51 protein-coding genes, 5 tRNA genes and 1 riboswitch (1 of these 57 only partly in view) are annotated in these 56,394 nt (G+C 57.9%); of the genes, 16 read left to right on the top strand and 40 right to left on the bottom strand.

Annotated elements, in window-relative coordinates:
• The 20 genes from EWM57_RS01450 to EWM57_RS01545 all read right to left on the bottom strand — a co-directional run.
• On the bottom strand, positions 1-89 hold the 5' portion of the coding sequence (locus EWM57_RS01450; protein WP_129919347.1) for an O-antigen ligase family protein. 1,192 nt of this gene lie to the left of the window's left edge; 89 of the gene's 1,281 nt are visible here — the first part of the coding sequence; the start codon lies at positions 87-89; the stop codon falls past the left edge of the window.
• Between the two features lie 106 nt (positions 90-195).
• Positions 196-501, bottom strand: coding sequence for a 30S ribosomal protein S10 (gene rpsJ, locus EWM57_RS01455; protein WP_073107090.1), 306 nt, complete (start codon positions 499-501; stop codon positions 196-198).
• 21 nt (positions 502-522) lie between these two features.
• Positions 523-2,667 carry an elongation factor G gene (fusA, locus tag EWM57_RS01460; RefSeq protein ID WP_129919348.1) on the bottom strand — a complete coding sequence of 715 codons (2,145 nt, stop codon included), beginning with the start codon at positions 2,665-2,667 and terminating at the stop codon, positions 523-525.
• A gap of 102 nt (positions 2,668-2,769) precedes the next feature.
• Positions 2,770-3,237: a 30S ribosomal protein S7 gene (gene rpsG / locus EWM57_RS01465; protein ID WP_073107096.1), complete on the bottom strand. Its 468-nt coding sequence runs from the start codon at positions 3,235-3,237 to the stop codon at positions 2,770-2,772.
• Positions 3,238-3,322: 85 nt separating this feature from the next.
• Complete coding sequence (gene rpsL, locus EWM57_RS01470; RefSeq protein WP_129919349.1) at positions 3,323-3,751, bottom strand: 30S ribosomal protein S12; 429 nt, start codon at positions 3,749-3,751, stop codon at positions 3,323-3,325.
• A 224-nt stretch (positions 3,752-3,975) separates the two neighbouring features.
• Positions 3,976-4,299 (bottom strand): DUF3467 domain-containing protein, encoded by a 324-nt coding sequence (locus EWM57_RS01475; RefSeq protein ID WP_129919350.1) that lies wholly within the window; start codon positions 4,297-4,299, stop codon positions 3,976-3,978.
• A gap of 487 nt (positions 4,300-4,786) precedes the next feature.
• Entirely contained in the window at positions 4,787-9,139 is a 4,353-nt protein-coding gene (rpoC, locus tag EWM57_RS01480) for a DNA-directed RNA polymerase subunit beta' (protein WP_129919351.1), read from the bottom strand.
• A gap of 340 nt (positions 9,140-9,479) precedes the next feature.
• Positions 9,480-13,346: a DNA-directed RNA polymerase subunit beta gene (rpoB, locus tag EWM57_RS01485; protein ID WP_129919352.1), complete on the bottom strand. Its 3,867-nt coding sequence runs from the start codon at positions 13,344-13,346 to the stop codon at positions 9,480-9,482.
• A 230-nt stretch (positions 13,347-13,576) separates the two neighbouring features.
• A complete protein-coding gene (gene rplL, locus EWM57_RS01490; protein ID WP_129919353.1) occupies positions 13,577-13,954 on the bottom strand; it encodes a 50S ribosomal protein L7/L12 in 378 nt (125 codons plus the stop codon).
• A 67-nt stretch (positions 13,955-14,021) separates the two neighbouring features.
• Positions 14,022-14,576 carry a 50S ribosomal protein L10 gene (rplJ, locus tag EWM57_RS01495; protein ID WP_129919354.1) on the bottom strand — a complete coding sequence of 185 codons (555 nt, stop codon included), beginning with the start codon at positions 14,574-14,576 and terminating at the stop codon, positions 14,022-14,024.
• Positions 14,577-14,593: 17 nt separating this feature from the next.
• Positions 14,594-15,289 (bottom strand): 50S ribosomal protein L1, encoded by a 696-nt coding sequence (gene rplA / locus EWM57_RS01500; RefSeq protein WP_129919355.1) that lies wholly within the window; start codon positions 15,287-15,289, stop codon positions 14,594-14,596.
• 18 nt (positions 15,290-15,307) lie between these two features.
• Entirely contained in the window at positions 15,308-15,751 is a 444-nt protein-coding gene (gene rplK, locus EWM57_RS01505; protein WP_129919356.1) for a 50S ribosomal protein L11, read from the bottom strand.
• Positions 15,752-15,878: 127 nt separating this feature from the next.
• Positions 15,879-16,439 (bottom strand): transcription termination/antitermination protein NusG, encoded by a 561-nt coding sequence (gene nusG / locus EWM57_RS01510; protein WP_129919357.1) that lies wholly within the window; start codon positions 16,437-16,439, stop codon positions 15,879-15,881.
• Positions 16,440-16,451: 12 nt separating this feature from the next.
• On the bottom strand, positions 16,452-16,646 hold the full coding sequence (gene secE, locus EWM57_RS01515; RefSeq protein WP_129919358.1) for a preprotein translocase subunit SecE: 195 nt from the start codon (positions 16,644-16,646) through the stop codon (positions 16,452-16,454).
• Between the two features lie 52 nt (positions 16,647-16,698).
• Positions 16,699-16,769 (bottom strand) — tRNA-Trp (locus EWM57_RS01520).
• A gap of 128 nt (positions 16,770-16,897) precedes the next feature.
• Positions 16,898-18,088 (bottom strand): elongation factor Tu, encoded by a 1,191-nt coding sequence (tuf, locus tag EWM57_RS01525; protein WP_129919359.1) that lies wholly within the window; start codon positions 18,086-18,088, stop codon positions 16,898-16,900.
• Between the two features lie 168 nt (positions 18,089-18,256).
• A tRNA-Thr gene (locus tag EWM57_RS01530) sits at positions 18,257-18,331 on the bottom strand.
• 101 nt (positions 18,332-18,432) lie between these two features.
• A tRNA-Gly gene (locus EWM57_RS01535) sits at positions 18,433-18,505 on the bottom strand.
• Positions 18,506-18,561: 56 nt separating this feature from the next.
• Positions 18,562-18,641: transfer RNA gene (locus EWM57_RS01540), tRNA-Tyr, on the bottom strand.
• A gap of 254 nt (positions 18,642-18,895) precedes the next feature.
• A complete protein-coding gene (locus EWM57_RS01545) occupies positions 18,896-21,496 on the bottom strand; it encodes a M1 family aminopeptidase (protein ID WP_129919360.1) in 2,601 nt (866 codons plus the stop codon).
• A gap of 98 nt (positions 21,497-21,594) precedes the next feature.
• On the opposite strand from EWM57_RS01545, the gene EWM57_RS01550 reads away from it, so the two are divergent.
• The 3 genes from EWM57_RS01550 (at position 21,595) to frr (ending at position 23,662) form a co-directional block, all read left to right on the top strand.
• Positions 21,595-22,098 (top strand): biotin/lipoyl-containing protein, encoded by a 504-nt coding sequence (locus tag EWM57_RS01550; protein ID WP_129919361.1) that lies wholly within the window; start codon positions 21,595-21,597, stop codon positions 22,096-22,098.
• Between the two features lie 106 nt (positions 22,099-22,204).
• Positions 22,205-23,008, top strand: a complete 804-nt coding sequence (pyrH, locus tag EWM57_RS01555) for a UMP kinase (RefSeq protein WP_129919362.1) — start codon at positions 22,205-22,207, stop codon at positions 23,006-23,008.
• 90 nt (positions 23,009-23,098) lie between these two features.
• Positions 23,099-23,662: a ribosome recycling factor gene (frr, locus tag EWM57_RS01560; protein ID WP_129919363.1), complete on the top strand. Its 564-nt coding sequence runs from the start codon at positions 23,099-23,101 to the stop codon at positions 23,660-23,662.
• An 82-nt stretch (positions 23,663-23,744) separates the two neighbouring features.
• On the opposite strand, the gene nadD is transcribed toward frr, so the two are convergent.
• From nadD to EWM57_RS01595, 7 genes are all read right to left on the bottom strand, one after another.
• Positions 23,745-24,341: a nicotinate (nicotinamide) nucleotide adenylyltransferase gene (gene nadD / locus EWM57_RS01565; protein ID WP_242509946.1), complete on the bottom strand. Its 597-nt coding sequence runs from the start codon at positions 24,339-24,341 to the stop codon at positions 23,745-23,747.
• Positions 24,338-24,922 carry a guanylate kinase gene (gmk, locus tag EWM57_RS01570; RefSeq protein ID WP_129919364.1) on the bottom strand — a complete coding sequence of 195 codons (585 nt, stop codon included), beginning with the start codon at positions 24,920-24,922 and terminating at the stop codon, positions 24,338-24,340. Before gmk ends, nadD begins: the two co-directional genes overlap by 4 nt.
• A gap of 9 nt (positions 24,923-24,931) precedes the next feature.
• The gene (locus EWM57_RS01575; protein WP_129919365.1) at positions 24,932-25,219 is read right to left on the bottom strand and encodes a hypothetical protein; all 288 of its coding nucleotides are present in this window, start codon (positions 25,217-25,219) and stop codon (positions 24,932-24,934) included.
• Between the two features lie 20 nt (positions 25,220-25,239).
• Entirely contained in the window at positions 25,240-25,878 is a 639-nt protein-coding gene (locus tag EWM57_RS01580) for a sigma-70 family RNA polymerase sigma factor (RefSeq protein WP_129919366.1), read from the bottom strand.
• Positions 25,879-25,955: 77 nt separating this feature from the next.
• On the bottom strand, positions 25,956-27,254 hold the full coding sequence (locus EWM57_RS01585) for an O-antigen ligase family protein (protein WP_129919367.1): 1,299 nt from the start codon (positions 27,252-27,254) through the stop codon (positions 25,956-25,958).
• Positions 27,255-27,267: 13 nt separating this feature from the next.
• Positions 27,268-28,308 carry a glycosyltransferase family 9 protein gene (locus EWM57_RS01590; RefSeq protein ID WP_129919368.1) on the bottom strand — a complete coding sequence of 347 codons (1,041 nt, stop codon included), beginning with the start codon at positions 28,306-28,308 and terminating at the stop codon, positions 27,268-27,270.
• Entirely contained in the window at positions 28,305-29,081 is a 777-nt protein-coding gene (locus tag EWM57_RS01595) for a glycosyltransferase family 2 protein (protein ID WP_129919369.1), read from the bottom strand. Before EWM57_RS01595 ends, EWM57_RS01590 begins: the two co-directional genes overlap by 4 nt.
• A gap of 102 nt (positions 29,082-29,183) precedes the next feature.
• Here EWM57_RS01595 and EWM57_RS01600 point away from each other — a divergent pair, with 102 nt between their 5' ends.
• Complete coding sequence (locus EWM57_RS01600) at positions 29,184-29,690, top strand: hypothetical protein (protein WP_129919370.1); 507 nt, start codon at positions 29,184-29,186, stop codon at positions 29,688-29,690.
• 75 nt (positions 29,691-29,765) lie between these two features.
• Here EWM57_RS01600 and ahcY read toward each other — a convergent pair whose 3' ends face one another.
• Both ahcY and EWM57_RS01610 read right to left on the bottom strand, forming a co-directional pair.
• The gene (gene ahcY / locus EWM57_RS01605; RefSeq protein ID WP_129919371.1) at positions 29,766-31,085 is read right to left on the bottom strand and encodes an adenosylhomocysteinase; all 1,320 of its coding nucleotides are present in this window, start codon (positions 31,083-31,085) and stop codon (positions 29,766-29,768) included.
• 123 nt (positions 31,086-31,208) lie between these two features.
• A complete protein-coding gene (locus EWM57_RS01610) occupies positions 31,209-31,985 on the bottom strand; it encodes a DUF4397 domain-containing protein (protein WP_129919372.1) in 777 nt (258 codons plus the stop codon).
• Between the two features lie 192 nt (positions 31,986-32,177).
• Between EWM57_RS01610 and EWM57_RS01615 the strand changes: the two genes are divergently transcribed.
• Entirely contained in the window at positions 32,178-32,765 is a 588-nt protein-coding gene (locus tag EWM57_RS01615) for a hypothetical protein (RefSeq protein ID WP_129919373.1), read from the top strand.
• Between the two features lie 33 nt (positions 32,766-32,798).
• Positions 32,799-33,992 (top strand): class I SAM-dependent methyltransferase, encoded by a 1,194-nt coding sequence (locus tag EWM57_RS01620; protein WP_129919374.1) that lies wholly within the window; start codon positions 32,799-32,801, stop codon positions 33,990-33,992.
• A 100-nt stretch (positions 33,993-34,092) separates the two neighbouring features.
• On the opposite strand, the gene EWM57_RS01625 is transcribed toward EWM57_RS01620, so the two are convergent.
• The gene (locus EWM57_RS01625; RefSeq protein ID WP_129919375.1) at positions 34,093-34,692 is read right to left on the bottom strand and encodes a DNA-3-methyladenine glycosylase; all 600 of its coding nucleotides are present in this window, start codon (positions 34,690-34,692) and stop codon (positions 34,093-34,095) included.
• A gap of 103 nt (positions 34,693-34,795) precedes the next feature.
• Positions 34,796-35,027, top strand: a riboswitch (cobalamin riboswitch).
• Positions 35,028-35,185: 158 nt separating this feature from the next.
• Here EWM57_RS01625 and EWM57_RS01630 point away from each other — a divergent pair.
• A complete protein-coding gene (locus EWM57_RS01630; protein ID WP_129919376.1) occupies positions 35,186-37,156 on the top strand; it encodes a TonB-dependent receptor in 1,971 nt (656 codons plus the stop codon).
• Between the two features lie 49 nt (positions 37,157-37,205).
• Complete coding sequence (locus tag EWM57_RS01635) at positions 37,206-38,312, top strand: YncE family protein (RefSeq protein WP_129919377.1); 1,107 nt, start codon at positions 37,206-37,208, stop codon at positions 38,310-38,312.
• 80 nt (positions 38,313-38,392) lie between these two features.
• On the opposite strand, the gene EWM57_RS01640 is transcribed toward EWM57_RS01635, so the two are convergent.
• Positions 38,393-38,656 carry a hypothetical protein gene (locus EWM57_RS01640; protein ID WP_129919378.1) on the bottom strand — a complete coding sequence of 88 codons (264 nt, stop codon included), beginning with the start codon at positions 38,654-38,656 and terminating at the stop codon, positions 38,393-38,395.
• A gap of 567 nt (positions 38,657-39,223) precedes the next feature.
• Between EWM57_RS01640 and EWM57_RS01645 the strand changes: the two genes are divergently transcribed.
• Complete coding sequence (locus tag EWM57_RS01645) at positions 39,224-39,796, top strand: AraC family transcriptional regulator (RefSeq protein WP_165370375.1); 573 nt, start codon at positions 39,224-39,226, stop codon at positions 39,794-39,796.
• 117 nt (positions 39,797-39,913) lie between these two features.
• Positions 39,914-41,428, top strand: coding sequence for a hypothetical protein (locus tag EWM57_RS01650; RefSeq protein ID WP_129919380.1), 1,515 nt, complete (start codon positions 39,914-39,916; stop codon positions 41,426-41,428).
• Between the two features lie 16 nt (positions 41,429-41,444).
• Here the strand turns inward: EWM57_RS01650 and EWM57_RS01655 are convergent, their stop codons facing one another.
• Both EWM57_RS01655 and EWM57_RS01660 read right to left on the bottom strand, forming a co-directional pair.
• A complete protein-coding gene (locus EWM57_RS01655; RefSeq protein ID WP_129919381.1) occupies positions 41,445-41,717 on the bottom strand; it encodes a hypothetical protein in 273 nt (90 codons plus the stop codon).
• Positions 41,718-42,011 (bottom strand): hypothetical protein, encoded by a 294-nt coding sequence (locus tag EWM57_RS01660; protein WP_129919382.1) that lies wholly within the window; start codon positions 42,009-42,011, stop codon positions 41,718-41,720.
• Between the two features lie 98 nt (positions 42,012-42,109).
• On the opposite strand from EWM57_RS01660, the gene EWM57_RS01665 reads away from it, so the two are divergent.
• Positions 42,110-44,308 carry a B12-binding domain-containing radical SAM protein gene (locus EWM57_RS01665; protein ID WP_129919383.1) on the top strand — a complete coding sequence of 733 codons (2,199 nt, stop codon included), beginning with the start codon at positions 42,110-42,112 and terminating at the stop codon, positions 44,306-44,308.
• A gap of 10 nt (positions 44,309-44,318) precedes the next feature.
• Here the strand turns inward: EWM57_RS01665 and EWM57_RS01670 are convergent, their stop codons facing one another.
• The 5 genes from EWM57_RS01670 to EWM57_RS01690 form a co-directional block, all read right to left on the bottom strand.
• Complete coding sequence (locus tag EWM57_RS01670) at positions 44,319-45,701, bottom strand: alpha/beta hydrolase (protein WP_129919384.1); 1,383 nt, start codon at positions 45,699-45,701, stop codon at positions 44,319-44,321.
• A gap of 122 nt (positions 45,702-45,823) precedes the next feature.
• The gene (locus tag EWM57_RS01675) at positions 45,824-46,360 is read right to left on the bottom strand and encodes a GNAT family N-acetyltransferase (protein WP_129919385.1); all 537 of its coding nucleotides are present in this window, start codon (positions 46,358-46,360) and stop codon (positions 45,824-45,826) included.
• A 62-nt stretch (positions 46,361-46,422) separates the two neighbouring features.
• Positions 46,423-46,659, bottom strand: coding sequence for a hypothetical protein (locus EWM57_RS01680; RefSeq protein ID WP_129919386.1), 237 nt, complete (start codon positions 46,657-46,659; stop codon positions 46,423-46,425).
• A 23-nt stretch (positions 46,660-46,682) separates the two neighbouring features.
• Positions 46,683-46,913: a hypothetical protein gene (locus tag EWM57_RS01685; RefSeq protein WP_129919387.1), complete on the bottom strand. Its 231-nt coding sequence runs from the start codon at positions 46,911-46,913 to the stop codon at positions 46,683-46,685.
• A 23-nt stretch (positions 46,914-46,936) separates the two neighbouring features.
• Positions 46,937-47,569, bottom strand: coding sequence for an NAD(P)-dependent oxidoreductase (locus EWM57_RS01690; protein WP_129919388.1), 633 nt, complete (start codon positions 47,567-47,569; stop codon positions 46,937-46,939).
• A gap of 85 nt (positions 47,570-47,654) precedes the next feature.
• Between EWM57_RS01690 and EWM57_RS01695 the strand changes: the two genes are divergently transcribed.
• Positions 47,655-47,727, top strand: a tRNA-Gly gene (locus EWM57_RS01695).
• A gap of 145 nt (positions 47,728-47,872) precedes the next feature.
• Here EWM57_RS01695 and EWM57_RS01700 read toward each other — a convergent pair.
• Both EWM57_RS01700 and EWM57_RS01705 read right to left on the bottom strand, forming a co-directional pair.
• Positions 47,873-48,487, bottom strand: coding sequence for a hypothetical protein (locus EWM57_RS01700; RefSeq protein WP_129919389.1), 615 nt, complete (start codon positions 48,485-48,487; stop codon positions 47,873-47,875).
• The gene (locus tag EWM57_RS01705) at positions 48,484-49,617 is read right to left on the bottom strand and encodes an AAA family ATPase (RefSeq protein WP_129919390.1); all 1,134 of its coding nucleotides are present in this window, start codon (positions 49,615-49,617) and stop codon (positions 48,484-48,486) included. The genes EWM57_RS01700 and EWM57_RS01705 overlap by 4 nt, the downstream gene beginning before the upstream one ends.
• A gap of 223 nt (positions 49,618-49,840) precedes the next feature.
• Here EWM57_RS01705 and EWM57_RS01710 point away from each other — a divergent pair, with 223 nt between their 5' ends.
• From EWM57_RS01710 to EWM57_RS01725, 4 genes are all read left to right on the top strand, one after another.
• On the top strand, positions 49,841-52,381 hold the full coding sequence (locus EWM57_RS01710) for a DEAD/DEAH box helicase family protein (RefSeq protein ID WP_129919391.1): 2,541 nt from the start codon (positions 49,841-49,843) through the stop codon (positions 52,379-52,381).
• 40 nt (positions 52,382-52,421) lie between these two features.
• The gene (locus tag EWM57_RS01715) at positions 52,422-54,386 is read left to right on the top strand and encodes an N-6 DNA methylase (protein ID WP_129919392.1); all 1,965 of its coding nucleotides are present in this window, start codon (positions 52,422-52,424) and stop codon (positions 54,384-54,386) included.
• A gap of 11 nt (positions 54,387-54,397) precedes the next feature.
• On the top strand, positions 54,398-55,117 hold the full coding sequence (locus tag EWM57_RS01720) for a hypothetical protein (RefSeq protein ID WP_129919393.1): 720 nt from the start codon (positions 54,398-54,400) through the stop codon (positions 55,115-55,117).
• 198 nt (positions 55,118-55,315) lie between these two features.
• Positions 55,316-56,206: a PDDEXK family nuclease gene (locus tag EWM57_RS01725; protein WP_129919394.1), complete on the top strand. Its 891-nt coding sequence runs from the start codon at positions 55,316-55,318 to the stop codon at positions 56,204-56,206.
• The last annotated feature ends 188 nt before the right edge of the window (positions 56,207-56,394 follow it).

The following is a 56,394-nucleotide window of genomic DNA, read 5'->3' on the forward strand; positions in this document are numbered from 1 at the left end:
AACAGGCCCGCAATAATCAGGGCACAGAATGCCGTGGCCGCATAATGCAGCCGAGCAAGAGTGAAGGTAGAAGCCAGAGTGGACGCCATTCAGAGGGAAATGAAAGCGCTAAGTTGGGAAGGATAGTTAAAAAAACACCCCACCGGCTTTGAAACCAGTGGGGTGTTTATCCTAATTAACGGGTGAAATCGGTCCTCAGACTTTGATTTCTACGTCAACGCCGCTGGGCAGTTCCAGCTTCATCAGGGCATCTACCGTCTTTGACGAAGTCGAGTAGATGTCTACGAGGCGCTTGTAGGTGCAGAGCTGGAATTGCTCCCGGGCTTTCTTGTTCACGTGGGGCGAACGGAGCACGGTGAATTTTTCCTTGACGGTCGGCAAGGGAATTGGGCCGCTTACGATAGCGCCCGTAGCCTTCACCGCCTTCACAATCTTCTCCGACGATTTGTCCACCAGGTTGTGGTCGTAGGATTTGAGTTTGATGCGAATTTTCTGATTCATGTGATTTTGAGTGAAAGCGGATTAGCGGATGGCGTTGCCCTTTTGCTTAGCGATGATTGCTTCAGCCAAGTTCTGCGGCACCTGATCGTAGTGCGAGAACGTGAGCGACGCCGAAGCGCGACCCGACGAAATCGTACGCAGCGTGGTTACGTAGCCAAACAGCTCCGACAGCGGAACGTCAGCCTTGATAACGTTGGCACCACCTTTCGTGTCCATACCCTTCATGATACCGCGGCGACGGTTCAGGTCACCGGTTACCGAACCCGTGTACTCGTCGGGCGAAACCACTTCAACGGCCATGATAGGCTCGAGCAGCTTCGGACCGGCTTTCTTGCCAGCTTCGCGGAAGCCACCACGAGCTGCGAGTTCGAACGACAGGGCGTCCGAGTCAACGTCGTGGTAGGAACCGAAGAACAGACGCACGCGCATGCCTTCGATGGGGAAGCCTGCCAGCGGGCCGTTCTTCATTGCTTCTTCGAAGCCTTTCTGAACGGGAGCAATGAATTCGCGAGGAATTACACCGCCGGTGATGGCATTCACGAACTCCAGACCTGGTTTCTCCGGATCGGTTTCTTTCGGGCCCAGTTCGAACTGGATATCACCGAATTTACCCCGACCACCGGTTTGCTTCTTGTAGGTCTCGCGGTGTTCAACCGTTTTGGTCAGGACCTCTTTATAAGCTACCTGAGGAGCACCCTGGTTGATTTCTACCTTGAACTCCCGACGCATCCGGTCGATGATGATTTCAAGGTGGAGCTCACCCATGCCTTTGAGTACGGTCTGGCCCGTTTCGGGGTCCGTCTGTACCACCAGCGTGGGGTCTTCTTCCACGAGCTTGGCAATGGCCATACCCATTTTATCAACGTCGGCCTGAGTTTTAGGCTCAATGGCGTAGCCGATTACGGGCTCAGGGAAGCTCATCGACTCCAGTACCACGCGCGACTTCTCGTCGGTCAGCGTGTCACCGGTTTTGATGTCCTTGAAGCCAACGCCGGCAGCAATGTCACCGGCCTGGATCTTGTCGATTGGGTTCTGCTTGTTGGAGTGCATCTGCATCAGACGCGAGATACGCTCCTTCTTGTTCGTGCGGTTGTTGTGCACGTACGAACCAGCGTCCAGTACACCGCTGTAGCAGCGGAAGAAGCACAGACGACCTACGAAGGGGTCGGTAGCAATCTTGAAGGCCAGGGCGGTGAAGGGCTCCGAGTTGTCGGGGTGACGCTCAATTTCCTCGCCCGTGTCGGGGTTGGTACCGATGATGGGCGGCATGTCGAGCGGCGACGGCAGGTACGCCATTACACCGTCCAGCATGGACTGCACACCTTTGTTTTTGAACGCCGAACCGCACATTACGGGCGAGAACTTCATGTCGATAACCGCTTTGCGGATAACGACCATCATTTCGTCGCGGGTGATGGAGTCGGGGTTGTCGAAGAATTTCTCCAGCAGGGCGTCGTCATACTCGGCAACGCTTTCTACCAGCTTCTGGCGCCACTCGGCCACCGTGTCCACCAGATCCTCGGGAACCGGGATTTCGTGGTACGATTTGCCTTGGGTAGCGTCGTCCCATACGATGGCCTTACCCGTCAGCAGATCGACTACACCCTTAAAGGTGTCTTCGGCGCCGATTGGAATCTGCAGCGGTACGGGGTTAGCCCCCAACTTATCTTTAATCTCAGCTACTGCCTTGAAGAAGTCAGCACCGGCACGGTCCATCTTGTTGACGAAGCAGATGCGGGGCACCTTGTACTTGTCAGCCTGACGCCATACGGTTTCCGACTGGGGCTCCACGCCCGAAACGGCGCAGAACAGAGCAACGGCACCATCGAGTACGCGCAGCGAACGTTCTACTTCTACCGTGAAGTCAACGTGGCCGGGGGTATCAATGAGGTTGATCTTGTACTGCTTGGTCTCTGGGGTTGGGTCGCCCTGTGCGTCGGTAGGGTAGTTCCAGAAAGTGGTCGTAGCAGCCGAAGTGATGGTGATACCACGCTCCTGCTCCTGCTCCATCCAGTCCATCGTGGCGGCACCTTCGTGCACGTCCCCGATTTTGTGGGTTTTACCGGTATAGTAGAGAATGCGCTCCGACGTGGTAGTTTTACCAGCATCGATGTGCGCCATAATCCCGATATTCCGGAGGTATTGCAGTTCTTTATTAACAGCCATGTCTATTTGAATGAGTGAATGTGTGATTAGCGTTTGAGCAACTGTCGAGCTAGGGCCTTAACCAAAACCCGGGGCTACTCATTCACTGAAGCACTCATTTAGTTAGAAGCGGAAGTGCGAGAAGGCCTTGTTGGCCTCAGCCATGCGGTGGGTGTCGTCCTTCTTCTTAACCGAAGCACCTTCACCTTTAGCGGCAGCAATGATTTCGCCAGCCAGCTTGTCCTTCATGGTTTTCTCCCCACGACGACGAGCGTACTGAATCATCCACTTGGCACCAACCGAAATACGACGGTCGGGACGAACTTCGATCGGCACCTGGAAGGTAGCACCACCTACGCGGCGGCTCTTCACTTCTACGGTTGGCATCACGTTGTTCAGAGCCTTGCGCCACATTTCCAGGCCGTTTTCTTTCGTGCGCTGCTCTACGATTTCGCAGGCGTCGTAGAAAATGCCGTAGGCAAGGTTTTTCTTTCCGTCATACATCATGTAGTTGACGAAACGGGTTACCAGCGTCTCCTTGAACTTGGGGTCGGGCAGGAGGATGCGCTTCTTTGGTTTTGACTTTCTCATGAGTTCAGATGTGAGCAGGATGCCGGGAGCCGCGGGATAAGAACCATGTGCTATCCAACGCGGGGCCCGACTCCACTCGTATCAATTACTTTTTCTTGCCGGGAGCTGGTTTGCCGCCTTTGCCCGTAGCAGCCACTTGGCCTGGCTTCGGACGCTTGGCACCATACTTCGAACGACGCTGGGTACGGCCGTTTACACCGGCGGTGTCCAGAGCGCCACGGATGATGTGGTAACGAACACCGGGCAAATCTTTTACCCGGCCACCACGGATCAGCACGATGCTGTGCTCCTGCAGGTTGTGACCTTCACCCGGGATGTAGGCGTTAACCTCTTTGCCGTTGGTGAGACGCACACGAGCCACTTTGCGCATGGCCGAGTTCGGCTTCTTAGGCGTGGTGGTGTACACACGGGTGCATACGCCACGGCGCTGCGGGCACGAGTCAAGGGCCGGCGACTTCGACTTCGTCGTCAGCTTCTCGCGGCCTTTTCGTACTAACTGGTTAATGGTAGGCATTTACGGAATGGTTTGTCAAGGAGGGTTCTCTCCCAAAAAATTAGGCTTGCAAAGGTATAGAAGTCCCGCCGAAATAGCAAACGAGTTGAAATAGTTTGTTTTAGCCAACCCCGGGGGCGCCCGAATGCCGCCGGCTACACCGACCACTACCCGCTCCCGATAACGCAAAAGGCCCCCGACGCGAAGTCGGAGGCCTTTTCTTAAGCGGGGCTGCTGCGGGGCGCTTACGCCTCCCCCATCGTGCCGCCGAAGTTCATCGGGTAGCTCGGCGAGTCGGGCTGCTGCTTGATGGTGCCAAAGCTCTGCTCAAACCGCTCGATATTGTCGGACAGCGCCGAGAGCAGGCGCTTGGCGTGCTCGGGCGTGACGACAATGCGGGCCTTGACCTTGGCCTTGGGCAGGCCCGGCATCAGGCGGATAAAGTCGATGACGAACTCGCTGCTGCTGTGCGCAATCATGGCCAGGTTGGCGTACTCGCCCTCGGCAATTTCTTCCGACAGCTCAATGTTGATGGCGTTCGGGTCAGTTTTTGGGTCGTTGGGTTCCATTCAGTGAAAGTTGGGTTAACAACTGCTTTTTATTTGCGGTCCATGTAAAACAGTAGTGTCTTCATTGCTTTATAGCTTACTATCAGAGCTAGCGGCACCAAAAGTGGTAGCAGTATTATTCCTAATCCGCCCAGAAAAATTCCTGGCAATAGAATCGCATAGCCAAACGCACTGGGCTCATCCGTTACGATTGATAAGGCTCCGAATATGCAACAAATTGCCCATACCCCTGGCAGTAATAAGAAGAGCAGTATTACAACCTGCAGTGTTTTGTGAGCTGTACGAGCTATTGCAGTTTGCCCCCACCTATCGATGCGCTCGATAAAGTTGAACAGTAGACTCAACCCTTTCAGGAAATACAGAAAGGCATTCCACCATCGGTTTTCAGGTCCTTTCATAGCATTTACGCAAACACTCTCTATCGACTGCAAAGAAAAAGCCGACCGGGTTCCCCCAGTCGGCTTTTTCATTACAAGCTCACGGCTGATTACTCGGCCGAGACTTCGCGCTTGCTGGCTCGCGGGGCCCGCTTCGGACCCGTTTCCGGGGCCTCGGCTTTGGCGGCCTGCTGCGCTTCGAGTTCCTCTTTCGAGCCGACCACCTGCCGCGTGTATTCGCGCAGACCGGTACCGGCCGGGATGAGGTGCCCGACGATTACGTTTTCCTTCAGGCCCAGCAGTTCGTCGGCCTTGCCACGGATGGCAGCTTCCGACAGAACCTTGGTCGTCTCCTGGAACGAAGCGGCCGAGATAAACGACTGGGTGCCGAGCGAGGCCTGGGTGATACCCTGCAGGGTCGGACGCGAGACCGAAGGCTGAGCGTCGCGCACCTGCACGAGGCGCAGGTCACGGCGTTTCAGGCTGCTGTTCTCGTCGCGGAGCTTGCGGGCACTCACGATCTGGCCGGGCTTGAGCACGGTCGAGTCGCCGGCGTCCGTTACCACCTTCATGTCGATGATGGTATCGTTTTCCTCCATGAAGATAATCTTGTCGATTACCTGATGCTCCAGGAACGTCGTGTCGCCGGCATCGAGGATAACCACTTTCTGCATCATCTGGCGAACTACCACCTCGATGTGCTTGTCGTTGATTTTTACCCCTTGCAAGCGGTATACTTCCTGAATCTCATTCACGAGGTACTCCTGCACGGCGCCCGGACCCTGAATGCTCAGGATGTCGGAAGGCGTGATGGCACCGTCGGACAGCGGCATACCGGCCCGGATGAAGTCGTTGTCCTGCACCAGAATGTGCTTCGACAGCGGCACCATGTACTTCTTCTTCACGCCGTCTTTCGACTCGACGAAGATTTCACGGTTACCACGCTTCACGGTACCATAGGTTACCACACCGTCGATTTCCGACACAACGGCCGGATTCGAGGGGTTCCGGGCTTCGAAAAGCTCCGTAACGCGGGGCAGACCGCCGGTGATGTCGCGGGTTTTGCCCACGGCCCGAGGAATCTTGGCCAGAATCTGACCAGCCTTGATTTTCTCGTTGTTCTCGACGCTGATGTGCGAGCCCACGGGAATGCTATAGGCGCGCTGACCTTCCTCGATGTCCTTTTTGCCGGCCTTCACAATGATGGACGGGTTCTGGGCTTTGTCGCGCGATTCGATAATCACCTTCTCGCGGTGACCCGTCTGCTCATCCGACTCCTCACGGTAGGTCACGCCTTCCGTAATGGCATCGTAGACAACGGTACCATCAAACTCGGCCAAAATAACGGCGTTGTAGGGGTCCCAGTTGTTGAGCTCTTGGCCTTTCTCCACTTCCTGACCTTCGTCAACGAGCAGAAACGATCCGTACGGTACGTGGTTCGAGATAAACACCTTGCCGGTGCCTTTCTCCACGATACGAATTTCGCCCGAGCGACCCATTACCACTTTCACCTTCTCACCTTCGGCGTTCACGGAGTCCACGGTCCGAATGTCTTCGAACTCGACTACCCCGTTGAACTTGGCCTTGATGTTGGCTTCAACGGCAATGTTAGAGGCCGTACCACCTACGTGGAAGGTACGCAGCGTGAGCTGGGTACCGGGCTCCCCGATCGACTGAGCGGCAATAACACCAACGGCTTCGCCTTTCTGGACCATGCGGCCCGACGACAGGTTCCGGCCGTAGCACTTGGCGCAAATACCGCGCTTCGACTCGCAGGTCAGTACCGAGCGGATTTCCACCGACTCAATGCTGGTAGCATCCACGCGGCGGGTGATGTCCTCGGTGATTTCGTCGCCGGCAGTAAGGATAACCTCGTCCGTGAGCGGATCGATGATATCGTGTACGGCCACGCGGCCCAGGATACGCTCGGCCAGGGGCTCCACGATGTCCTCGTTGTCTTTCAGGGCGAAGGTTTCGATACCACGCAGCGTACCGCAGTCGGTTTCGTTTACAATCACGTCCTGCGACACGTCCACCAGACGACGGGTCAGGTAGCCGGCGTCAGCCGTCTTCAGAGCCGTATCGGCCAGGCCTTTCCGGGCACCGTGGGTCGAAATGAAGTACTCGATTACGTCCAGGCCTTCTTTGAAGTTGGACAGAATCGGGTTTTCGATAATCTCGCCTACCGAACCCTGGAGCGACTTCTGCGGCTTGGCCATCAGACCCCGCATACCGCCGAGCTGACGGATCTGCTCGCGCGAACCGCGGGCACCGGAGTGCATCATCATGTAAATCGAGTTGAAGCCCTGGTTCTCCTTTTCGAGGCGACCCATGAGGGTTTCAGTGATTTGGTTGTTGATGCGGGTCCAGATGTCGATAACCTGGTTGTAACGCTCGTTGTCGGTAATCAGACCCATCTGGTAGTTCTGAGTAACGGCCTTCACGTCGTTCTGCGCCTGCAGTACCAGCGCATCCTTCTCCTTCGGAATCTGGATGTCGCCCAGACCCATCGACAGACCACCTTTGTAGGCCGACTGGAAGCCCAGCGTCTTGATGTCGTCGAGGACCTGCGCAGTGCGGGCCATGCCGGTGCGCTTGAACACCATCGAAATGATCTGCTGGAGCTTCTTCTTAGTCAGCAGCTCATCTACGAAACCGACTTCGGTCGGCACGAGCTGGTTGAAGAGCACGCGGCCGGCTACGGTTTCGATGATTTTCGGCACCAGATTATCCTGCTCATCGCGGACCATCGTGCGCACCTTGATGTAGGCGTGCTTCGACAGAACTCCTTCGTTGATGGCAATAACGACTTCCTCGTCGGAATAGAACGTCATGTCCTCACCGTCGATTTTCTCGTTTTCGGTGCTGCGCTTGCCTTTAGTGACATAGTACAGACCCAGAACCATGTCCTGCGACGGTACAGCAATGGGTGCGCCGTTGGCCGGGTTCAGGATGTTGTGCGAGGCCAGCATGAGCATGGATGCTTCCAGGATAGCGGCCGGCCCGAGGGGCACGTGCACAGCCATCTGGTCACCGTCAAAGTCAGCGTTGAAGGCCGTACAAACCAGCGGGTGCAGCTGGATAGCCTTGCCCTCGATCAGACGGGGCTGGAACGCCTGGATACCCAAGCGGTGCAGGGTTGGAGCCCGGTTGAGCAGCACGGGGTGGCCTTTCAGCACGTTTTCCAGGATGTCCCATACCACGGCGTCCTTGCGGTCCACGATTTTCTTGGCCGACTTCACCGTCTTCACGATGCCGCGCTCGATGAGCTTGCGGATGATGAACGGCTTGAACAGCTCGGCCGCCATGTTCTTGGGCAGACCGCACTCGTGCAGCTTCAGCTCCGGGCCTACCACGATAACCGAACGACCGGAGTAGTCGACGCGCTTACCGAGCAGGTTCTGACGGAAGCGGCCCTGTTTGCCTTTCAGCATATCGGACAGCGACTTCAGGGCGCGGTTGCCTTCGGCGCGCACGGCGTTTACTTTCCGCGAGTTGTCGAACAGCGAATCCACGGCTTCCTGCAGCATGCGCTTCTCGTTGCGCAGAATCACCTCGGGCGCCTTGATTTCAATCAGGCGCTTGAGGCGGTTGTTGCGGATGATGACGCGGCGGTACAGGTCGTTCAAGTCCGAGGTAGCGAAACGGCCACCGTCGAGCGGAACGAGGGGGCGCAGTTCCGGCGGAATCACGGGCACCATGCGGATTACCATCCACTCGGGCTTGTTTTCCACGCGGGTGGCGGCGTCACGGAAAGCTTCCACCACGCGCAGGCGCTTCAACGCCTCAGCCTTACGCTGCTGCGAGGTTTCGTGGGCGGCCGAGTCGCGCAGGCTGTACGAAAGCTCATCGAGGTTGATGCGCTCCAGCAGCATGTACAAGGCATCGGCACCCATGCGGGCGATGAACTTGTTGGGGTCCTCGTTGGGCAGCATCTGGTTCTCCCGGGGGAGCTTGTCGATGATGTCGAGGTATTCGTCTTCGGTCAGGAAGTCGAGCTGCTGCACGCCTTCTTCGGCGAGGGCGCCCGGCTGCACAACGACGTACCGCTCGTAATAGATAATCTGGTCGAGCTTCTTAGTGGGCAGGCCCAGCAGGTAGCCGATTTTATTGGGCAGGGACTTAAAGTACCAGATGTGCGCTACGGGCACCACCAGTTCGATGTGGCCCATCCGCTCGCGGCGTACTTTCTTCTCGGTCACCTCCACGCCGCACCGGTCGCAGATGATGCCTTTGTAGCGAATCCGCTTGTATTTGCCGCAGTGGCATTCCCAGTCCTTCACGGGACCGAAAATCCGCTCGCAGAACAAGCCGCCCATCTCGGGCTTGTACGTCCGGTAGTTGATCGTCTCGGGCTTCACTACTTCGCCGTTCGACCGCTCCAGGATGGATTCGGGCGAGGCCAGCGAGATGGTGACTTTCGAGAAGTCCTGCACCAGTTTTTTGTTTTTTGCAAACGCCATGTAGAAAGCTGTTAGCTGTTGGCTTTTTATGCTGTCCGTTAGATACGCCGGCCTTAAGGCTAGTCGGAAAGAACGTAACAGTTCGACTCTGCGAAAAGTGCTCTGCGGTTCGGATAGGTACGCCGCGCAGTAGATTTTGCTAGGTCTGGATGAATACGCTCGAACTTTGGCAAGTCCGGGCGGCTGCGGTCAACTTAAGCCGGGGGTTGTCTCGTTCTGACCTTATCTCGGAACGACGCCGGCGGCAGTAAGCATCGGTTGCCCGATCCGCATGTATTGTAAAAGGCACTGAAACAGGAGTTGCCAACATCTGCATGTCAGCAACTCCTTGTTTCAAACCTTAGTCAAGCGTGATTTCCAGGGCCAGACCGCGCAACTCGTGGATGAGTACGTTGAATGACTCGGGGATATTCGGCTTGGGCAGTACGTCGCCTTTGACAATGGCTTCGTAGGCCTTGGCCCGACCCACCACGTCATCCGACTTCACGGTCAGGATTTCCTGCAGCACGTTCGACGCGCCGAAAGCTTCCAGAGCCCATACTTCCATTTCACCAAAGCGCTGACCACCGAACTGGGCCTTACCACCCAGCGGCTGCTGCGTGATGAGGGAGTACGGTCCGATCGAACGGGCGTGCATCTTGTCGTCCACCAGGTGACCCAGCTTCAGCATGTAGATAACGCCAACCGTCACGGGCTGGTCGAACTGCTGACCGGTCAGACCGTCGTGCAGGTACGAGCGGCCGAACGTGGGTAGCCCGGCTTCCGTGAGTTCCTTCGACACTTCCTCTTCGGTGGCACCGTCGAAAATCGGGGTAGCGTAGGTGCGGCCCAGCTTGAGGCCGGCCCAGCCCAGTACGGTTTCGTAGATCTGCCCGATGTTCATCCGGCTTGGTACACCCAGCGGGTTCAGCACAATGTCCATCGGCGTGCCATCAGCCAGGAACGGCATGTCCTCATCGCGCACGATGCGGGCTACCACCCCTTTGTTACCGTGACGACCAGCCATTTTATCCCCCACCTTCAGCTTACGCTTTTTGGCGATGTAGACTTTGGCCAGCTGCACAATGCCGGCGGGCAGCTCGTCGCCAACCTCCAGCGTGAACCGGTCGCGCTTGAAGCGGGCAGTGATGGTGTTGCGCTTTTTTGCGTAGTTTTTCACCAGCTGCAGCACCATACCGTTGATTTTCTCGTCGGCGGTCCAGCCTTCCAGGATCAGATCCTTGAAGATGTTGACTTCCTCCGGTACGGCGTAGTTGCTCTCATCCTTATAGAGGTTCTTCTCGGGGAAGAGGCCCTCGGACAGGTTCTTCTTGCCAAACTTCACCCCTTTCGAGATGAGCTCGTCACCGAACTTGTGCTTCACGCCCTGGGAGGTTTTGCCTTCCAGCAGTTGCACGAGCTTCTCGACCATCACGGTGCGCACGCCGCGCAGCTCCTTGGCGTAGGTATCCTTGAGCTCTTCTACTTCCTTCTTCGACTTGGCCCGCAGGTTTTTATCTTTCTTCGGACGCGAGAAAAGCTTGGTACCGATAACCACCCCTTGCAGGGACGGTGGCGCCTTGAGGGAAGCGTCTTTCACATCGCCGGCTTTGTCACCAAAGATGGCGCGGAGCAGTTTCTCTTCCGGAGTCGGGTCAGTTTCGCCCTTGGGCGTAATCTTACCGATCAGGATGTCGCCTTCCTTCACCTCAGCGCCCAGACGGATGATACCGTTGTCGTCGAGGTTGCGGACGGCTTCTTCGCTCACGTTCGGAATTTCCGAGGTCAGCTCTTCCTCGCCGCGCTTGGTTTCGCGCACTTCGAGTTCGAACTCCTCGATGTGAATCGAGGTGAAGATGTCGTCGCGCACTACACGCTCCGAGATGACAATAGCATCCTCGAAGTTGTAGCCCTGCCACGGCATGAAGGCCACCTGCATGTTGCGGCCCAGGGCCAGCTCGCCTTTGTTCGTGCCGTAGCCTTCGCAAAGCGGCTCACCCTTGGTTACGCGCTGGCCTTTCTTGACCAGCGGCGTCAGGTTGATGCAGGTATCCTGGTTGGTGCGGCGGAACTTGATCAGGTCGTACGAAACCCGCTCGGCGTCGAAGCTTACCAGGATATCGTCGGCCGTCAGGTCGTACTTCACCACGATGCGGTTGGCATCCACGTAGTCAATAACCCCGTCGCCTTCCGCTACCACCAGGGCGCGAGAGTCAATGGCGGTACGGCCTTCCAGACCCGTGCCCACAATCGGAGCCTGGGGACGGAGCAGCGGCACGGCCTGACGTTGCATGTTCGAACCCATCAGGGCCCGGTTGGCATCGTCGTGCTCCAGGAACGGAATCAGCGAGGCAGCAACCGATACAATCTGGTTCGGGGCCACGTCCATGTAGGTGTACTCCTGGGGAGCTACTACGGGGAAGTCGCCTTCGAAACGGCCTTTTACGAGGTCGTTGATGAAGTTACCCTTCTCATCGATGCGGGCGTTAGCCTGGGCAATGTGGTGGGTATCTTCTTCCTCGGCGGTGAGGTATTTCACCTCGTGGCTCACGTCAACCTTGCCTTCTTTTACAGCGCGGTAAGGCGTTTCGATGAAGCCCATGCCGTTGACCCGGGCGTGCACGCACAGCGACGAAATCAGGCCGATGTTCGGTCCTTCCGGCGTTTCGATGGTGCACAGGCGGCCGTAGTGGGTGTAGTGAACGTCCCGTACTTCGAAACCAGCCCGCTCGCGCGACAGACCTCCCGGCCCCAGTGCCGATACGCGACGCTTGTGCGTCACCTCGGCCAGCGGGTTGGTCTGGTCCATGAACTGCGACAACTGGTTAGTGCCGAAGAAAGAGTTGATAACCGACGAGAGCGTGCGGGCGTTGATCAAGTCAACGGGCTTGAAGTCCTCGTTGTCGCGCACGTTCATGCGCTCCTTGATGGTGCGGGCCATACGGGCCAGACCCACGCCGAACTGGGCGTAGAGCTGCTCACCCACGGTGCGCACCCGACGGTTGCTCAAGTGGTCAATATCATCGACTACGGCTTTCGAGTTGATCAGGCCGATCAGGTACTTCACGATCAGGACGATGTCCTCATTGGTCAGTACGCGGGCTTCCCAGTTCTTGTCGAGGCCGAGTTTCTTGTTGATCCGGTAGCGACCTACGTCGCCGAGGTCGTAACGCTTGTCCGAGAAGAACAGCTTCTGGATGATGTCACGGGCAGTTTCTTCGTCGGGCGCTTCGGTGTTCCGCAGCTGACGGTAGATCTGCTCGACAGCCTCCTTCTCCGAGTTGGAGTTGTCCTTCTGCAGCGTGTTATAGATGATGGCGAAGTCCGCAATGTTCACATTCTCCTTGTGCAGGATGATGGACTTGGGGGCGGCTTCGAGGATGGTGTCGATGTCCTCTTCCTGAATGGTCGAGTCACGCTCCAGCAGCACTTCGTTGCGGTCGATGGAAACTACCTCACCGGTGTCCTCGTCCACGAAGTCCTCCGTCCAGGTGCGCAGCACCCGGGCGGCCAGCTTGCGGCCGACGGCTTTCTTCAAAGCCTTCTTGTCGGCCTTCACTTCCTCCGACAACCCGAACAGGTCCAGGATGTCTTTGTCGGTGCCGTAGCCGATGGCGCGGAGCAGGGTGGTAACCGGGAACTTCTTCTTCCGGTCGATGTAGGCGTACATCACGTTGTTCACGTCCGTGGCAAACTCGATCCACGAGCCCTTAAACGGAATGATACGGGCCGAATACAGCTTGGTGCCGTTGGTGTGCTTGCTCTGGGCGAAGAACACGCCCGGGGAGCGGTGCAGCTGGGAGACAATAACCCGCTCGGCGCCGTTGATAACGAACGAGCCTTTTTCGGTCATGTACGGGATGTTACCCAAGAACACTTCCTGCTCAATCGTTTCGAAATCCTCGTTGTCCTTGTCGTTGCAGACCAGGCGCAGCTTGGCTTTCAGCGGCACCGAATAGGTCAGGCCGCGGTCAATGCACTCGTCGACCGAATATTTCGGCGGATCGACGTGGTAATCCAGGAAGGTCAGGACGAAGTTTTCGCGCGAGTCCGAAATCGGGAAGTTCTCGGCAAATACCTTAAACAAACCCTCATCGGTACGGCTTTCGGCGGCCGTTTCCAACTGAAAGAAATCCTGGAACGACTGCAACTGCACGTCCAGGAAATCCGGATACTCGATAACTTTCTTAATCTTGGCGAAGTTGATTCGCTCGACGGCTTTCTGCATCAAAGCCTTTGCTTTCGGTGTAGCCAATGCGTTTGGGTGTTAAGAAATGGACACTGAAGCGTACTGTAATCAATAAACCTACCTAACCAGTTCTGCGTACCCGTAGGCACAAAAAGCCGCAATGCGGCGCGGAAAGGCAATCCAGGAAGGTTTGTGGCCTACAAACAGGAAAAGACCTGGCTTAGTTGCCAGGCCTATCCTTATTTGTATGAGAAAAAGCGCGGGGCAGCTTACTTAACCTCTACTTCAGCGCCGGCTTCTTCCAGTTGCTTCTTCAGGCCTTCAGCCTCGTCCTTAGCAACACCTTCTTTCAGGGGCTTAGGAGCGCCGTCAACCAGTTCTTTGGCTTCTTTCAGGCCCAGACCGGTCAGGTCTTTCACCAGTTTCACAACAGCCAGTTTGCTAGCGCCAGCCGACTTCAGGATTACGTCGAACGACGTCTTCTCCTCGGGAGCGTCAGCAGCAGCGCCAGCGCCACCACCAGCCATCATTACGGGAGCAGCAGCAGGCTCAATGCCATACTCGTCCTTCAGGATACCAGCCAGCTCGTTTACTTCTTTCACCGTCAGGTTAACCAGCTGCTCAGCGAATGCTTTCAAATCTGCCATTTCTGTAGATTGTTAAAAAAAAGGGGGTTGTTGAATTTAATTGAGGGGGAAAAAGCTAGGCTCGCAATTAAGCAGCAACCTCTTCTTTTTCGGAAAGCGTCTTGAGGATACCGGCCAGTTTGTTGCCACCGCTCGACAGAGCGCTGATAACGTTTTTGGCAGGCGACTGGAGCAGACCGATAACTTCACCGATCAGCTCGTTTTTGCCTTTCAGCGTGCTCAGCGTCTCGAGCTGGTTAGCACCCAGGTAGATGCTAGAGTCGATGTAAGCACCCTTCAGAGCAGGCTTCGGAACGGCATTCTTGCTGTAGTTCTGAGCCTTGTAGAAGTCCTTCAGCAGTTTGCCGGGAGCGTTGCCAGCCTCTTTCGAGAACAGTACACCCGACTGGCTTTTCAGCGCTGCGTCCAGCTCCGACGTGTCACCGCCCAGCGTGTCGAGGGCTTTGCGGATCAGCGTGTTCTTGTACACTTTGAACTCCAGGCCGCGGTTGAAGCACAGCCGACGGAATTCGTTGATTTTCGCCACCGACATTCCCGAAGCATCGGTAATGTAGAACGCGTTGTGCGATTGAAACTTTTCGCTCAACTCGTCGACGAGGACTTGTTTTTCTTCCCTTGTCATATCTCGTTGATTGTGAATTAAGCGGAAGTAACCGTAGTCTCAACCGGAACGGCTGGGCTCATCGTGCTGCTGAGCGTGATGCTCTTGATGTAGGTACCCTTAGCGGACGAAGGCTTCAGACGGATGAGCGTCTGGATTACTTCGATGGCGTTTTCAGCCAGCTTCTGGTCATCAAAAGATACTTTGCCCACCGAGCAGTGAATGATGCCGGTTTTGTCAACTTTGAAGTCGATTTTACCAGCTTTCACTTCCTGAACGGCCTTGGCCACGTCGGTCGTTACCGTACCCGACTTCGGGTTTGGCATCAGACCACGGGGACCGAGCACGCGGCCCAGGCGACCTACTTTAGCCATTACCGATGGCATCGTGATAATTACGTCGATGTCGGTCCAGCCTTTTTCGATCTTGGCGATGTAGTCGTCCAGACCAACGAAATCGGCGCCGGCGGCAGTAGCTTCAGCCTCCTTGTCGGGAGTCACGAGAGCCAGTACACGAACGGTTTTGCCGGTGCCGTGGGGCAGCGTGGCCACGCCACGAACCATCTGGTCAGCTTTGCGGGGGTCTACGCCCAGACGTACGTCGATGTCAACAGAGGCGTCAAACTTGGTATAGGTGATGTCCTTTACCACTTTGGCAGCTTCTACCAAGTTACGAGCCGTCGTCAGGTCGTGCTTGGCAAGGGCGTCCTTGCGCTTTTTGGTCAGTTTGCTCATGAGTTCTTCTCCGTTTGATTATGCAGCGAAAGGAGAAGTTCCCGAGACGGTGATACCCATGCTGCGGGCCGTACCGGCAACGAGTTTCATGGCCGACTCAATCTTGAACGAGTTCAAGTCGGGCATCTTCGTTTCGGCAATGGTGCGAACCTGGTCCCACGACACCGAACCAACCTTGTTCCGGTTAGGCTCTTTCGAACCGCTCTGGATTTTGGCAGCTTCCATGAGGAGAACTGGCACCGGAGGGGTTTTCACGACGAAGTCAAACGACTTGTCGGTGTACATGGTAATCAGTACGGGACATACTTGGCCGGCCTTATCCTGGGTGCGAGCGTTGAACTGCTTGCAGAACTCCATGATGTTAAGGCCTTTGCTACCAAGTGCAGGTCCAACCGGCGGCGAAGGGTTCGCAGCGCCTCCCTTTATCTGAAGCTTCAGATAACCTCTAATTTCTTTGGCCATTGGGATTGAAAGGCTTCGGAGAATATGGTCGTAACACCAGCTCTCCTCAGTTTAACTAGTGCTCCTAAAAAGTGGAAGCCGCCGTTGGTCGGAGCAGAAGAACCAACAACGTACTATCTATGTGTGCTTAAGATTCTTTCTCGACCTGAGTGTAGCTGAGCTCCATGGGAGTGCTGCGGCCGAAAATCTTCACAATCACGTTCAGCTTCTTGCGCTCATCGAAAATCTCGGACACGTTGCCGGAGAAGCCGCTGAAGGCGCCATCCACTACTTTCACCAACTCACCCACCACGAAGGGGGTATCGAGGCTGGCGGTTTCTTCCTCAGCTTCGTCAACGATGCCTAGAATACGGTTCACCTCCGACATGCGCAGCGGCACGGGCTTGGTGTTGGCCGTCTTGCCTTCTTTGTCGCTCAGGAAACCAATTACGCCCGGGGTGCTGGTAATAATGTGGTCAACTTCGCCGTGCGACAAATCGGCGTGAATGAGAATGTAGCCGGGGAAGAAGTTACGCTCGCGCACCCGCTTCTTGCCGTTCCGCATCTCGTATACTTTCTCGGCCGGAATCAGTACCTGGGGCACCAACTCAGAAAGGCCATGACGGCCAATCTCGGTTTCCAAGTACTGCTTGGCTTTTTTCTCTTGGCCGCTCACGGAGCGTACCACATACCACTTCAACTCTCCCATTAGATCAACCGATTAACGGAATGAATTGTAGAATGCCTCCAGGCCGGTTTTGAACACGATGTCCATGAGGCCAACAACGGCGGCAAAGATCAGCGAACCGATCAGTACGAGCCCAGCGCTCTTCTGCAGTTCATCGAAAGAAGGCCACGTTACTTTGTAGCGCATCTCCTCGGTGGTGTCGCGGAAATAATTCGTCAGCTTGCTCATGTTCGCGCCTGGTTTGGCTGTAACTGTTGCGGCCGCTTTATGGCCTATCCTGCACGGGCGGAGAGATTCGAACTCCCATCAAAGGTTTTGGAGACCTCTATTCTACCCTTGAACTACGCCCGTGTATGCGTTCCAAATGACTGTAAAGCCGGATTGGGACTGCAAATGTACTGAACTCTTTAAACAAAACAAATCCGCCCCTGAAAATATCAGAGGCGGATTGTATTGTTTTACTGGTTTCTAGACAGAAACTAGTCGAGGATTTCGGTTACCTGACCGGCACCTACCGTACGGCCACCTTCGCGGATAGCGAAACGCAGACCTTTCTCCATTGCCACCTTGCTGATCAGCTCAACTTGGATGGTGATGTTGTCACCGGGCATTACCATTTCAACACCTTCTGGGAGGGTGATGATACCGGTAACGTCGGTGGTACGCAGGTAGAACTGCGGACGGTAGTTGTTGAAGAATGGCGTGTGACGGCCACCTTCTTCTTTCGACAGCACGTACACCTCAGCTTTGAACTTCTGGTGAGGCTTAACTGAACCTGGCTTGCAGATAACCATACCACGACGGATGGCTTCTTTTTCAATGCCACGGAGCAGCAGACCTACGTTGTCACCAGCTTCGCCACGGTCGAGGATCTTGCGGAACATCTCAACACCGGTTACGGTCGACTTCAGGCCTTCAGCAGCACCCATACCCAGGATGTCAACTTGCTCACCCGAGTTGATGATACCACGCTCAATACGGCCGGTAGCTACCGTACCACGACCCGTGATAGAGAATACGTCCTCTACTGGCATCAGGAAGGGCAGGTCGGTCAGACGAGCTGGGATTGGAATGTAGCTGTCAACGGCAGCCATCAGTTCTTCGATCTTAGGAACCCAGTTGGCATCGCCATTCAGGCCACCCAGAGCCGAACCCTGGATAACGGGAATGTTGTCACCGTCGAAGTCGTAGAACGAAAGCAGTTCGCGGATTTCCATTTCCACGAGCTCGAGCAGCTCGGGGTCGTCCACCATGTCCACTTTGTTCATGAACACAACGAGCTGAGGAACACCTACCTGGCGAGCCAGCAGGATGTGCTCACGCGTCTGGGGCATTGGACCGTCGGTAGCAGCTACTACGAGGATAGCGCCGTCCATCTGGGCAGCACCCGTTACCATGTTCTTCACATAGTCAGCGTGACCAGGGCAGTCAACGTGAGCGTAGTGACGGTTTTCGGTAGCGTACTCAACGTGAGCGGTGTTGATCGTGATACCACGCTCTTTTTCTTCAGGAGCGTTGTCGATCGACGAGAAGTCACGCTTAGCGGCCAAACCTTTGTTCGCCAGTACCGTGGTGATAGCAGCAGTCAGGGTGGTTTTGCCGTGGTCGACGTGCCCGATCGTACCGATGTTCACGTGCGGCTTGGAACGATCAAAATTTTCTTTGGCCATTGTAAAGAGATTAAGAGGAATTTTAAAGGAGGGGAAAACGCGACTAGACTATACCGCAAGAAAGCGAAACACAGCTCCGCTAATAAGCGGGGAACACTGCACGTCGCTTTACCTGGCTGACAGATTCAGACAAGGCAGTCGCGCTGCTTCGTCGGTAATCGTACTAACTGGAGCCATTTATGGGATTTGAACCCATGACCTCTTCCTTACCAAGGAAGTGCTCTACCACTGAGCTAAAACGGCTTATTTTGGAGCTGTCATCAGAAGCGAAAAGCTGCTAACGCCGGCAAAGATACTGGTTAATTTTAACAGCAAGAAACCAAAGGTCAAAAGCTGAGCAAATGAGCGGGAGACGAGGTTCGAACCCGCGACCTGCAGCTTGGAAGGCTGCCGCTCTACCAACTGAGCTACTCCCGCGTAGAGGCGAGACAATGAGCTGGTGAAAATTTCACCAGCTCACCGTTTCACTGCTGTGGGGGTAACAGGACTCGAACCTATGAACCCGAAGGAGGTGAGTTACAGTCACCCGCAATTGCCGCTATGCGATACCCCCAGCTTGGTTTTTCCCACCATTTGCGGGAAAGATTTTCCTTTTCACAAGTCCCGCTAAAGTGGGTGGGTTGCTAAAGGAGTTGCAAAATTAGAGGCTTTCTCTTGCAAGTCAAGCGCCCGGCCCAAAAGGTTGCAATTATTTTTCCGGCGGCCGGACTAAAAACTGCTTCTGCGAGCAGCTAACCGCTTGATTCAGGACAAACAACGTCTGATTTCCGGCTACCGAAAAAAGTTGGCTGCCGGGCGAAAATATTTCTACTGGATCAGGCTGTAGGCGGCTTTGAGCTGGTCATTCTTCTCTTTTGAGCGAATGTCCTGCAACGTAGCCTTCATCGTGGCGGTGCTTGGTACCAGGGAATTCAGGCCCCGGTAAGCGCCCAAGCGCACGGTGATGTTGGGATGAGTGCGGGCCAAGGCTTCGAGGCGTTGGATACCCTTGTCGCGCTCCACGGGGGGCAGGCGCACCATCAGCAGGCCGAAGTTCTGGAGGTAGGTGTACAGCTCATCCTCGGGAATGTCGTTCATCCGGCGCAGAAACCACTGGTACTGGTCGGCGGTGCCGTTGAGGGAGTAATAATTCGACAGGGAGTGCAGCAGGGCTGGACTGTTGGTTTCCTGCAGAGCATTCACGGCTTCCCGGGTGCTGACGGTCGGCGCCTTGGCCAGGGCATCGATGGCGGCACCTACTACTAAGTAGGAGCTGTCCTTAAGAGCAGTGCTGTACACGTCGCCGAAATCCTCGTTCAAGAAGCTCGAAAGGGTGGTGACGGCCATGGCCCGCACCTGGCTTTTCTTGTCGGTGGCGGCCACGCGCTTGAGTTCCTTGCGCACGGCGTTGCCCTCAGGGCCCTTGTAGCGCCGGAAGCCTTCGGTGGCCGCCTGGCGCACGGCCCAGAACGGGTCGTTCATGGCGTTGCGCAGCATGCCGCTCACGGCGAGGTCCCCGACTTTGCTGTGCAGCTGCTCGATGGCCTCGTACTTCTGCAGGTAGTTGCGGGCGTGGTAGTACTGAAACAGCAGCTCGTCCTGGCTCCGCTCCTCCTCTATTTTGGCCAGCAGCTGCCCCTCAGCGTCGAACTTCACCAAGCTCGGGCGCTGGGACACGGGCAGGGTGAACATCTGATTGGCCTTGGTGACGACGATTTTGAAATCGGTGGGCTGGCTCTGGCTGCCCGACCACACCGAAACCGTAACCGGCAGCCGGTAAATCGGGGTGAAGGTGGAATCCTGGAGCTGCTCGACGCGCAGATTTACCTGGCCATTGACGTAGGTGTGCGAAATGTGCAGCTCAGGGTGGCCGCGCTGCATAAACCACTGGTCAAAAAACCACATCAGGTCTTCGCCGGTCGTTTCCTCGAAGGCAATGCGCAGCTTGGCAATTTCGGAGGCCGAGAACTTGTTCTGGGTCAGGTAGCGGTTCAGGGAGGCAAAGAAGGCGTCGTCGCCGACGTACTTGCGCAGCATGTGCAGGACCCGCCCGCCCTTGTCGTAGGAGTGCCGGTCGAACATATCCTCCCGGGCGGCATAGTGGTAGCGGATCAAGGGTTCCCGCTTACTTTCGGCTTCGGTGAGGTAATTACTCAGCTTCTGCTGCTGCACCAAGGCCGCGGCATCGGCACCGTACTTGTGCTCGGCCCAGAGCAATTCCGAATAATCGGCGAAGGATTCGTTCAGCGGCAGGTTCGACCACGACTCACTCGTGACGTAGTCGCCGAACCAGTGGTGAAACAGCTCGTGGGCAATGGTGCCCTCAGCCAGGTAGCTCTGGTCAATCAGGTCGCGGGGGGTAAGCTGCACCCACTCCTGCCGCAACGTAGTGGCCGTTGTGTTTTCCATGGCCCCCGACACAAAGTCCCGGACGGCGACCTGGGAGTACTTTTCCCAGGGAAACTCCACGCCCAGCTTTTTGGAGAAGAAATCCAGCATCTGGGGCGTGTTGCCAAACACCGCCTTGGCTGTGCCCTGGAACTTGGGCTCCACGTAGTAGTCGACGGCCTTGCCGCGCCAGGTATCGTTGACGACGGCAAACTCGCCCACGGCCATCATGGTCAGGTAGGGCGCGGCGGGCAGGCTCTGCTTCCACACGTCGGTGCGGGTGCCATCAGAGTTTTTCTTCGAGGAAATCAGCAGGCCGTTGCTCAGCGTTTTGTACTGGGCGTCCACGGTCATGGCAATTTCCTGAGTCATCCGCTGGTTGGGCTTGTCAATGGTCGGAAACCAGCAGGAACTGGCCTCGGTTTCGCCCTGGGTCCAGAGCTGCTTGGGCTTGGTTTTGTCGGTGCCCAGCGGATTGATGAAGTACAACCCTTTGCTGCTGGTAATGGCCGCACTGCCCCCGGCTTCGAGCTCATTGGGCTTGGCCACGTAGCTGATGCGGACCTGGTACTGCTCGGCCCGCGTGTAGGGGCGGTCCAGGGTGATGGTCAGCTTACGCTTGTCGTAGGTGTAATTGAGGTTTTTCTCTTTACCGCCGGCCACAAACCGCACACTTTTAATGTCGAACCCCTTCGCGTCGAGCACCAGCTGATTTTGGGGGTAGAAGTGGGGGCGCACCGTAAGCAGCGCGTTGCCGAAGAGCCACTGCTTGGCCCAGTCGAACTTCACTTCCAGCTTGGTATCGAGCAGATCAGTGACGGTGGTGGCCGTGGGTTGCACAGGGTTGGTGGGCGGCAGCCACGACGGCACGATGATGGTGGCAGCGGAAGATGGAGTCGTTACGGACTCGGCAACAGGCGTACTTTTCTTATGGATAGCCGCTTTAGGCGACGTCGACTTGGCAGATTTAACCGCCTGAGCAGGAGCCGATAGATGGCACGTAAGGACCAGGCCAAAAATGCCGAGGACCGAATATTTCATGCAAGGAAGCAATAGGGAATGGAAGGCTCAAGTTCCGAAATTATTTGAGATTTAGCCTATCTTTAAGCCCTTTTCCGCCCACCCTGCCCCTATTCAGCATGCTACAGGTACGTACCTCCCCCGACCAAAGCTGGGATATCGACTATCAGCCCAAGGGCGCCATTGCAGTCAACGGTGAGCCCTTCACCTGGGATATTGTCGCGCTGGGCCAGGGCCGCTACCACGTGCTGCTCGAAGGCCGCTCCTACTCGGCCGAAGTGGTCGGCGCCGACTACGCAACCAAGACGTTTCAGCTCAAAATCGACGGCCGCCTGCTCGATGTGCAGGCCAAGGACCGCTTTGATCTGCTGCTCGACAAGCTGGGCATGAGCAACGCCACGGCCAGCAAGGTTAATGAGCTCAAGGCTCCCATGCCCGGCCTGATCGTGGACATCCGCGTGGAGCCCGGCCAGACGGTGCAGAAAGGCGACCCGCTGCTGGTGCTGGAGGCTATGAAGATGGAAAACATCCTCAAGGCTCCGACCGACGGCACGGTAGGCTCCATTAAGGTAACTCTGCGCGACAACGTCACCAAAGGTCAGGTTCTCGTACAGTTTAGCTAGTTCATCCGCTGCCGCCGGCCCGGCCGGCTGCTCAGGGGCATTTCGCCCTTGTGAGCAGCTGCCCCAGGCCGGTGAAGGCTTCCTCTTCACGCTTAACCCCTGTCCCTTGAAATACAAACGAATTCTGCTGAAGCTGAGCGGTGAGGCCCTGATGGGCCAGCAGCAATACGGAATCGACGCCGAGCGTCTGATGCAGTACGCTTCCGAAATCAAGACGGCCGCCGCCACCGGCGTACAGGTCGCCGTCGTTATCGGGGGCGGCAACATCTACCGCGGCGTGCAGGCCGAAGCCTTCGGCCTCGACCGGGTGCAGGGCGACTACATGGGCATGCTGGCCACGGTCATCAACTCGATGGCCTTGCAAAGCGCCCTGGAAAAGCTCGACGTGAGCACCCGCCTGCTCTCGGGCCTGACCATCCAGCGGGTGTGTGAGCCCTACATCCGGCGGCGGGCCGTGCGGCACCTGGAAAAGGGCCGGGTCGTGATTTTTGGCGCCGGCATCGGTTCTCCCTACTTCACCACCGACTCAGCCGCCTCGCTGCGCGCCATCGAAATTGAGGCCGACGTGGTGCTGAAAGGTACCCGCGTGGATGGCATCTACACCGCCGACCCCGAGAAAAACCCGACGGCCGAGAAGTTCTACAACATCACCTTCGACGAGGTAATCGAGAAAAACCTCAATGTGATGGACATGACGGCCTTCACGCTCTGCAAGGAAAACAACCTGCCCATCATCGTATTCGACATGAACACGGCCGGCAACCTGGAACGCCTGCTCAACGGCGAAAGTCTGGGCACCCTAGTCAGCATGGGTGGCGAAAACGACAGCCCCCGCCACAGCCGCAAGCTGCTCGACCCCAAGCACAGCGCCCTGCAGCCCTTGATCAACAACCAGCCGGAACAGGCCTAACAACTCTTTAGCTGTTGTGGCTCCGACGCAGAGTTTCGCGTTTGCGCCCACCAGTTTAGCTTTCAACATTCACCCTATAACCTTTCAAAAGTGGACGAGGAAATCCAGTTTTACCTGAGCGAAGCCGAAGAATCGATGGGCAAGTCCCTGCAACACACCGGTTCGGAGCTGAGCCGCATTCGGGCGGGCAAGGCTTCGCCGGCCATGCTGGACAGCCTGCGGGTCGACTACTACGGCACGCCCACTCCGATTGCACAGGTTGCCAACGTCACGACGCCGGACGCCCGCACGCTGTTTATTAAGCCCTGGGAAAAGAACATCATTGCCGAAGTGGTGAAAGCCATCAAAAACAGTGACCTGGGCCTGAACCCGCAGTCGGATGCGGAAGGCGTGCGCCTGAATATTCCGCCCATGACCACGGAACGGCGCAAGGAGCTGGTAAAGCAGGTTAAAAATGAAACCGAGCTGGGCAAAGTCAAAGTCCGCGGCATCCGCAAGGACGTAAACGAGTCGCTGCGCAAGCTCCAGAAGGAAGGCGCGGCCGAAGATGCCGTCAAGGACGCCGAAGCCAAAGTGCAGAAGATTACCGACAGCTACATCAGCAAGCTCGACGACCTGATGAGCAAGAAGGAAGCGGAAATCATGACCATCTGAGTTTTTCCGGCTACGGCCAACCCAGCAAAAAGCCCCGACGGATCACTCCGCCGGGGCTTTTCATTGAATGTCTGCTGCAAAGCTACTCGCGCCAGTACGCTTCCCGCACGATTCGTTCTTCCACCGGCTCTGGCACGAGGTAGCGAATTGACTTGCCGGCCCGCACACAGTCGCGGATGAAGGTAGCGGAAATGTCCAGCAAGGGCGCATCCACCACGCGCACGCCGGGGTGGGCATTCACGTCGGTGGCATCCACGCCAGGGCGTGGGTATACGTACACTTCGTGCTCGGCCAGAATCCGGTCGGCCTGCTTCCAGCGTGGGAGCCCCGGCAGGTTGTCTTCGCCCATGAGCAGCACAAAGCGGTGGTCGGGGTGGCGGCGGGTCAACTCATCGAGCGTATCGATGGTGTAGCTGGGCTTGGGCATGGCAAACTCAATGTCCAGGGCCCGGAGCCGGTCGTTGTGGGCAATGGCCAACTGCACGAGCTCATAGCGTTTCTGCTCGGCCAGCATTTCCTGCCCCACCTTAAACGGACTCTGGGGCGACACAACCAACCACACCGCGTCGAGGTCGGTATGGGTGGCCATGAAATGAGCCAGAATCAGGTGGCCGGTATGGATGGGATTGAAGGAGCCGAAGAGCAGGCCCACCTTCTTGGCGCGCACTTCCTGACTCACAGGATGGTTGTCTCGGCCGTAATAAAGTCGCGCACCAGCTTTTCAGCCTGCTCGGTGGCGTGGTCGAGGTCGTCGTTGATGACGGTCACGTCGAACCGGTCCTCGAAGGTCAACTCGAAGTTGGCCTTATAGAGCCGGGCCGAGATGCTGGCAGCCGAATCGGTAGCGCGGGTGCGCAACCGCTCCTCGAGTACCTCGAGGGATGGCGGCTTGACGAACACGGCCAGGGCGCGGTCTTTATAAAACTCCTTGATGCTAAGGCCACCCTTTACGTCCACATCCAGCACGGCGTGCTTGCCGCTTTCCCAGATGCGCTCAATTTCCTCCTTCAGCGTGCCGTAGAAAGCGCCTTCGTACACTTCTTCCCATTCCACGAAGGCATCGTGGCGGATTTTCTCCTGAAATTCCTGGACGGAAATGAAGTAGTAGTCCTTGCCGTTGGCCTCCGTGCGGCCACGCTTGTCGCGCGTACAGGCTGAAATGGAGAAGCTTAGCTCCGGAATCCGGTCTAGCAGCCGATGGACGATAGTAGTCTTACCGGCGCCGGAAGGAGCCGAAAAAGCGATGATTTTACCCTGCATGGGGTAAAATTAGGCCATTTCTGCTTGAACGCGCGCTAAAATCGTTTGCGACAGCGCCGAAGGAACGCCTTTACGGCCTACTTTCTGGCTAAGAAAGTCAACGAAAATGCGCTGCTTGTCGATGCTGTCGAAGCAAGGAGAGCAGTCCTGCGCGTGGTCGATGAAGTAGGTTTCATCGTCAGCGCTGGGCTCGTGGCCCACGATAATCTGGTCGAGAATTGTGTTCACGCGTTCACAGTCAGCGCCTTCGGGGGAAGAGGCTTGCTGGTTGGTTGATGTAGTAGCGGTGTTTTCCATAGCCAGGCCGGGGTGTTTGGTTAGTCGTTGTCGTCCTCAACATCAGAGCCATCGGTATCGTTACCGTAGCCCATCGATTTTGCGTATTTTTCTAGTTTGTCCTTCAGAAAGTTGCGGGCCCGGTGCAGGCGGGAGCGAACGGTTCCGATGGGAATGTCCAGTACTTTGGCCATCTCCTCGTAGGTGAACCCTTCCAGGTCGCAGAGGATAATGACGGTGCGAAAGTCCACCGGCAGCGAGTTCAGGGCGCTGGCCACTTCGTCGCCGATGAGGTCGCGCACCGCCTGCTGGCGCATATCCGAGGAAGTGCTGCCGGCGTCGCCGTCGGCTTCCACATCTTCGGTGTTGTAGTAGCCCTCAATTTCGCTGTAGTCGACTTTGGCGGGCTGCTTGCTCTTTTTCCGAAAATCGTTGATAAACGAATTTTTCAGGATGCGAAACAGCCAAGCTTTGGCGTTGGTTCCCTGCTCGAAGTACTCAAAGAAGCGGTAGGCCTTCAGATAAGTCTCCTGGACGAGGTCATTGGCATCGTCTTCATCAAGGGTAAGGCGGAAGGCGAAGTTGTACAAAGAGTCGAGCACGGGCATCAGTTCAGCCTGAAACCGGCGGTCTTTTTCCTCTTTGCTCAGCTTGGGAACCCGTTCGGGGGAGTCGCTCATGGACGCTGGAAATTGCGGCTGGGGTTGGATGAGAGGCAGCAGCCGTGTAAACAAATGTACAGATTATACTAATCCGCTCAAGCAGGGTTTTGGGGCGCTCCGGCGGGGCCGCGCTCCGTGGCTACGACCAAAAAGCCGTAGAGAAAGACAAACAGGTTGAACCCGATCTGGATTTCCAGCAGCGAATCGACCAGCATTGCCGTGCCCAGTATAAGCAGGAAATGCCATACGTACGGATTGCGCCGCTGCCTAGGTTGCGCCAAGGGCCCCAGCAGCACCAGCAGCCACAGAAATAAACCTGTGATTCCGCTGCTAACCAGGTAATGCAGATACTGGTTATGAATCATTACCCGATTTTTGGGCAGCACGCCAAAATCCCGGTAGGCATACTGTTCCATCATGGCGGCGTAGGCGTCGGCGGCGCCCACGCCCAGCCACGGATGGTTGGCGGCAATGGTGCGGGCCGTTTCCCAAGCGGCCAGACGCTTGGCTAGCGAGTAGTCGTTGATGTCGTGGCCGTAGTAGAACTGCTCGATGTCGTAGCGGGTGGCCTTGTAACGCTGCCGCACCGACTCCAGCGACTTGTACGCCAGCACCGGGGCCGCCACCAGGGCCAGCAGCAAAGCTAGCCCCAGCAGAAACTGCCGCTTGGCTACTACCAGATATACGACGTCGGCCAGCAGCATTACGTAGAACACCAGCAGGCCGGTTCGGTAGGCCAACACGTGCAAGACCAGCACGGCCGTAACCGCCGCGGCCCGCAGCAGCCCGCGCAGCACCGGTCGGGCGTAGGGGCTGCGGCTCAGCAGCAGGCCAAAGTAAAAGGCCAGGGCCAGCATGATGCTGAAGTGAATATGGAAGATGCGCGTAACCGAGGCCACGTTCTGCCCTACGCCAATTAGCTCGTTGGCCGCGGCCGGATTCAGCAGGTACTTACCCAGCGTGGCGGCCCCAATCAGGGCTACTCCGCCCACGAACAGGGCACCCACGCCGAAGCGCTGCCGCCCGGACAAGGGCACGGCCAGGGTGAAAGCCAATGGAACGCCCAGCAAGGGCAGCTGCCGGAATATTTCGTGCTTCCAGATTGCCGTGGCCGTCGTGTAGAAGCCCCCCAGCAGCAGCAGCGCATACAGCAGGGTCAGCACAATGGTCGAAGTGTTGCGCCCCCAGTAGGGTAACGCGGCCCGCAGCCGGGGATTGGCCAGCACGGCTGCTACGCCTACCAACGGACTTAGCGCCACCAAAGCCCGCGAAGCCAGCAGCCCGACCACCCCCGCCACGCAAGCCAGCAGCAGCAGGTACTGAGACAGGTGCCCACTACGGTAGGCTTGCCGGAAAGAGCGGACCGGCGGATGGGAGAGCGAAGAGGCAGACAACGGCGCGAAAAACTCAAAGAGAAGCAATGGGCAGCGGCTGCCACTGCTCGATACGGTGGAATACGGCAACGGGCTCAATGGCCTTGATGCAGGTGCAGCTGGCAGGCTGGCGGCGGCAGTCGGAGCAGTCGGGCCGGTCGAAGACCAAGTACTCGGCGTGCAAACCCAGCGGCGCCCAGCGGCCCGGGTGAGTTGGGCGCATGGGCGGGTAAAGTCCCAGCGCATGCCGGCCCAGGGCCGCGGCTAGGTGCAGGGGTCCGGTGCTGTTGGCCACCAAGCCGTCGGCGGCGGCAATGCAGGCCAGCAGTTGGGGCAGGGAAAGCTGGCCGGTCAGCTCGGCAGTCAACACGGCCTGGTGCTCCCGCAGCCAGGGGCCCAGTTCCTCCCCTTCCGCGGCGGTGCCAGTGACAAAAACCCGGTGACCAGCTTGGTGCAGCAGACGGGCCAGGGTGCCGAAATGGTCGAGGCCCCACTCCCGGGCGCTGCCGCGGCTTCGGGGGTGCAGAATCACGTTAAGCTGGCCGGACTGACGCTGCTGCAGCAGCTTGAGCAGCGCCGCAGGCACGGCAACTCTTGGCTCCAGCCGCACGAGCGGGGCTATTTCGGCCAGCGTCAGCTGGGAAGGCAGCCCCAGCGGCTGGAGCAGGTGCAGGTTTAGCTGGGCCTCGTGAAGCGGCGATTCCCGCCGGCTCAATGCTACGAGGCGGTTGCAGGTCAGCCAGTGAATCCAGCGGTTGCGGGTGCCGACACGCACCGGGATTCCGGCTTTTTGCGCCAGCCGGGCCACCAGCTTATTGGGAAAGACGTGAATAACAGCGGCGGCCCCTACCTGCCGCACGGTTGCCACCTGCTCGGCTTCCGGCAGCTGGATGAGGTCGTCGAAGTTAAGGAACTCATCTACCCAAGGGCAGCTTTCGGCCACGGCCTGGGTGTAGGTGCGGCCGAGCAGCACCACCCGGCAGCCGGGAACCTGCCGCTTGAGCTGCCCGCAGACCGGCAGGGTAAGCACCACGTCGCCGATGGCATCGGTGCGGCTGACCAGAAAGGTTCTCATGCGGCAGCAGTTGGGTGAGGAGCCGGCAGGGTGCGCAGCTTAGCAAACTTCAGAAACACGCCCCAGGCGGAAATCCCGGCAATGCACAGCCCGGCAAACCCATCGAGCAGCCCCAGGCGGAAAAAGTAGCCGTGCACGAATTTCCAGAGCGGCTTGAGCAGCAGGTGAAATACGGTCACGCGGCGCTTGCCGCGCAGGGCCAGCTCGGCGGCAGCAATGCTGGTAAAGCGGTTGAGCTGGCTCACATGCTGCTCCACCGAGTGGTAGGAATAGTGCAGCAGGTCGCCGGCCAGTGCCCCGACGGTCTGCCCGGGGGCCAACTCATACCGCTCGTGCAGCAGCAGCCCTTCCCAGCGGCCGAGGCGCCGGTCGTAGAGGCGCAGCTTCCGGTCGGGGTACCAGCCGCCGTGCCGCACCCAGGTACCGCAGTAGTTGGTGAGCCGGGCCAGGGTGTAACCGGCGTGCTGCCAGTGGTTTTTTGCCTGCTCAATACTGCGCCGCAGCTCGTCGGTCAAAACTTCGTCGGCGTCGAGCTGGAGCACGTGGTCGTGGCGGGCGGCGGCGGTGGCGAAGTTCTTCTGCTCCACGTAGCCTTCGAAAGCGTGGTGAATGACCCGGGCCCCGTGCTGCCGACAGATTTCCACGGTTTGGTCGGTGGAGAAGGAGTCGACGACCAGCACCTCGTCGGCCACGCCGGCCAACGCCGTCAGGCAGCGGCCAATGTTGGCTTCCTCATTGAAAGTGATGATGACGGCGGAGAGGGCAAGGGGCATAGCGAGTTCAAATATCCGGATTTGCCGGCAGCTTGTTGCTGCTGCCGCCCAACAAAGACCTACCTTGGCAGCGCTATTCTCCCTTATCTTGCTCTTAGCGCTATGCTGAATCTGCTATGGTCGGCCCTCAACCTGGGGCTGCTGCTCGGCTTCCTTTACCTGTCTTTCCGGGCCGTTCACTTGCTCAAGCAGCACGTTGGCCTGGGCGCAGCGGCAGTTTTTGGTATCTTCCTCCTGACGATGGGCAGTAAGGCCCGCTCGACAGCCACCAGTGCCCCGCCTCAAAACCTGATGGCCGGCGCCCGGCCCGGTGCCCCCTTGGGCGACGGCAGCGCTCTGTACTCAGTCCCGCTGGGTTTTACTACGCTGCAGCTGGTGGCCGAATACTACAAGACGGCCGGGGCCGTCCGGCCGCGGGGCCTGTATGCCACGGTAGATGGCATCGGTCTAGGGCACCGGTGGCAGCCGCTGGCCGGCTCCCTGCAGCCCCAAGGCCGGCAGCTGCGCTACAGCCTCGCGCTCAACCACACCTGGTGCCTGCTGGGCACCCCGGTGTTTAGCAGCGTGAGCGAACTGGAAGGACTGATACCCACAGCCAAGCCTTTGTAAAAGGCCGCTTTTACCGCATAAAAAAACCGCCCAGCTCAATGCCGGGCGGTTTTTTTAGCGGCAGCTCGCAAGAGCCTAGTAGCGGTACATATCCGACTTGAACGGACCAGCTACGTCGACGCCGATGTAATTGGCCTGCTTGGGCTTCAGCTCGTCGAGCTCCACGCCAATTTTAGCCAGGTGCAGGTAGGCAACCTTCTCGTCGAGGTGCTTGGGCAGGGTGTACACCTTGTTTTCGTAGTTTGCCGAGTTCTGCCACAGCTCCAGCTGCGCGAGCGTCTGGTTGGTGAACGAGTTCGACATTACGAACGACGGGTGGCCCGTAGCGCAGCCCAGGTTCACCAGACGACCTTCGGCCAGAATGATTACTTCCTTGCCGTCGATGTTATAGAGGTCCACCTGGGGCTTCACCGTGTCCTTGGTGTGGCCGTAGTTGCCGTTCAGCCAGGCCATGTCGATTTCATCGTCGAAGTGACCGATGTTGCAGACAATGGCTTTGTCCTTCAGAGCGCGGAAATGCTCCTCGGTGATGATGTCGCAGTTGCCGGTGGCCGTTACCACGATATCGGCTTCCTTGATGGCCGTCGCCATTTTCTTCACCGCGTAGCCGTCCATGGCGGCCTGCAGGGCGCAGATCGGGTCAATTTCGGTCACGATAACGCGGGCCCCGGCTCCACGCAGGGAGGCGGCGGTGCCTTTTCCGACGTCACCGTAGCCGGCCACGACGGCAATCTTGCCGGCCATCATCACGTCGGTAGCCCGGCGGATGGCGTCCACAGCCGACTCTTTGCAGCCGTACTTGTTGTCAAACTTCGACTTGGTAACCGAGTCGTTGATGTTGAAGGCAGGCATCAGCAGGGAGCCGTTTTTCACGCGGTCCAGCAGGCGCAGCACGCCGGTGGTGGTTTCCTCGGAAATGCCTTTGATGCCAGCGGCCAGCTCGGGGAACTGGTCCAGCACCATGTTGGTCAGGTCACCACCGTCGTCCAGGATCATGTTCAGGGGCTGCCGGGCCTCGCCGAAATACAGCGTCTGCTCGATGCACCAGTTGAACTCTTCTTCCGTCATGCCCTTCCAGGCGTACACTGGAATGCCAGCGGCGGCAATGGCGGCGGCGGCATGGTCCTGGGTCGAGAAGATGTTGCACGACGACCACGTCACGTCAGCGCCCAGGGCGATGAGCGTCTCGATCAGTACAGCCGTTTGGATGGTCATGTGCAGACAGCCGGCAATGCGGGCACCCTTCAGCGGCTGCGAAGCCCCGAATTCGTCGCGCAGAGCCATCAGACCCGGCATTTCAGCCTCGGCCAGACGGATTTCCTTGCGGCCCCATTCGGCCAGCGACATGTCTTTAACTTTGTACGGAACGTACGTATTCGTCGTGGTTTCCACCATGATGGAGTTTATTTTGTGTTGCTAATCAACCACAAAGATACAGGTTTTGTTCACCCCCGCGCAGCCACAAAAAAGCCCGGCCTGTAGCAGGCCGGGCTTGGGAAGCGAAGCAGTTGCAAACCGCTAGTTATTCTGGATAATGAAGGCCTTCGCGTCGCGGGCCGGATCTTGGTTGCCCACCGAGCCGCGCACCACAATCGTGTAGATTTTGCCGGACTCGTAGTTTTTGGTGCCCGTGCCGCTGCCCGTGCCGTCGCCGACCGTTGCCACAGTGATACCCGTCGGGCTCGTGCCGGTGGTGACAAGCAGGTTAGCCGGGCCGGAGTTGATTTCCACGAAGCCGGAAGCACCGGGGACCGTGACGGCCGAGGTCAGCGGCAGAAAGCCCACCGGCTGCGACTGGCTCAGGCTGATGGCGCCCGGCGTGACCGGAAAGCCCAACGCCACGTGCACGAGCCGGATTTTGGCCTTGCCCGAGGCGGGCGCCGTCAAATCGTCGGTGGTGAGCAAGCCAGCCGGAGTGGGCGTGGAATTCGGCGAGTACACGAACAAGCTGTACTTCTTGTCCTTTTCGACGGTGGTCGTCTGGGTGAAGAAGGTGGTGCCTGCCGAAGCGGCGTTGTCAATTTTGATGGTGCGGCTGCCCGCATTCACGGGCTGGTAGGCCGGGGTGCTGCCCCCGCCATTGACGCCGTAGGTCAGGGTTGTTTTCTCCTCGTTGTCGACGAAGGCCTTGATGCCGACAAACGTGTTGGCGGCGGCATTCACAAACAGAATAGAACCTTGTTCTACTACCGGAACCGGATCTGGGTCGTCCTTACCGCAACCCGCGAAGGCCAAAACGGCGGGCAGGGCAGCTAGAAGCAGGGCGCGATGCAGGGCAGTTGCGTGATTTTTCATGAGCGGGGAATGTAGGAAAGGACAAAGTGAACTGCGCACAGAACGTAAGCCCGTCGGGTTTTGTTGAGTGAGGAGTGCAAAGTTTTTTCCGATGAATTGCACTTTTCCCTCGTTCAATGCGCTGGGATACTTCTATATACTGCATTATCTTTGTCTTTTCCCCGCACCTACGTTTCCTGCTCTTTCGCCCCTATGCGTCGTCTTTTTGCCTTCTCCGTACCCCTGCTGCTTGCCACCGGTACTGCCTACGCGCAGCAGGCGGCCACAGCTCCGCTTATCCAGCTCAGCCCCGAAGATAAGGACCGGTCGGGCAGCGGGGCGCAACGCAATTTCTACTTCACGACCCAGGATTCGCCGAAGCCGGAGTACACGAATGCGGGCTTTTTCGGGCAGCGGCTGCGGCCTTACCTGACCGGCAACGAGGAGGCCCTGGACAATCTGAACCGCTACCGTCGCCAGAAATGGCTGTTTCTGACCGAGCGCCTCGTGTTTGTGAGTGCCGTGGGCGTGTATGGCCAACAGGTCCTGGCCGGCCCCGGCGACCAGCAGTACACCAGCAATCCGCAGAAAATTGCCATCGGCGTGGCCGCGTTCAGTCTGCTGTCTAATGTGCTCATCTCTCAGCACACCAACGACCATTTCCAACGCGCCGTGGGCGCCTACAACGCTGGCTTGTCGTCGGCCCGGGTGGGCCTGATGCAGCGCCTCACGCCGTCGGCCGTCGGGCTGGCCGCCGTGGGCAAGCAGCCCCAGCTGGCTTTGACCTGGAGCTTGCGCTAGACCGCGGCCCGCGTTTTTTCGTACGCTACCTTCATGGAATATCCGCTGCCGGCAGCGGCCCGGCAATACGTTGCCGAGCATCTGCACGACGACCCCGCTCAGCTGGCGCTGCAGGCCCGCCGCTATCCCGGCCTGCCCGTGCCCGACCTAGTACGGCAGATTCAGGCCCGGCAGAAGGCCCGGACCAAGCTCCCAACCTGGGCCGACAACCCCGACCTGATTTTTCCCCCGGCCCTGTCGGTGGAACAGGCTTCGTCGGCCCGCACCGCCGAGTTTAAAGCTAACTTGGTCAGTGGGCAGCGCCTGGTCGACCTGACTGGGGGGTTTGGTGTCGATGCGTCCCACTTTGCCAGCCGCATTCCGGAGGTGCACTACGTGGAGCGCGACCCGGCCCTGGCGGCCGTGGTGCGCTACAATCTGGCTCAATTGGGCGTGGAAAACGTGCAGTGTCACAGCGGCGACGCGCTCCAGTTTCTGAAAAGTACCCCCGACACCTTCGACTGGATCTACCTCGACCCGGCCCGGCGCGACACGGCCGACCGTAAAATCTACCGGCTCCAGGACTGCGAGCCCGATGTGCTGCGCCTGCTGCCGCTGCTGCTGCACAAGGGCAACCGGGTACTGCTCAAAACCTCGCCCATGCTCGACATTGAGCAGGCCCTGCTGGAGCTTAAGCAGGTGCGCCGTCTGTGGGTGGTGGCCGTCGATAACGAGTGCAAGGAAGTGCTGTACGAACTGGGTCCCGAGCCGGCCGTCGACCCGGAGCGCTACACCGTGAACCTGCTCCGCAATGGGCAGCAGCAGGAGTTTCGGCTCAACAAGGCCCGCGAAACCCGCGCCATTGCCCGCTACGCCGAGCCCCTGCCCCAGGGCTACCTCTACGAGCCCAACGTGGCCGTGCTCAAGGCGGGCGGTTTTCGCAGCGTGGGCACGGCCTTCGAGCTGCTCAAGCTCCAGCAGCACAGTCACCTCTACATGTCGGATACGCTGCGGGCTGATTTCCCGGGGCGTATTTTCCGCATTCTGGCCGCGGAGAAATACGACCGTAAAACCTTGCGGGCCCACCTGGGCCCCGAGGCCCGCGCCCACGTCACCACCCGCAACTTCCCCGACTCCGTGGCCGAATTTCGCCAGCACACCGGCATTCGGGAAGGCGGCCACGTGTACCTCTTCGCCACCACCGACCTGCGCGGCCGCCTCGTGGTGCTCGTTTGTGAGAAGGTGTAGGTGATTTAGTGATTGAGCGACTTAGTGAGTTTTCGTTCTTACGGCGCGGATCCACACAGTTGATGCAGGAACTCACTAATCCACTTGGTCACTTACTCCCTCACTTCGCCGGACTCACCCAGGGGCTGCCCTTCACACGGAAGCGCCACGGCAAGGCGGCATCTGCGCCGGCGTAGTCGATGCCGACGCGGGGGCTGGCCACGACGAGCTCCGCGGGCACGGGCTCCTGCCGGTCTTCGAGCCAGATCAGGTTCCCGCTTAAATCGGTGCCGTAGTGCTTAGTGGTGATGCCCAGGGCTTGGGTGAGCAGGCCGGGGCCGGCCGTCAGGTTGCGGGCCGGCGCGCTCAGGCCCCGGCGCAGCAGCATCTCCGCAATGCCCTCAACGGGCTCCAGCCCCCGGATCAGCACCGCGTCGGCCTTGCCGGCTTCGTTGGTGATGATGTTAAAGAGCGTGTAGCGCCCGTAAATCAGGTAGCAGTAGGCCACGCCCCCAGCCTCGTACATAATTTTAGTCCGGCTGGTAAAGCGGCCCAGGTGGGAGTGGCAGGCCTGGTCGTTGATATGGGCATAGGCCTCCGTCTCGACGATGCGGCCGCCGGTGAGTACGCCGTCGATGGTCGTAAAGAGGTATATTCCCAGCAACTCGCGGGCAATCTGCACCACGTCGGGGCGCTGGTAAAAGGCGGAGGTGAGCTTCATGAGGGCAGTTTGGTAAGCTTCGGGCGTGGCTGCTTGTACCGGTTTGGGCCCCGCCGGGTTCGTTTTTGCCGGCCCTCCCGCAGCGCCGCAACAAATCAACGCCTATCTTTGCCCCGCTATAGGTGGCCAGACCCCGATTGGGGGGCGCGGCTGAAAAGGGAATCCGGTTCAATTCCGGAGCTGTCCCCGCAACTGTACGCTTCTACTACCCCGGTGGGCCCATCCCCCAGCCACTGTTTCCGCGAAGGTTGCTTGCTTAAAACAAGCCGCCGGAGAAATGGGAAGGCGGCCCATCCGAAGCAAGCCAGGAGACCTGCCTAAGCTGTTTTGTGTTCAGCGCTTTCGGAGGAAAGGCGGAGAATGATTGCAGTGGCGGCTTCCGGGCCGCCAGTTTCCCCTGTTTTCGGCCTCGGCTTCGCGGTAGTTTTTTCAGCAGTAAAAAGCCAGCGTGAGGTTCTGAACTGAATTTTCCTAAACCGAAAATTTAGTTCGGATGATGCGTACCCTTCAGGTGGCCCCGCCCCAGCGGTCCACTCTGCTTGTTGTCGGTTTGCTGCTGAGTTGGCTCAGCGGGCCCGCCCGGGCGTGGGCGCAGGGCGGCGCTTTCCCCGACTCCACGCACCTGACCGCCCCGCAGCTGCCCGCCGTGCGGGTGCAGGGGCTGCGGCCCAGCCGCTTTGCCGTGGGCAGCCGGGTGCTGACGCTGGACTCGGCCGTGCTGGGCCAGTACCGGGCCGGCACGCTGGCCGACGTGCTGCTGGCCCAGACGCCGGTATATGTCAAGAACTACGGACCCGGCCAGCTGTCCTCGATTTCCATCCGGGGCACTTCGGCCCGGCACACGGCCGTGCTCTGGAACGGCTTCAACATCATGCTCCCCTCTTTGGGAGAGTCAGACTTTGCGCTGCTGCCCACCAACGGCGCCACCCGGGTTGACGTGCAGTACGGGCCGGCCGGGGCCGCCTATGGCAACGGCGCGGTGGGCGGGGCGGTGCTGCTCTCGTCGCCGGTGGAGTGGGGCGCGGGGGCCCGGGGCTCGGTGCAGGCCGACGCCGGCAGCTTCGGGCTGCGGGCCGGCAGCGCGGAAGGCCGCTTCAGCAACCAGAAAATAGCGGTGCGCGGCGCGGCCTCCTACCGCTCGGCCCTCAACAATTTTTACTACGACTCCCTCTCGGCCGACGGCCCGCTGCGGCGGCGCCAGCCCAACGCCGACTTCTGGCAGTGGAGCCTCACCCAGGATGCCACCCTGCGCGTGGGCGACCGGGGTGAGGTGCTGGCCGCCGTCTGGCTCACCGACGCCGACCGCCACATTCAGCCCTCCATCGGCTCGGCCAACAACCACGCCCGGGAGCGGGACCAGAGCCGCCGCCTGCAAACCGGCTACCGCCACGTCAGCCAACGGGCGGAGTGGGCCGTGCGCGGGGCTTGGTTTGAGGACGTGCTCAACTACTACAACGGCAACCTGACCAGCAGCTCCCGGGTGCGCACCACCCAGGCCCAGGCTGAATACACGGCTACTTTTCGGCCCAACCTGAGCTTGCGCGCCGGCGCCGAAGCCCAGCACTTCGCGGCCCAGGTCGACGGCTACGGCCGCGCCATCACCGAAAACCGCTTTTCCGGCTTCGCCCTGCTTCGCTACGACCCGCGGCCGAGCCTGCACTTGTCGATGAACCTGCGGCAGGCCGTGGTGCCGGGCCGCCGGCCGCCGCTGGCTCCCACGCTGGGCGCCGAGTGGCAGCTGTGGGCCAATGAGCAGCAACAATTCAGCCTGAAGGGCAGCGCCTCGCGCAGTTACCGGGCGCCCACCCTGAACGAGCGGTACTGGCGGCCCGGCGGCAACGTCAATCTGAAGCCCGAAACCAGCCTGGGCTACGAAGCCGGCCTGCAGCACCACTGGCAGCCGGGCCGTAGTACGCTGCACTCCGAGCTCACGGCCTACCAGCAGCGCGTGGACGACTGGGTGGAGTGGACCACCCACCCCACACTCAGCTACGACACGCCCCAGAACCTGCGCCAGGTGCGCACCCGCGGCCTGGAGGCCAGCACCCGCCTGAACTGGCAGCGCCAACGCTACCTGTTCACGGCCCAGGCCGCCTACAGCTTCACCGAGGCCGAGAAAACCCGGGGCTACGCCAACGACCCCAGCCCTACCGGCCGGCAATTGCGCTACGTGCCCCGGCACACGGCCGCTTTCAGCACCGACCAAAGCTGGCGCCACTGGCAGCTGACCACGGCCCTGACCCTGACCGGCTACCGCTACACCGATAATTCCGCCACCGACTTTCTACCGTCCTACCTGCTGCTGCACGCCACGCTGGCCCACACGTTTGCTCTGCCCGCCGGCTGCCGGCTGATTGTGCTGGCCCAGGGCTACAACCTGACCAACGCCGTGTACCAGAACTACGCCTACCGCGCCATGCCGCCCCGCTCGGCGGTGCTGAGCGTGCGGGTGGCGTGGCGGTAGTCGGACCTCCCCTCGTTTTTCTTTCACCTTATCCTATTTCCATTTCCCCATGCGCTTTTTCGCTTTTTCCTCCCGGGCCTTTACCCGCGTCGCCCTGCTCGGCGGCTCGGCCCTGGCTTTGTTTAGCTGCGACCCTGACAACACCACCTCGGAGCCAGAACCGCTTCAGCCCAGCAACGGCGTGTTTATCGTTAATGAAGGCAATTTCGGCACGCCCAACGGGGCCGTCAGCACCTTCAACATCGGTGCCCGGAAGGTCGTCGACCTCGACATCTTCAAGACTGCCAACGGCCGGACCCTAGGCGACAATGTGCAGTCCCTGACGGTGGTAGACACGGTGGGCTACGTGGTAGTGACCGAGAGCAACAAGATCGAAGTGGTGCGCCTGCCCGAGTTCAAAAACGTGAAGCGGACCGTCAAAACCGTGACCGGCCTGCTCAAACCCCGCTACTTCGCCGCCCTGTCGGCCACGAAAGGCTATGTCACTGAGTGGGTTGATTACGGGGTGAAAGGCCGGCTCTCAGTTATCGACCTGACCACGAACAAAGTGCTCAAAACCATTCCGCTCAGCGGGGAGCAGCCCGAGCAACTGCTCGTGGCCGGCGGCAAGGTGTACGTGGCCAACAGCGGCAGCAGCATCGTGTCTGTTATCAATACCACCACCGACACGGAGGAAGCTACCATTCCCGTCGGCGACTCGCCCAACAGCCTGGTACTGGACCAGAACGGCCGCGTATGGGTGCTCTGCGCCGGTTTTGCCGGCTACGACAGCAACTTCAACATTGACCCCAACACGTCTACCAAGGGCGCGCTGGTGAGCTTCCTGCCCGCCGCACCCACGGCCCTGCAACGCCTGAACTTCGCTTCCACCACCGGCTTTCCTGGCCATCTGCAGCTCGACGGCTCCAAAACCCAGCTCCACTACATCTATAGCAAAGGCGTGTACCGCATGAACATCGTGGACCGGACCCTGCCCACGACCCCGCTGATTCGCCGCGGCTTCTACGGCTTGGGTATTGACCCCAAGGATAACACGATTTACGGGGCCGTGGCGCCCTATAGCACCGCCGGCAAGTTCGTGCGCTTCCAGACCTCCGGCACGGCCATCGACTCGTTTACGGTGAACCTGCTGCCCAACGGCTTCGTGTTCTACTAACCGCTGCCGGATCCTAAGGGTCAAAGGAAAGCCCCTCTGCTGCACTGCGGAGGGGCTTTTCTTCGTTTTACAGAGGCGGCTTACTTGTCCTCGATACCGTCGTTGTTGCGGTCCTTGGCCTCGCCGGCGTGGTCGTAGAGCTCCTTGCCCATCTTGACCTTGGTCGTGTCGCCGACGCCGTTGGTGTTGGACGTAGCACGCTGGCCGGGGTCGGGGTCTTTGGTTTTATTGTCGCCGAGCTCCACGTTGGTGTCGCCGGGCTTGGTGCCGGTATTGCAGGCGGAAAGGGAGGCCGTGGCCAGCAGCAGAGCCAGGGCTAGCGGACGGAGCAGAACAGTTTTCATGGGATTGGGGCTGAAACGGGAAAGGCAAAGCAGGTATTTGAGTCTCCTACGGCTGCGCGGCGCGGTGGTTTTTGGCGGCTCCGCCCGTTTGGCTAACAACTGGCCCAGGCGGGGCAACGACGACGCCAGTTCCGCGTACTAGCCAAGCGGTCAGTGGCGAAAGTCGGGCAAGCCGGTATCTTTGTTGTCCTGTCTTCGGCTTATGAACACTTTCCGCGCTTCCTACTCTGCTTACCGGCCCGTACTACGACAGGCCGGGATTCTGGCTTTGATTAGCTTAGTGCTGGCCACGACGCTGATTGCGTACCTGTTTGGCGCCTCCGACCATTTTTTTGGCCGACTATGTGGCGCTTTTTTCGTATTATTCTGGCTGTTAGCCGTTACGTTCCTGGGAGTTGTACCCTTCGTGAACTGGGCGGCCGTTAACTGGTTTGGGAAAGCATGGGGCACCACGTCGCCGGAACCCGCGCGGCGCAATCCCCGTTCTGCACCTGCCACTGCCTCTTCCTTAGCTCGGAAAACCGGTCGGCCCGCCGCTGCCCGGCTGGACTCTTCATCAAAACGCCCGTGAAAACTACGCTCCTGCACATCAAAAACATGGTTTGCCCCCGCTGCATCGAAGCCGTGCGCGGCCTTCTTGAGCAAGCCGGTTACCGGCCGACCGAGGTCACTCTGGGTCAGGCCCAACTCGACCAGAACACCCCCGTAGACCCCGCCGCCGTGGCCCCGATTCTTCAGGAAGCCGGTTTCGACGTGCTCATGGGTCGGGCCGAGCAGCTGACCGAACAAATCAAGGGTGCCCTGGGCGAATACCTCGAGCACCTGCGCACGGCTCGCATGCCCCTGACCACCTCCGCCTTCCTCACCGACCGGTTTGCGGCCACTTACTCCCACCTGAGCAAGGTATTTTCGCGCACTGCCAACCTGACCATTGAAAAATACCTGATCCGCCTCAAGATTGAGCGGGTCAAGGAAATGTTGAGCTACGGCGAGATGACGCTGGGTGAAATTGCCGACCAGATGCGCTACAGCAGCGGCCAGCACTTGAGCAACCAATTCCGCCAGGTGACGGGCCGCTCGGTGAGCGAATTCCGCCGCGACCTGATGCCCAAACGCCTTTCGCTCGACGAGCTGGTGTAAGCATAGCTAGGCAGGCCCAAGTATTACGTGCTTGCCGACCGAATCCTGTATAACCGAAAGTGGCCCGTTGGGGTATTGAGTGGAGTATTTCCCTCAATGCCCCGACGGGCTTTTTTCATGGCAACCACTCTCGCCTCCCTCCGCCGCCTGCTGCTGGCCCTACCCCTGCTCACGCTGCCTTTGCTTGGCTACGGCCAGCACGAAATGCACAACATGCCCGCCAAACCGGCCCCGGCCGCCGACACTACCCGCCAGCGCCCCGCCCCCGTGGACCACAGTAAAATGAACCACGGCCAGATGGACCATAGCACAATGGACCATAGCCAGATGAATCACGGCCAGATGCCTGGCATGAGCCCCGTCGACACGGCCATGCACCACGATGGTATGGAAGATATGGGAAGCATGTCGCACGCCTACTCGCGGCGCCTGCCCATGGGCCGCAATGGCTCGGGGACGGCCTGGAACCCTGACCAGACCCCGATGTATATGTGGATGAGCCACCACGGCAAGTGGATGGTGATGAACCACGGTGCCGTGTACCTGCGCTACACCAACCAGAACGTGGGCCGCAGCAGCGGACAGCGCGGAGGCAGAACCTTCGACGCGCCCAACTGGTTTATGACCATGGCCCAGCGCCCAATCGGTGACAAGGGTTTGCTCAACCTGACGGCCATGTTTTCCCTCGACGCCCTCACCGACGGGGCTAACGGCTACCCGCTGCTGTTTCAGAGCGGGGAAGCTTACCGGGGCCGGCCCCTGGTGGACCGCCAGCACCCCCACGACCTGTTTTCGGCCCTGAGCATCGGCTACACCCACTCGTTTTCGGAAGATGTGGACCTAACCGCCTACGTGGGCTACCCCGGGGAGCCAGCCATCGGACCGGTGGCCTTTATGCACCGAATTTCGGCCATGCCTAACGCCGACGCGCCTCTGGGCCACCACTGGCAGGACGCCACGCACATCACTTTCGGGGTAGCCACGCTCGGGCTGCGCTACCGGCAGTTCCGCCTCGAAGGCTCCAACTTCACCGGCCGGGAGCCCGACGAGCACCGTTTCAACTTCGACAAGCCCCGGGCCGACTCCTGGGCGGGCCGCCTGAGCTGGAACCCCACTGCCACGCTGGCGCTGCAAGTGTCGCGGGCCTTTATCAAGAGCCCCGAGCAGCTGTTTCCCGACGAAGACGTGCAGCGCACCACGGCCTCGGTTATACACAGCCGGCAGTGGACCGACGGCCACTACGCCACTTCGGCCGTGGTCTGGGGTATGAACACCCACGTCACGAACGGCCATAGCGACGAAAGCGCCCACTCCTTCCTGGCTGAAACCAACGTGCAGCTGGGTCGTCCGGCCGTGTTTGGGCGCTACGAGTTTGTGCAGAAATCTTCTGAGGAACTGCAGCTCGAGGCCGGCCCCTCCCACGCCGAACACGCCCTCTACAACATTCACGCCCTGACCCTGGGCGCCACATACCTGCTTACCCAGGTAGCCAAAACCGACCTCACCCTGGGCGTGCAGAGCACCCTCTACCGCCCCGACCAGCTGCTGCGCCCCTCCTACGGCAAGACGCCGGTGTCAGCGGAGGTGTATCTGCGGCTAAACCCCTCGCAGCTGCGGATGGGCAAGATGTAGCGGCGGGCTAGGCTAGTTAGCTGTTAGCAGCCGGGGGGTCTTCGGTATTCCGGTCCAGGACGCCGGAATTATTCCGGATGAGCGGACTACACTCAAAGGTGACGGGGATGTCCATGGGCGCCCCAAGCAGGTTCGTATCCCGGCAAAACGCGTTGTCTTCTATGGTCACCTCAGCTTGGTACCAGCAGTCGAAGAAGTTCACGAAGCCTTGGAACACGTTGCCCCGCAGCCATACTGGGCAGCCGGGCTGGTTGTGCCCGCCGGCCTGAAAATCCAGGTAGCTTTCCACCTAGCAATTGTCGAGCACCAGCCCACGTAGAAAATAGGCCGCAACGAATTCGGCCTGGGTCAAGTGCGTATCGTGCAACTCAACCGGCTGTTCAAAAGTCAGCATGCTGCCCTGCAATTCGTCCAGGCGGCAGTGTTGGATCCTGATGGACAGGCGGACATACGTAGCCTCGATGGCCAGCGCAGTAAAGTCCAGCCGCCCTACGACGTGGTAGCCGCGCAGTGTTTCGCCGTTCTGCAGCATCGCAAGGGCCGCTGCGGCCGGCAGTGACGGCAACTGTCGAGGTTCAGTCATGGGAGTTCAAGGGTAAGGTTGATGCTGGAAGGTACGAACCAGGCAATCAGCCGTACCTTTGCGGGCACCTTTGCTGCCGTCCGGCAGTTATTAGCCCCGTGTCCGATTCTTCCCGCATCCTGCTTCTTACGCCCCCGCTGACTCAGCTCAACACGCCCTACCCGGCTACGGCCTACATCAAGGGGTTTCTGGGCAGCCGGGGCTACGCCGTTACCCAGGCCGATTTGGGTTTGGAACTGGTGTTGAAGCTGTTTTCGCAGGAAGGCCTGGGTCGGGTATTTGCCGAAATCGAAGCGGGGCATTACGAGTTGTCGGACAATGCCCGGCGCATGGTGCGCCTGCAGCGTAGCTATTTGGCTACCATCGGGCCCGTTATCCGTTTTCTGCAGAACAAGGACACTACGCTCGCACCCCGCATCTGCCACAGCCGCTTTCTGCCCGAAGCGGCCCGCTTCGACAACGTGGCCGACCTGGAAAGCGCCTTCGGCACGATGGGCCTTACCGACCAGGCCCGGCACCTGGCCACGCTCTACCTTGAAGACCTCGGCGACCTGATCAAGGAAACCGTGGGCCCGCAGTTCGGCTTTTCCCGCTACGCCGAGAAGCTGGCCATGTCGGCCACCACCTTCGACGCCCTGCACGAGGCCCTGCACGAGGCGCCTAACCTCGTGGACCAGATGCTGCTGGAGCTGGTCGATGAACTCGTGGCCCGGGTGCAGCCCGACGTGGTGGGCTTTACCGTGCCCTTCCCAGGCAACCTCTATGGCGCTCTACGCCTGGCCCAGCGCATCAAGCAGCAGCGGCCGGCAGTGAAAACTCTCATGGGCGGCGGTTACCCCAACACGGAGCTGCGCCAGATCCGGGAGCCGCGCTTCTTTGATTACGTCGACTTTCTGACCCTCGACGACGGCGAAGGTCCCTGGCTGCGGGTACTCGACTACTTGCAGGGCAATCTGCCTTCGGATCAGCTGCAACGCACGTTTTTGCGCACTTCCGGCGGGCAAGTCGCCTATATCAACCACCCCCACCCCGACATTCCCCACCCCGAAGTCGGCACGCCTGACTACTCAGATTTGCCGCTGACCGAATACCTGTCGGTCATTGAGGTACTCAACCCCATGCACCGGCTCTGGAGCGACGGGCGCTGGAACAAGCTCACCATTGCCCACGGCTGCTACTGGAAACGCTGCTCCTTCTGCGACGTGACCCTGGACTACATTGGGCGCTACGAAACGGCCCCGGCCACCCTGCTCGTCGACCGAATTGAGCAGATTGTGCGCCAAACCGGGCAGACTGGCTTTCACTTCGTGGACGAGGCCGCTCCGCCCCTGGCCCTGCGCGACCTGGCCGTGGAGCTGCTGCGCCGGCAGGTCAATATCACCTGGTGGGGCAACATCCGGTTTGAGAAAACCTTCACCCCCGATTTGTGCCGGCTGCTGGCCGCCTCGGGCTGTATTGCCGTGAGCGGGGGCCTGGAAGTGGCCTCCGACCGGCTCTTGGCGCTCATGGAAAAAGGCGTCACCATTGCCCAGGTGGCCCGGGTCACGGATGGCTTCACCCAGGCCGGCATCATGGTGCACGCCTACCTGATGTACGGCTTCCCGACCGAAACCGCTCAAGAAACCGTGGACTCTCTGGAAGTGGTGCGGCAGCTATTCGGCGCCGGCATCGTGCAAAGCGGCTACTGGCACCGCTTTTCAATGACGGCCCACTCTCCGGTAGGGAAAAACCCGGCCAAGTACCAGGTGGCCGCCGTTGGCCCCGAGCCCGGCGACTTTGCCTGGAACGACCTTTGGCACGACGACCCTACCGGCACCGACCACGAGCAGTTCGGCCCCGGCCTGGCCAAGGCCCTCTACAACTACATGCACGGTGTGGCCCTGCACGAGCCCCTGCAGTTCTGGTTCGACGGCTTCCGGGTGCCTAAGCCTACCGTGCCCCGGCAGCTCATTCAGAAAGCCCTGCAGGAAGCGCCCAAGCCCGACGCAGCCAAACAGAACCTGCGCCTGTTCTGGCTCGGCAACGCCCCCGAGCTGCTGCCCCTCGACTCCCGCCCCGGGGCCCGCGCCACCCTGGTGTTCTACGAGCAGGCCGAGGACTTCGAGTTGAAAACCGCGCCCGTTATCGGCCAGTGGCTGCACGGCCTGCTCACCCAGTTGGCCACCGACTATCAGACCAAGCTACTGCTTAAAGAGGCCGCCGCGACCTTCCCCGCCGGGGCGGGCACTTCGTTCGAGGCATTTCTGCTGTCCCCGGCCTGGCTGCTGCTGCGCGAAAAGGGCCTACTGCTGTTCTAAGGTTCGCGCGCTACTTGACGGCCTGCTTCATCCAGGTGAGCATGTCCTCCACAGCCCCCGGCGCTGGCCGCGACCAGTCCCAGCGGCCGTCGGTATCGGGGCGCACGCCGGAGGGCAGCATCAGTTCGTGGTCGGCGTTGGCGTATACCCGCACGGCCGAGCCCCGGCGGTAGCCGACCACCCCGCGCAGCCGCTGGGCACTTTCGCGGGCGTTGAAGTGGGTATCGGCGGCCCCGTAGAGCAGCAGTACCGGCACGCGCACCTGCTGCCAGGCCGTACGCGGGTCGAGCAGAAAGTCGCGCCACTGCGGCTGGCTTTGCAGCTCCGCGGCAGTTGGCACCCGGCGCGGCAGCTCCGTTAGGCTGACCCAGGGCTCCGGCCCGATTCGCTGCAAGGCCTGGTGCAGTTGAGCCGAGTCACCTTCATTGCCCCGACGCACGTAGCGCTCTAGCTGGGCGGCGGCTTGCTGGGCTTGCCGGATCTGCGCCTGCTTCACTCCTTGCTGCCGCAACCGGGCCGTCATCTGCTCCTGCCGGGCCGCGGCCGGCGAGATACCCGGGGCCGACAAGCTCACCACGAATGCCACCTGACGCCCGGGCTGCCCGGCGGCCAGCGCCGCCACGTTACCACCCTGCCGAATGCCCCAGAGCCCTACGCGCGCCGAATCGACAGCGGCGTTTTTTCGCAGCGCCTGCACGGCAGCCTGGGCATCTTCGGCCAGCAGCTGGGCGGCGGGGCTACCGGGTTGGGATGCGTCGCGGCGGTCGTAGACCAGCGTCATGAAGCCCTGGCGGGCCAGCAGGTCGGCGTAGGCGTTCAGGTCGCGCTGGCGCGGGGCATCAGCGGCGTGCAACAGCACTACGGCGGGGTGGCGGCTCAGGGTGTCGTCGGGAATGAGCAGGCTGCCGCGGAAGGTGAGCGGGCCGCTGCGGAATTGCAGGGTTTGGGTGCGGTAAGGGCGCGGGTCAGGCTTGCCGCGGCGCACCAACAGCAGGTCGGCCTTCACGCTGTCGGTGGAAAAGAAGCCGCGCAGAAAGTCGCCCTCGCGAATGGCGTCCACAGCCATGTTGCCCACAGCCCCGGGCTGCCGCTCAAAATGCAGCTGAGGTGACTTGAACGTCAGATTTTCGGCCGGAAACCCCAGCCCCTGCAGGTCGGCAAACCGCAGGTCGGCCTGCAGCTGGCCGGGCTTGATTTCGCGCAGATCCAGGGCCGTGCGCAGGTCGGCGCCCTGGTAGCTGATGCGGCCCTCGTAGTGCCCGGTGGGCGGGGGTAGCACCTTGGCCCCGCCCTCGGAGGAGCAGCTGCTCAGCCATGCCAGCCCGGCCACACCCAGCAGCCCCGCAGCCCGGGCCGGGCCGACGAAAGAAAAAGCAGACCTGCCGTTACTCACAGGAGGAGAGTTGGTGAAACGTACGCCAAAGGTAAGCGCTGAAACGGTGCGGCAGCGGCAAGGCGGATTGCGGACTGGCACCAGCGGTTCCGTGCGCGCTCCAATAGGCCAAGATTGCGGCTTTACAGGCCTTTGCGCAGAATCAGGTCGGTCTGGATATCGGAGCCCACCCGGAACTCGTGGGTGCCGATGGGTTTGAAGCCGAAGCGCTGGTAGAAGGCAATGGCGCGCTGATTCTGCTCCCAGACGCCCAGCACGACGGTGCGGCAGTTTTTGGCCCGCGCTTCTTCAATGGCCCGGCGCATCAGCGAGGCACCCAGACCAGTACCAATCCAGTCCTCGCGCACGTAGAGCCGCTCGATTTCCAGCCGGCCGGCCGCGGGCTTGCCCGGCTCCAGCCCCAGCTCCGAATCGGTACGCAGCTTGGCGTAGCCCACCAACTCCTGCACCATCTGGCCCAGCAGGAAGGTTGTTTGCGGGTCCTGGAGCTCCGCCAGCTGCTTTTCCGGACTGAAGTTTTCGGCTAGGAATGCGACCATGTCCTCGGCGGTATTGGTGGCGGCAAAGGTTTCCTGGAAGGTCTGACGGCCCAACTCGGCGAGTTGAGCCGCAATGGGGGCCGTGCGTTTAGCCACGGTAATACGAAGCGGAGAAGTCATGCGGGCACGAAGAGTAAAAGTCGGAAGGTGCGGGCCGTAAGTACTGGCGGACCGGACAAGGGCTACTGAGGGCCGCCGGTACGCATCCGCCAGCCCACGCGTATCATTAGAATGGAGGCGGCCAGCATGGCCACGCCCAGCACGCCTTCGCGCACCCCGAGGCTGGCCAGACCGGTTTGCCGGAAGCGGTAGCACAGCACCACCACCTGCAGGGCCAGACCGAGCAGCAGCAGCACGCCGGCCGTCAGAAAGAGCCAGCCAACGACCTTTTGGGAAACGGGATGGAGCTTGCGGGGCATAGGGGCACGCGGAGCAGAAAACGTTAGTCGATTACGTCGTTTTGCCGGCTGGTACGACGCAGCCGCCAGCCCGTGCGCAGCATAAACAGCGCCACTACAATGCCAATCATGCTTATCACCAGCCGGGTCGTGTCCAGGCTATTGGCGGCCCAATCGGAGTAGAACTGCGGAAAGCGCAGGGCTTGCACCACCAGGAGCAACGTTCCTAGAAGTAGGTAAAGAGCACTGCGCGTACGGTCAGGATGGGAAGGCATAATCAGAGAATTAGACGTCAAACTTAGTAGGAAATTCCCACGGCCCGGCCCACGAAGGCATCGGTAGCCAGCTGCTTGAGCATGAAGTCGGCTACGTCGGCGCGGGAAATGCGGCCCTTAATTCGGGCTTGGGCAAAGCTGAGCGCCACCTTGTAGCCGCCGGTGCGCGCGCCATTCGTAAGCCCGGCCGGCCGCACGATGGTCCAGTCGAGGGGACTGGCCTGGATCAAGGCTTCCTGCCGCTCTTTGTCGGCAAAGACGTGCTTGAGAAACAGCGGCCGCACCACCCGGCGAAACAAAAAGCCTTCCTCGCCCCGGCTGCTGCCCACGCCCAGGGAGGTTGCGCAGATAAACCGCCTGACTCCGTGCTCCCACATGGCCTCCAGGATGTTCTGGGTGCCGTCGGAGAGCGTCGTGTCGCCGACCTGGTTGCGCTTCACCCCCAGCGCCGACAGCACCGCATCCTGTCCCGCCACGACGGCCTGAATCGTTGCGGGCTGCAGAATATCCCCCGCCACCACGCGCAGGTTTGGGTGCTTCAGCTCAAACCGGGTTGGGTCGCGCACAAAGGCCGTGACGCTGAACTGCTGCTCCAGGGCCTGCACCACCAGTTGGCGGCCCGTGCCGCCCGAGGCGCCGAATACGAGAACTTTCATAGCAGAGGCGTTAGTACCTCCCCGCGTACGGCTGCGGTTGCAAATTGATTTTACCTGCGTACTTTTGCCCTACCAATTCGTTTCCGCGAGAGTAGCTCAGTTGGTAGAGCATCAGCTTCCCAAGCTGAGGGTCGCGAGTTCGAACCTCGTTTCTCGCTCATTGATTAACAGGCACTTAGCTATAAAGCTAGGTGCCTGTTTGCTTTTGGTTTAAACGATGGTTTAAACATCCTGTTGTATAGCGGAAGCTAGTTGTGACCAGTTAGCCTCGTCTCACTTAACTACTTATCCGAGGAGCCATCTTTACAATGAACTTATATAACGATGAACTTGAGCATGGAAAGCAGAGAAACTTGGCGATTGGTCTACTAACCATATAATGTCCAATTCAGCTGATAGTTCACTCACAAGCTCATCTTTAGTTTGATTAGAGGGTCTTCGTGCATGTTCATCATACAGTTCCTTTTTGACCGCATCATTAAGGATGATTTCTAAGCCACGCGTATTGTTAGAAGGTCGGCCATCTCGTCTTCTTTGCAGAGCTAACAGCCAATGCTCAATGCATTGCATAGGCAACATGAAAATAGTTCTAGTCATCCAATCAGTGCGATGAACGTCACTAATTTTATCCTGAAATCCCTTGACACGCTCTGCCCAGATCGTTGGTGTGCTTGAATCTAGATCACGGCCGATAAACAAACAGCCTAGTTTATATTGGGCTTGCCCAAAACCAGCTAGCCAAGCAGCGCGAAAACCATTGTCAACCCCCTTATTATTCACCCCCCGAAATTGCTTACTATACCATGGATGCTGTATAAAAACAACAGGATATAACACACTTATTTTCAGCAGATATTCCCGAAGAAAAAGGCTTTGCCCTTCATCTTCTCCAAAAAAGCCATAAGTAACTTCTATCATCGTGGCACCCCCCCTAAGAACCCTGAAACCCAATGCTCACCTAATGAATCAGTATATTTTGTAAGAGGCAGGCCCTGTTCCTTATATTCTTGATTTGTCTGCTCAATTATATCGGCTGCATTATGCACAACTGTTTCACCATTTTCACGATCGAAAACAGATATACATTCTGGAATATCAGCGAAATGATCTACAACATATGGGCTATGTGAAGTTAATACAATCTGTATATCGCGTAGACGAGCTAAATCAAAAATAAAATTCATCACCTCCTTTATTCTGCGTGGATGAATACCTTTTTCAGGCTCTTCTAAAAGCAGCAGCTTAGGCGGAGAAGGCTGATGTACTATGCAAAGCAGAGCAAGAAAGTATAGAACACCTTCCGATACTTCCTCTGCCCAATAGCTAATATCGTCCTCATCAAAAAACTTCAATTTAAGTTTACCGGGTTCGCTGGGATCGGCAGGCGTAGATATTGACACAAGCGATCCGACACACTTGGAAAAATCCTTTTCCAACTGGCGATAACGGCTCTTATGGTTCTGCCCTAGATTGTATAGGAAATTAACAATGTTTTTTCCGCTTGATGACAGCCTTTCTTGATGTGAAAGACCAACACTTAACGCAAAAGAAGAAGGCTCAATCCTGTAAACAACAAGATTAAAAATCTCACTTTTAAGACCAATCACTTCATCAGATGGCCTATACATATCTTCATCAGGGTCAGAATAATATTGATCAACATATCCACTGAACTTATGCATTTCTTTTGCATTATTCAACACAACTATTTCTTGCCTAAAATCCACTCTACCTTCATTTACAATATCATAATCATAACCTATAATTAAGCTAATAGCTTTATCTACATACTGTTTTGTCTCTATCACAAATCGAATAGGAACTTGAATATTTTGTATATACAAGTTACGTGGCACGAGAGAAGCAAATACATCCGGATTCAAAGCCAAAGAGGGATGCATCTGTATGCATTTAGCCATTAGCGCAATGCCCTTCATAAAGTTCGACTTGCCAGAATTATTGGGACCAATAAAAAGGCTAACCTTACCTAACTTTACCGAAGTGTCTCGAATACTTCGAAAGTCCTGAATGCGGATGGTGGTAAGCATTTTAGGAAAGTGTTTAAAAAACAAAAATGTGAGAAATTACAGAACAGAGTGATGCAGCTTAAATATAGTGATTTATATATATAAAACCCAATCTATTGTCTGAAGGTCCAAACCTCAGACAGAGTTTACACTGGCTTCTAGATCATTTCGTGACTAATAGTGGCCATCAATGCAAGAATAGCACTTTTGATAAGTAACTTTCGTGCCTCAATTACCAAAAGTAATGGCTAATAAAGAAGCTACTGCCCGAATCAAAATCAATAAGTTACTAGAGGAATCTGGCTGGCGGTTCTTCGACTCTAAGGAAGGCAAGGCCAACATTGTGCTTGAGCCGAATGTCAAATTGACAACTGCACAGGTATCGGCCTTGGGCGACGATTTCGAAAGCGTAAAGAATGGCTTTATTGACTTTCTGCTGCTCGATGAGAAGAGCGCGCCGCTTATTGTACTGGAAGCCAAAGCAGAGGATAAGAGCCCGTTGGTTGGTAAAGAGCAGGCGCGCAAGTATGCCCGCTCACAGAACTGCCGATTCGTGCTGCTTTCCAACGGCAACTTGCACTACTTCTGGGACCTTACGCAAGGGAGCCCCCAGGTGATTTCTAAGTTTCCAGGTCCAGATTCGGTAGCTGGTTATAAGAAGTTTGAGCCTAACCCGCAGAAACTAGTCGATGAAGCAGTAAAGGCTGATTACATAACTCTTACCCAGCTCCCAAACTACGCCAACGAAGCCGGATGGAAAACGGATAGTGAGCGGCCAGAATTCATTGATAAGAACAAGCTCCGCTTTTTGCGCCCATACCAACTGCGCGCTGTGCAACGACTGCAGGAGGCAGTAAAGGAAGGGAATAGCCGTTTTCTGTTCGAGATGGCTACTGGTACCGGCAAAACGCTTACTGCGGCAGCCATTATCAAACTCTTTCTGCGCACAGGAAATGCGCGTCGAGTGTTGTTCCTAGTAGACCGGCTAGAACTGGAAGATCAGGCCAACAAGGCTTTTGTGCAGCTGTTGAAAAACGATGCAAAGTCAATCATTTACAAAGAGCAACGAGACGACTGGCGTAAGGCCGAAATAGTTGTCACTACTGTACAATCGCTGCTGTACAACGGCAAATACCAGCGGCTGTTTGCCCCCACCGATTTTGACTTGGTGATTTCTGACGAGGCCCACCGTTCCATTGGCGGCAATGCGCGGGCGGTGTTCGAGTACTTCATAGGTTACAAGCTCGGCCTCACAGCTACGCCGCGTGACTATATCAAGCGCTTCGATACGAACAAGCCTACTACCCGCGACCCCCGTGAATTGGAGCGCCGAATGCTGCTGGATACTTACCGCACATTTGGCTGTGAATCGGGGCAGTCTACGTTTCGCTACTCTCTACTGGATGGCGTGAACGACGGCTTTCTGATAAACCCCGTGGTAGTGGATGCCCGCACCGATATTACGACGCAGTTACTTTCAGATGAGGGTTACGCGACGGTGGTAGAAGATGAACTCAGCGACGAGGATGAAGGAGAAACCTACTTTCAGCGCGATTTCGAAAAGAAGTTCTTCTCTGAAAACACTAACCGTGTGTTTTGCGAAACGCTGATGAAGCACGGCTTACGCGACCCGATTAGTGGGGAATTCGGTAAAACCATCGTATTTGCGGTAAGCCAAGCTCATGCTGCCAAGCTCACCCAAGTGCTCAATGAGCTGGCCGACAGACTCCATCCTGGCCGCTACCAGTCCGATTTTGCGTTACAAGTGACCTCGCAGGTACTAGGTGCCCAACAATACACCATCAATTTCGCCAACAATAAGCTGCTTGGCAACGCCAACTTTCTGCCGGAGTACCGCACCAGCAAGGCCCGCGTATGTGTGACGGTGGGCATGATGACAACCGGCTACGACTGCCCTGATATCCTAAACCTGGCGCTGATGCGCCCCATTTTCTCGCCCTCGGAATTTGTGCAGATGAAGGGTCGGGGCACCCGCAAGCATAACTTTTTGGAAGAATTATTTGACCAGGACCAACACGAGTTGGTGCGCCACCCGCGCAAAACGGCCTTCAAACTGTTCGACTTCTTCGCTAACTGCGAATACTTCGAAGAGAAGTTTGACTACGACCAGGTGCTGAAGCTGCCGGCCCGCATTACTTCGGCCAAGCCCGACGACGACTTCGGCGGTGGGCAGCCCCCAGCAGGCACCTACCAAGCCACCGAAACCGATGCTGTGCGCACCTTTCAGGAGCAACAAATCGGCCTCGAAGGCATGAAGATTGACCGAATGTTCTTCGAAAAGTTCGAGGACCAAGTGACGGCCGACGACGTGCTACGCCAACAGGTGGAAGCCGGGCAATGGGAACAGGCCACCGAATACTTGGTCAAAACATTTTTCGACAAGCCACAGGAGTATTTCAACCTTGAAAAGCTACGCAAAGCAGCAGGTGTAGATCGCCGCCTAACCGTGCGTGAGGTACTGGAAAAGGCCTTCGGCCGGATCCCGTCCTTTAAGTCTAAGGATGAGTTGCTTGAAGAAGAATTCGGCCGGTTCGTGCTTGATTATAAGCCCGCCGACGCCGAGCACATCGTGGCTATGAAGTACTTTTTTAAAGCATACATCACTGACGGCAGACTGCGTACTATCTTGGCAGATGGCCACCTCACCGACCTCAACACCAACCCCAGCTTCGGTATGGCTGACTATAAAGCCGTGCCGGCCAACTGGCGTAATCTCATACCTACATACATTAAGGATTACGTCCCGCTAAACCGCTTTTTGTAAGCCAGTAGCAGGTAGTGCCTAACTTTTTTGTTTTTTTCCAGTGCTCGATACCGAAACCAAACGCCGAATAGATTCTTGCCGCGACATTCTGGTGGGCAAAGTGCCCGACCCTAAATCGCAGGTAGAGCAGATTACTATTGCCCTGATTTATAAGTTCATGGATGACATGGACGCCGAGTCGGAGGAGATGAATGGCAAGCGCACCTTCTTTGCCAAGGAGTTTGCCCGTTTTGGCTGGTCGCAGCTTATGGCTCCCGGACTCGGCGGGCAGGAAATGCTCAACCTCTACTCGGAGGCCATTGCCCGGATGAACGAGAACCCTGGCGTACCCACGCTGTTCCGCGACATCTTTAAAAACGCCTACTTACCCTACCGCGACCCTGAAACGTTGCGGGCCTTCCTCAAAGAAATCAATGCCTTCAGCTACGACCACTCCGAGCGGCTGGGCGATGCATTCGAGTATCTGCTCTCTGTGTTAGGCGCACAGGGCGACGCCGGCCAGTTTCGAACCCCGCGTCACCTGATTGATTTTCTAGTGGAGGTCATCGACCCGCAGAAAAATGAAACCGTGCTGGACCCTGCCTGTGGCACTGCAGGCTTTCTCATTTCGGCCTACAAGCACATTCTACAGGCCAACACAGACAAGCGCCCCGGCGACAAGCTCACGCCCGATGAGCGCGCGCGCTTAGTGCGTAACTTCCAGGGTTACGACATTTCGCCCGACATGGTGCGCCTGTCACTGGCCAACCTATACCTGCACGGCTTTCCCGAGCCGCGCATCGAAGAGTACGACACACTCACCAGCGAAACACACTGGAACGACACTTTCGACGTGATACTGGCCAATCCGCCTTTCATGTCGCCTAAGGGTGGCATCCGGCCCCACAAGCGGTTTTCAATGCCCTCCAACCGCTCGGAGGTACTGTTCGTGGACTACATTGCCGAACACCTCTCACCCCAGGGCCGAGCAGCCATCATCGTGCCCGAGGGTATCATTTTCCAGAGTGGTATGGCTTACCGCGTTTTGCGCAAGCTGCTTGTGCAGCAAAGCCTAGTGGCCGTAGTTAGTCTGCCGGCCGGTGTATTCCAACCCTACAGTGGAGTAAAAACCAGCGTGCTAATTTTAGACAAGCGCTTGGCTGCCCACGCCAACGAAGTGTTGTTTGTCAAAATCGCCAACGACGGTTTCGGCTTAGGCGCGCAACGTCGTGAAATGGCCGGCTCAGAGTTGCCCGCTGCAGCCACCCAGCTTAGTACATGGTTTCACCACTTACGCAAATCTGCAATTGGTACCACCGAAACTGACCTCAACGGTCTTCATTTAGTTAGCAAGTTCCGCATTGGGGAAAATGATGATTGGAACTTGAGCGGGGAGCGGTATCGGGATGGAGTGGCCCAGTTGACTGATTTTGATATGGTAAGCTTAGGCGATACATCCATTTTTAAAATTGAAAGTGGTGGTACCCCGTCTTCTACCGAAGCTGCTTATTGGGATGGTGGCATTCCTTGGGCGACTCTTGTTGATTTGCCGGCCGGAGATTTTATTACCTCTTTAAAAGAAACTAAGCGTACCATTTCGTCCGAAGGGCTTAAAAACTCGTCGGCTAAAATATTGCCGGTAAACACAGTTGTGGTTTCGACCCGCGCTACTATTGGTCGCATTGCTATTACTAATGTTCCGCTGGCGACCAATCAAGGCTTTAAAAATATCATCATCCAAAACGAGTCAGTAGCAATGCCTGAGTTTGTAGCATTGATGATGAAGCAGCTAGTGCCGCAGATGGAAGCTCTAGCTACAGGAGGCACATTCAAAGAAATTTCAAAAGGGGCCCTGACTACTCTGGAAATCCCTCTGCCCCCGTTAGCCGTGCAGCAGGAAATCGTAGCAGAAATCACTAGTTATCAGCAGCGCATGACGGAATTGAATCGAGAAATTCTTGAACAGAAGGAAAGGGTTAAAATTGCTATCGAACGGGTGTGGGGTACAGCAGTAATAGCTGATTAGATAATAATACGATGGAAGAAGCCGCTCGCATCCGCGACTATCTGCCTCGCCGTTTCAAAAATGAGCGGGAGCAGGAATATATCAACGCGCTCTGGCAGGCATTCGAACAGAATTATCTTGCTGGTCAATACCAGTTCGCGTTGCTAGCCTACCACATGCTTTTCATGAGTTGCGTTTACTGCGCTATCTGGCAGATTAAAGGCAACCGTAAGGTTCTATTGGAAAACGCACTCATTCTACATCAGGACGAGGACAAGATTCTAAATGCCTCCTCGCCGTTCAATTTTAGTGAGATGCAAGAGCGTGCCGTCTTCAGCCTGTTGCGACTAGTCAACTGTGAACGTCAGCATATCGGGAAGTTGAAAAAGCTCGTGGATGACCGTAACAACATGGCACACGCTAATGGCAACATCTACTACACGAGCGAAGCCTTAGCCAACAGTAAAACTAGAGAGGTACTGGCCCTGCTTGATATTATCCACGATTTAATGCGCCCTGTGGTGCAGGAGTGCTTTAAGCAGTTTCTGCTCAATAGCCATGACCCTGAACTCCGAGAGTATCCAATGGAAGAAGACCAGATTCAAGAGGTATTAATATACACCAACTACTTTTCGCCAAATAATGAGGAAGCCTGCTTGAACTTCGATTTGGAGCCCTTACGCACCCACGAGCACTTTGATAATATGCAGTCTCTTTTCGACAAATTCTGCACTATTCACGCAGACTACTGAGTGCTCTTTGCTCCTTGTTTCTCTATCACAGCCAGTACTTAGTAGATGCTTCTAGTAATTCCAGACCAAAACCCTACGCAGTTCACGAAAGTGCAAGCAGGTACATTCACCGAGTTTTCGATTTGGGAGCGCGCTCATATCCAAGAGTGGGTCCGCCAAGCCCCTGAGGTATTGGGAGAGGACCTACTCATCGTGAGTATGGAGTTTGACCGTTTTAAGCAGAGTTCAGACCGCCTCGATCTGCTAGCGCTGGACAAACGTGGCAATTTGGTAGTTGTGGAGCTAAAGCGCGACGGGTTGGCCAGCTATGCGGATCTGCAGGCCCTACGCTACGCGGCGATGGTCTCCACCATGACCGTTGAGAAGCTTTTGCCCTATTTCGTGCATTACCAGCAGAAATACCTGGGCCAAGTTGATATGACAACGACTCGAGCGCAGGAGCTTATTCAAGAGTTTGTCACAAACAATGACACGTTTGAACAACTATCTAACCGACCGCGCATTATCTTATGCTCTGAAAACTTCTCAACCGAGCTTACGACAACCGTATTATGGTTGAACCAGGCTGAGTTGGATATCTCATGCGTGCGTATTGTGCCGTACAAAGTTGGTGATAGTGTGGTAGTAGTCCCAACTAAGATTATTCCGCTACAAGAAGTCAATCAGTACATGATTGAGCTAAAACACAAGGAAGAAGGACGAGAGCAACAAGCGGTGCAAAGCGGACGGACGGAAACATTCACGCTATTGATGGATCATGGGCACTTGAGCGTAGGAGACAGTATTTACTTGCGCGACAGACTGCCCGTTTATCTTGGCTCAGAAGCGAAAGATGCCTCAAACGATGCACTTTTCCGAGCAGAGATACTGCCGCGTCAGGGTAAAAGCTATACGGTGCGCTGGGATTACGATGGGAAAGTGTACTCCTTGATGAACCTAACCCAGACTATTTTTCAGCAATTTCATCCAGCCGGAGTACGTCCAGCAGGCATGCAGGCAGGCAAACATTGGGGCCTAGCGGACGGCCGCAACCTAGTTGAGTTGGCTGATGAGGTGTGGGCAGATCTACAATCTGGTGAAGCCACCTAAAAACACCCTTCCAATTCTAATATGCTGTTTTGCATTTGAATTGAGTGAGCGTATTTCAGAAAATACAACTCATCAACTCTGGGCGTTGCACCGGTAACGGTAGCCGGAATCACCGGTAACGGTAGCCGGAATCACCGGTAACGGTAGCCGGAATCACCGGTAACGGTAGCCGGAATCACCGGTAACGG

The sequence above is a fragment of the Hymenobacter persicinus genome, from assembly GCF_004167665.1.
GTDB lineage: Bacteria > Bacteroidota > Bacteroidia > Cytophagales > Hymenobacteraceae > Hymenobacter > Hymenobacter persicinus.

What these genes read in the sequence shown, in the direction of transcription:
- EWM57_RS01635 (WP_129919377.1), top strand. Translation starts at nt 37,206, where the DNA reads ATGCGCTTTTTCGCTTTTTCCTCCCGGGCCTTTACCCGCGTCGCCCTG.
- rpoC (WP_129919351.1), bottom strand. Translation starts at nt 9,139, where the DNA reads ATGGCGTTTGCAAAAAACAAAAAACTGGTGCAGGACTTCTCGAAAGTC.
- EWM57_RS01600 (WP_129919370.1), top strand. Translation starts at nt 29,184, where the DNA reads ATGCTGAATCTGCTATGGTCGGCCCTCAACCTGGGGCTGCTGCTCGGC.
- rplL (WP_129919353.1), bottom strand. Translation starts at nt 13,954, where the DNA reads ATGGCAGATTTGAAAGCATTCGCTGAGCAGCTGGTTAACCTGACGGTG.
- rplK (WP_129919356.1), bottom strand. Translation starts at nt 15,751, where the DNA reads ATGGCCAAAGAAATTAGAGGTTATCTGAAGCTTCAGATAAAGGGAGGC.
- EWM57_RS01580 (WP_129919366.1), bottom strand. Translation starts at nt 25,878, where the DNA reads ATGAGCGACTCCCCCGAACGGGTTCCCAAGCTGAGCAAAGAGGAAAAA.
- EWM57_RS01545 (WP_129919360.1), bottom strand. Translation starts at nt 21,496, where the DNA reads ATGAAATATTCGGTCCTCGGCATTTTTGGCCTGGTCCTTACGTGCCAT.
- EWM57_RS01625 (WP_129919375.1), bottom strand. Translation starts at nt 34,692, where the DNA reads ATGAAGCTCACCTCCGCCTTTTACCAGCGCCCCGACGTGGTGCAGATT.
- nusG (WP_129919357.1), bottom strand. Translation starts at nt 16,439, where the DNA reads ATGGGAGAGTTGAAGTGGTATGTGGTACGCTCCGTGAGCGGCCAAGAG.
- secE (WP_129919358.1), bottom strand. Translation starts at nt 16,646, where the DNA reads ATGAGCAAGCTGACGAATTATTTCCGCGACACCACCGAGGAGATGCGC.
- rpsG (WP_073107096.1), bottom strand. Translation starts at nt 3,237, where the DNA reads ATGAGAAAGTCAAAACCAAAGAAGCGCATCCTCCTGCCCGACCCCAAG.
- EWM57_RS01550 (WP_129919361.1), top strand. Translation starts at nt 21,595, where the DNA reads ATGCTACAGGTACGTACCTCCCCCGACCAAAGCTGGGATATCGACTAT.
- EWM57_RS01725 (WP_129919394.1), top strand. Translation starts at nt 55,316, where the DNA reads ATGGAGTTTGACCGTTTTAAGCAGAGTTCAGACCGCCTCGATCTGCTA.
- EWM57_RS01590 (WP_129919368.1), bottom strand. Translation starts at nt 28,308, where the DNA reads ATGAGAACCTTTCTGGTCAGCCGCACCGATGCCATCGGCGACGTGGTG.
- EWM57_RS01595 (WP_129919369.1), bottom strand. Translation starts at nt 29,081, where the DNA reads ATGCCCCTTGCCCTCTCCGCCGTCATCATCACTTTCAATGAGGAAGCC.
- EWM57_RS01575 (WP_129919365.1), bottom strand. Translation starts at nt 25,219, where the DNA reads ATGGAAAACACCGCTACTACATCAACCAACCAGCAAGCCTCTTCCCCC.
- EWM57_RS01680 (WP_129919386.1), bottom strand. Translation starts at nt 46,659, where the DNA reads ATGCCCCGCAAGCTCCATCCCGTTTCCCAAAAGGTCGTTGGCTGGCTC.
- EWM57_RS01650 (WP_129919380.1), top strand. Translation starts at nt 39,914, where the DNA reads ATGGCAACCACTCTCGCCTCCCTCCGCCGCCTGCTGCTGGCCCTACCC.
- rplA (WP_129919355.1), bottom strand. Translation starts at nt 15,289, where the DNA reads ATGAGCAAACTGACCAAAAAGCGCAAGGACGCCCTTGCCAAGCACGAC.
- EWM57_RS01690 (WP_129919388.1), bottom strand. Translation starts at nt 47,569, where the DNA reads ATGAAAGTTCTCGTATTCGGCGCCTCGGGCGGCACGGGCCGCCAACTG.
- EWM57_RS01685 (WP_129919387.1), bottom strand. Translation starts at nt 46,913, where the DNA reads ATGCCTTCCCATCCTGACCGTACGCGCAGTGCTCTTTACCTACTTCTA.
- EWM57_RS01640 (WP_129919378.1), bottom strand. Translation starts at nt 38,656, where the DNA reads ATGAAAACTGTTCTGCTCCGTCCGCTAGCCCTGGCTCTGCTGCTGGCC.
- ahcY (WP_129919371.1), bottom strand. Translation starts at nt 31,085, where the DNA reads ATGGTGGAAACCACGACGAATACGTACGTTCCGTACAAAGTTAAAGAC.
- EWM57_RS01660 (WP_129919382.1), bottom strand. Translation starts at nt 42,011, where the DNA reads ATGACTGAACCTCGACAGTTGCCGTCACTGCCGGCCGCAGCGGCCCTT.
- rpsJ (WP_073107090.1), bottom strand. Translation starts at nt 501, where the DNA reads ATGAATCAGAAAATTCGCATCAAACTCAAATCCTACGACCACAACCTG.
- EWM57_RS01630 (WP_129919376.1), top strand. Translation starts at nt 35,186, where the DNA reads ATGATGCGTACCCTTCAGGTGGCCCCGCCCCAGCGGTCCACTCTGCTT.
- EWM57_RS01700 (WP_129919389.1), bottom strand. Translation starts at nt 48,487, where the DNA reads ATGATAGAAGTTACTTATGGCTTTTTTGGAGAAGATGAAGGGCAAAGC.
- gmk (WP_129919364.1), bottom strand. Translation starts at nt 24,922, where the DNA reads ATGCAGGGTAAAATCATCGCTTTTTCGGCTCCTTCCGGCGCCGGTAAG.
- EWM57_RS01710 (WP_129919391.1), top strand. Translation starts at nt 49,841, where the DNA reads ATGGCTAATAAAGAAGCTACTGCCCGAATCAAAATCAATAAGTTACTA.
- EWM57_RS01705 (WP_129919390.1), bottom strand. Translation starts at nt 49,617, where the DNA reads ATGCTTACCACCATCCGCATTCAGGACTTTCGAAGTATTCGAGACACT.
- tuf (WP_129919359.1), bottom strand. Translation starts at nt 18,088, where the DNA reads ATGGCCAAAGAAAATTTTGATCGTTCCAAGCCGCACGTGAACATCGGT.
- EWM57_RS01620 (WP_129919374.1), top strand. Translation starts at nt 32,799, where the DNA reads ATGGAATATCCGCTGCCGGCAGCGGCCCGGCAATACGTTGCCGAGCAT.
- rpoB (WP_129919352.1), bottom strand. Translation starts at nt 13,346, where the DNA reads ATGCAGAAAGCCGTCGAGCGAATCAACTTCGCCAAGATTAAGAAAGTT.
- EWM57_RS01720 (WP_129919393.1), top strand. Translation starts at nt 54,398, where the DNA reads ATGGAAGAAGCCGCTCGCATCCGCGACTATCTGCCTCGCCGTTTCAAA.
- EWM57_RS01475 (WP_129919350.1), bottom strand. Translation starts at nt 4,299, where the DNA reads ATGGAACCCAACGACCCAAAAACTGACCCGAACGCCATCAACATTGAG.
- fusA (WP_129919348.1), bottom strand. Translation starts at nt 2,667, where the DNA reads ATGGCTGTTAATAAAGAACTGCAATACCTCCGGAATATCGGGATTATG.
- rplJ (WP_129919354.1), bottom strand. Translation starts at nt 14,576, where the DNA reads ATGACAAGGGAAGAAAAACAAGTCCTCGTCGACGAGTTGAGCGAAAAG.
- EWM57_RS01675 (WP_129919385.1), bottom strand. Translation starts at nt 46,360, where the DNA reads ATGACTTCTCCGCTTCGTATTACCGTGGCTAAACGCACGGCCCCCATT.
- EWM57_RS01615 (WP_129919373.1), top strand. Translation starts at nt 32,178, where the DNA reads ATGCGTCGTCTTTTTGCCTTCTCCGTACCCCTGCTGCTTGCCACCGGT.
- EWM57_RS01610 (WP_129919372.1), bottom strand. Translation starts at nt 31,985, where the DNA reads ATGAAAAATCACGCAACTGCCCTGCATCGCGCCCTGCTTCTAGCTGCC.
- rpsL (WP_129919349.1), bottom strand. Translation starts at nt 3,751, where the DNA reads ATGCCTACCATTAACCAGTTAGTACGAAAAGGCCGCGAGAAGCTGACG.